A 57,671-nucleotide genomic window follows, 5' to 3' on the forward strand; every position below is an offset into this window, starting at 1 on the left:
CTTTCATTTCTAAGCACTATTGACATATTACTTTTTCACCCAGTCTTTGATGTTATCCACCGTTATCCAATAGGCGCCACGATGCGGAGCAGGCCTGAAATCACCGATTTCTACGTCGTTTTTGATATAAAAGGTATGATGAAACGCGACCATAGGAATGAATGGGCTATCCCCCAATGAATTTGCCCCATATTTTCCATCCCATTGTGCTTTTTTCCATAATTCCATAGCTTCCTTCTGGTTGGTTGTTTGAATTGCTTTTCTCAAATATTCATCGACCTGTTCATTTTTGTAGCTTGGAGAATTTGTTGTGCCCTTTGTAATTCGATCTGAACTGAAATTGGTATAGATTTCAAACGGGCTGTCCGCTCCTTTGCCGAAGAGATAAGCTTCCTTGTAGAGCAGCTTTTGATTGCTGATTTCATCCCAAACTTTGGCTTCCAGATTTATTTTAATGCCGATTTTCTTGGCGCTTTCCTGTGCCCCCAAAACAACCGCCTGCCTCTCGACTTCACCCGGAGTATACAGCAGAGTAAACTCCGCCTTCTTACCGTTTTTCTCGACAATACCGTCCTGATCTGTATCGGCCCATCCGCCCTCCTTAAGAATTCTCTTGGCCGCATCTACATCGGCATTCTTGAGATTATTCGCCTCATTGTCCCATGGCATCCCCGGATTATGGGAGTAAACGGGGCGTGCTCCACCATTTAATGCATTTGCCGCAATACCCGCCCGATCCATTCCATAGGATAACGCTCTTCTAATCGCTGGGTCGGAGGTCACATCATTGCCAATCGGTATTCCATCCATCACATAGGCACCTCTTTTTACAGTAGGTAGGCTAATTGATACAATATCCATCGTTTCGATACTTCGTTGGCTATATCCAGGGATGGGTTTGCCGATATAATCCATACTTACACGTGCCAGGTCAATTTCCCCTCTTTTGGCTCCCGCAAAGCTCGCATCCATATCCAAATACAAAAATGTCACCTTTTTAATATTCGGCTTTTTTCCGTAGTAAGATGGATTGGCTTCGATAATCAGCTTTTGTCCTTTTTGCCATTCAACAAACTTATAGGGTCCGGAGCCTATTGGATGCTGTCCATAACTGTCGTTATAGACGTGCTTAGGAATTATTGCAATCCGCGTTAATGTGTACTCGAAATTAGAATCCGGATTCTTTAATTGGAAGGTTACCGTATAGTCGTCTTCCGCTATTACCTTCTCTATGTTCGAGAGATCTATGTATGAGGTGGTTTCTCTAACCTTTTCAAACGTAAATACCACATCGCCTGCCGTAAACTTCTTACCATCGGAATATAGGACATCCTGCCGTAGATTGAGCGTTAGTTTTTTTCCGTCAGCACTTATAGTTCTTTTAGTAGCCAAGTCGTTGACAATGTTCATATCTTTATCAAACATAACCAGCTTGCTTTGAAACAAGGCCTCACCCATTCCCGGCCAGTCGAAAGCAGGATCAAAGCCTTTAGCCGGCTCCCCTTTGATTGACACCACGATCTCGTCGGAAGAACCAGCCTTTGTTGCCTCTTCCCTTATTGGGGCTGTTACATTTGTGCAACCAGCGGAAAGAACCGCAAGCGCCAGAACTGCTGTTAAACCTAATTTTCTTTTCATCTCTTTCCTCCTGTTATAAAATAGTACCGTTGCAGCGACTGAGGCTGCCAACCATGTAGTCCATGATTGGGATACAGGTAAACGATAAAGATCTTGTTTAAATAGTAATTTTTACTATTTAATTTGTCAACAATTACTTTTTAAATTCACCAAGGGAGATTTATTATTATCATTAAATCCGCGGTTTTAAAATAATATTAGAAACAAAGATATTGGAGTTAAACCAATGTTGTCGAAGGCAACTGCTTAACTTGAAAGAAAAACCGTAAGTTGTTAGACGACCCATCATTCAAAAATTAAGGTGTCTTTCCCTTTGTAAATAGGGGAAAAGACACCTTTTTAAAACACAATTACATAAAAAGGGGAGCTGAAAATGAGATATGAGCTGATTCATTTATTGTCTCATCTGGAAGACGAACAAATCATGGCGTCCATTATCCAAAGCTTAAATACCGAAGACTTCGAAACATTCGTTTGCTACCTTGATTATACGAAGCCTGATGTACGGGAGCGTTGGTTGGAGATGTGTAACAAAATTCTTCGCTTGGAGTAAGTCACGACCTCGACTTCTCATACGAAATATTTAGCAATGAGTAAAGCGATGATCCTTAATCCATTCAGAGGCAATCAAATATACATGGTCTTTCATAAATGGACTAAATGTTGGGTCATTCATTATCTCTAGCTGCTTCGGAATCGTATCTACCAGCATAACAGCATTGGTTTCAAATCCATCCGGTAACTCCCTGAGAATACGAACCTTTGATATATATATATTTTTCACAAATACAAGACGGGTCTTTTCATAGATTAAATATTGGCCAATCCTTTCAATCGAATCGAGTTCTCCTCCAGTCTCTTCATACATTTCCCTGATAGCAGCTTGTATAATAGACTCGCCTTCTTCCCTCTTCCCTCCAGGTAATTCCCAACCGCGAGAATGATGGCGAACAAGAACCAATTTACCTCGGTAGAAGGGGAAAGTCAGCACACAATTAGCTTCTTCAACTAGAGATTCCTTTGATAGGATTATATTTTGATCGGGCAAGGCACCTGGAAACTCATAATTCATTATTACCACCAACTTGCTTTTCGTTATTTATATGTTCGTTCCCATTCTGCTCATTACGATAAGTCAACACTCTGGATTTCGTTCTCATCTCATCATATTCACCCTCTGCGGTTGAGTCCCAAATAACCCCTCCACCTACACCGTAGACCGCCAGCTGCGTATGCGTATCCACAAGAACTGTGCGAATTGCTACGTTAAACGTGATGCCTTCACCTGGTACAGCAAGCCCAATAGCACCGCAATAGATGTGACGTGGCTCCTTTTCCAAGGATGAGATGATTTTCATAGTAGATATTTTCGGGGCGCCGGTTATAGATCCGCATGGGAACATAGCCTGGAATACATCGAATAAGCTGCTCCCAGCTTTTGTATTCGCTTCTACGGTTGAGGTCATTTGGAACAGGGTAGGGTATTCCTCGATTTCAAACAGCTTCGGAACCTTTATAGTGCCTGTCTTAGCAATTCGGCCTAAATCATTTCGAAGGAGATCTACGATCATCACATTTTCTGTCCGGTTCTTCTCGGATTCGAACAAAGCCTTTCTGCTCTCCGATTTGGGAACAGTACCTTTCATAGGCTTTGTACGAATGACATCCCTATCCCAATGAAAGAAAAGCTCGGGTGAAACAGACAGGATCCGATAACGCCCTACATTTAAATAGGCGGAATAATTAGTTTGCTGGACATCTCGCAAATCTTCGTAATAGGCAAAATCATCTCCAGTAAATTTAGCATGCAGTCGCGTCGAATAGTTGACTTGATATGTCTCTCCTCGAGCAATCGCCTCATGAATCGTTTCAATGTTGTTTTCATATTCCACACGACTAGTGCTTTCACACCAATCTGATACGAAATACAACCCCTTCTCATTTATATCTTCTTCTATTGGTTTTTCGTAGACACCAAACCACACTAAAGGAAATTCTGCAGCAGACTCACAAACACTGAGATTTCTCTCGAAAGCGGGCGCGCATTCATAAGAAACATAACCAGCCACATAGAACTGCCCATCGATAGCTTCCTGTACCTTCTCGAATATCCCCTTAACGTTTTCCAATTTGTGAGTTTGCCAAACCTGCAGAGGTTTCTCAAATTTCAATCTCTTCTGATTAAAATCAATGATAATGTTGGATTCGTGTTTCACACGCTTCACTCCACTCTTATTCAATTGGTCTTATAAACCTTTATAGGAGTCTGTTTTGTGCAAAATCCAAGGTTGATACCAAAGGGTACGATTTCCTCAATCCAGTTCACAGCTGAAGAAAAATCTTTGAAATAGTCCATGTATACATACCTCCCAGAAATAAAAAAAGCATTTGATCCAGAGATCAAATACTTTGCCCAGGCGTACGGCCATATATTATGTGCTCCCTCGTGGTTCACCACGTTTACGCCAGTTACACATATTAAATTTATCCGAATCGGATTATTTTATTTAAAGGTCTCGCTTTGCTTCCAGGAAAACGTGTTAGAGATTTAGTAGCTTAAGCCCGGATAAAGCGGAAATTGTGCTGTTAAATCTTTTACCATGCCTCTTACTTTTTCATGTACGGCTTCGTCCGATGGATTTTTTAATGTCAAAGCGACGATTTTCGCAATGCTTCTCATAGCTTCCTCATCCATTCCACGGGCGGTAGCAGCCGCTGTACCAATACGAACTCCGCTTGTAATCATCGGTTTAGCAGGGTCAAAAGGAATTGCATTTTTGTTCACCGTTACCCCTACTTCATCCAACAAGTGTTCGGCATCTTTACCGCTGATCTGGAGGCTGCGAAGGTCAATCAGCATCAGATGGTTATCTGTGCCTCCAGATACAAGATCGACGCCTTCAGCCAGCAGTGCTTCAGACAAGACTTTTGCGTTATTAACAACGTTTTGAGCATATGTTTTAAAGGACGGTTGAAGCGCCTCGCCAAAAGCAACAGCTTTAGCAGCAATGATATGCATTAAAGGCCCGCCTTGAGTACCAGGAAATACTGCTTTATCTATCGCAGCTGCCCATGGCTTACGGCAAAGGATCATACCGCCGCGAGGACCGCGAAGCGTTTTATGAGTAGTTGTTGTTACAAAATGCGCATGTGGAACTGGATTCGGGTGCAAGCCTGCTGCAACAAGCCCAGCGATATGAGCCATGTCTACAAAGAACAATGCGCCTACATCATTGGCGATAGCAGCCAAAGCTTCAAAATCGATGATGCGCGGATATGCACTGGCACCAGCCACGATCATACGAGGCTTATGCTTGAAAGCCAGTTTGCGAACCTCGTTATAATCAATATGCGAATCGCTTTCTCTTACGCCATAGGGAACAAAGTTGTACAAAATTCCAGAAGCATTAACAGGGCTGCCATGAGTCAAGTGACCGCCATGCGCCAGGTTCATGCCTAGAACCGTATCTCCAGCTTGCAGCGCTGCAAGATATACTGCCATGTTGGCTTGTGCGCCCGAATGGGGCTGTACGTTAGCATGCTCAGCACCAAACAATTCTTTTGCACGGTCACGCGCGATGTCCTCTACGATATCTACGTACTCGCAACCACCATAGTAACGTTTACTTGGGTAGCCTTCTGCATATTTATTGGTTAGAACCGTTCCCATCGCTTGTAGCACAGCTTCGCTAACGAAGTTCTCAGAAGCGATCAATTCGATTTTGTCGCGTTGACGGCCAATCTCCAGATTCATAGCCTCAACAATTTTGGGATCTTGTTTTCGTAATTGCTCCACAATAACGTTCTCCTTAGAATAGGTTGGTTAGTTTTGGGTCTATATTAAAGCAGCATGCTTTGAACGAGCAATTTTTGTCGCTTCCACCATATTGCGTAAAGAAGCAGCTGTCTCTTCGAGTCCGCGTGTTTTTAGTCCGCAATCCGGATTAATCCAGAAAAGCTTGGGATCCAACACACGCAAGGCGCGTTCGATCATGCTCGTCATCTCCTCCACACTCGGAACGCGTGGACTGTGTATATCGTACACGCCTAAACCGATGCCCAGCTTGTAGGTATTCAACTCGAAGCTATGAATCAATTCACCATGGCTGCGGGATGTTTCAATAGAAATAACATCGGCATCCATCGCCTCGATCGAATCAATCATGTCATGAAATTCGCAATAGCACATATGCGTATGAATTTGTGTTGTTTCCCGTACGGTGCAGGTGGCGATGCGGAAAGCCTTGACCGCCCATGCCAGATAACCGGCTTGCTCCTCTTCCTTAAGCGGCAGTCCTTCGCGAACTGCAGGCTCATCTACCTGGATCATACCAATGCCTGCCGACTCAAGTGCCTCCACTTCTTGTCTTAACGCATAGGCCAGTTGGTAGGCGATTTGCTCGCGAGGGATGTCATCGCGGACAAACGACCAGTTCATAATAGTAATCGGTCCAGTCAGCATGCCTTTGACAGGACGATTAGTGCGAGATTGGGCATACTTGGTTTCTTCGACAGTCATTTCCCCTGTAAAAGCTACATCCCCGAATATAACCGGAGGCTTCACACAACGGGAACCATACGATTGCACCCATCCGTTTTGTGTGAATGCAAAACCCGCGAGCTTCTCGCCAAAAAACTCGACCATATCGGTTCGCTCAAATTCCCCATGAACGAGAACGTCTAATCCGATTTCCTCCTGGAGCTTGATCCAGATATCGATTTGCTCCCGGATGAACGCAGCATACTGCTCATTGTTCCACTCGCCCTTGCGCCACAATTGACGTGCCTTACGAACTTCTGCAGATTGCGGGAAGCTGCCGATGGTCGTTGTAGGAAAAAGCGGCAATTCCCATTTGGATTGTTGAGCGGCATAACGCTCGGCAAAAGGACGAGAACGTTCCGGTTGCTGATTACTAAGTGAAGCGACAGCTTGCTGGATACTGCTGCGATTGCGCTCTTCCGACTGCTGAAGTGCCTGCAAGTCACGATCACATTTTTCCAGTTCCTCTATGATCCCCTCGCTGCCTGATGCTATTGCTTTCGTAATAAGCACAAGCTCATCGAGCTTTTCATCCGCATAGGCAAGTGCATTTTTCAGTTCAGATGTAAGCTTAGTCTCCCGTTCTGTAGTTACCGGAACATGAAGCAAGCTGCATGATGATTGAACAATTAGATTTTTGGCCGTCACTAGTTCAGTGAGTTCTTCAAGCAGTCCGAGTTTCTCCCGAAGGGACGCCTTCCAGATACCGCGACCATCGATCACTCCGGCACCCAAAACCTTGTCCGCAGGAAATCCGAGTTCTTTAATCAACTGTAAATTACCCGAGAGGCCATGAACGAAATCCAGTCCTATTCCTTTGACAGGCAGTGAAACCACGTCAGAATAGTGCTCTACGGATTCAAAATAGGTTTGCAGCATAATGTTCAGTGTTGGCACTGATGCCGCAAATGTTGTATAAATGATTTTTAATCTCTCAATGTCAGCATCGCTTAGCTTCGTTACGAGAATTGGCTCATCAATTTGTACCCATTGAACCCCTTCCTCTGCAAGCTCTTGAAGGATCTGTACATAAAGTGGGAGCAGTCGGCTCAACCAAGCATCTGTCTCTGATGCACTGTATCCTTTGGATAATTTTAGAAAGGTCAACGGTCCGACGATAACTGGCTTTCCTTCGATCCCGAGCTTTTCTTTAGCTTCCCGATATGCTGTAAGAGGTTTGTTCTCGGTAATGGACGGTGTTACGCCGGCTAGTTCAGGCACAATATAGTGATAATTGGTGTTAAACCACTTGGTCATTTCGCTTGCGGCAGCATCCTTCGTTCCTCTGGCGACACCGTAATAGACAGATAAGGGCACGACGCCTCCCTCAAAAGCAAAACGTTCTGGTATTATACCGAACATCGCAGCTGTATCAAGAATATGATCATAATAACTGAAATCATTGACTGGTATAAGATCGATGTCCTTCTCTTGCTGCTTGCGCAAATGATTAAGACGGATCTCCTGGAGCTGAAGTTGAAACTCCGATTCTCCAAGCTTGCCTGACCAGAACGCTTCTAACGCTTTCTTCCATTCTCTATCAGCACCTATACGTGGATAACCCAATACACTACTTACTGCCATCTATAAAAACTCCTCTACAATTTGTTATAAAGAAAGATATCATAGATCAGCCGATATAGTGTAACTGGATTAAACTATATCTAGATATAGTTATTAGCTATATCAAAGTTTTATTAGTATGCAGCCCTTTACTTGAGTAAACAAAAAAGAGCTGCCTCGTGGCAACTCCTTCACTAATGTGTAACTTGAAGGTCTTTTACTATGTGGGCTCCCAGCCTGAAGATCAGGTGACTAATCTTGATTTATACATCTATTTTGGGCGGTTGGATGAGACTTGAAGCCGTTCCTCATCAATGAATTGTAAGATAGTATCATTTACAAAAACGGGGTTTTCTCTAATCATATGAGGTCTATGGCTACAATTAGGTACTATTACATAGCTAGAGTTAGGAATAAGGTCAGTAACCCGTTTTAAATCCTCTTCAGGTGCAAACGGGTCATATTGTCCAGCTAAAAACAATGTTGGGCAGTTTATGCTGCGCAATTCTTCGTTGCTTAGTTGTGGGAACTTTCTCCAATCATATACTTTTTGCCGTAAGAACTCTTGCCAATTTCCACGATGTGCCTCCAGATGCCTTTCTTTCATCAAATTGATAAAATCATAACGACCGTTTTGTAAAAGCCATTCCGGTTCAAATTCCTCGGATCCCATAGAGGCTACAAAGCCACTTTGACCAATTGAAGTCAAGGATGCAATTCTATGAGGTTGAGCGACAGCACAATGTAGTGCAACACCTCCTCCCATACCATATCCGATGATATGTGCCTTGGGAATCTGTAGTTGATCCATAAATGCAAAAATGTCTTTAGAATGCTGCGGAGTACTCCATTCAAGGCTGTTGCTCCTCGTTCGACCATGTCCTCGGAAATCTGGAAAAAAACATGTGTACTTACTTTGGAAGTCAAGCATTTGACTTGCAAAAGCTAATATCCCTCGCGAAAACCCACTATGTAGAAATATCACAGGGTCACCAACACCGATTTGTTCATAAAACATTTCCATGTTATTACATGCTAAATGTGGCATCTGTATTAAATCCCTCCTATTTTCTTACAATTAGAGTCCCTATTGTTTCCATATTAACAAACATATGTTCTTGTTTAAATGATTTCTATTGAAGTATCCAGCCCTTTCATATTAGGAGTTGTTCGTATCGATTCCACGTTAGCCTCGTTATTTGAACTCTCGTTTCCCCTTAGAATTTAAAAAAGCCCGCTATTTGCACGGACTTTATTCGGATTAAGTTCTATCGCGCACGAATCCTATCTACCGTCGACACTTAAATGCGCTTTACCGCGAGAAGGCTTGCGATAAAATCCACTTGAAGCTCAGGGAACGCTTCGCGCACCATCTCCACGACAGTTAGCATCCCTGCCTCCTCGCTATTCTGATGCCCTGTAATAATCAGCGCTTTTTGAAGTCCCATATCCATGGCATCTCTCACATATTCGTTCGTCTCCCATTCATTCGTTTCGCCAACGATTAGGAGATCGATATTTCCGTTTTCAAAGTATTTGATATGCGAACGACCGCCTGACGCGCCCGGCATCAATCCGAAACACCTCACTGACATCTCCGGATCTCCGGCCACCAGCATGCTATCGATATTGAGCTTCTCTTTCAGATGGGTGACTATGGTGCGGACGGTATGCTGCTCATCATGGGGGACCGTAAGCAGGTTCAACCTCTCTGGATCTGCGTAAGCTTCCCATTCCAGCTTCTTGAGCATGCCTATTAGAATGCCGTCCGGCTTGTATTTATGGACATAATCATGCAGCCGGAAGATCGAAATACCTGACTCCTCGATAAGCATCCGCTTCCTTTCATATACCGGGTCCCCTGCTAGCCACTCAACTTCATCCTTGTGGTTGTAGTAAGTAGGCTCGTGTGTGATGATCAGATCGACACCCGAATCAACTGCTTGCTTGATTGCAGCATAAGTTGTCATGAACACAACAGCCACTTTCCGGACCTCTGCATTCAGGCGTCCGCTCTTCAACGTATCGACGGTCGTTTCCAAAGGGCCAACCGGTTCGATGAGGCGATTCAGCACCATCTGCACAGTAATGATCATGTGTAGGACCTCCTAATTAATGGATTATGATGTTTATGTACAGTAAGGTTTTATATTCAATAACCCTATATCAACTGATGTCTCTATATAACCAACTATCTGATCAAACGTAAAAACATTAAGTTTTTCTTTTATAACTTTCTTATCATACTCCATATCGCCTAATACATAAGGAATCAATTCTCCAACATCTTTGGATGTAACCTCTTGCAAATCAAAGATTGCAGGTAAATAATTGAGTATTTTTCTCAAATCATCTGTAAAACCATAGTATTCTAATAATTTTCCATTCAACAATCGGAAATCATTATGGTATAAATTAGCAATTTCTTTATTAGCTTCCATTCTGTTTCTCAACCAAGGAAGATAAAAACCCTTCAGCCATATATCATCAGCGATTAAATGTGTAAAATATCCCAATATATAATGACTTTCTACGTGCGAACTATATTTATCCAGAAACCCTTTATAGTCAATATGTCTAGAATAGTCTTGTACTTCACCATTAAAGAAATGTGATAACTCTTTCGGTGAAACCGCATCGGGAGCAACACCTCCAATCAAAAATGATGTTTTATCTTCAATCGACAGACACTCTGCTATTTTATTAGCAATAATCAAATGCATTATTCTTGAGCCCATAATTCCCCTCATTCTTTAATAATTTCTTTTAACGTTTCTTCAGTTGGTTTAAAATCAGGGATGACACTGAGTAAATAATGTTTTTGGCCGTCGCTGCATCCATCAAGAGAAAGCAGCTTTCCATACCATGTTCTTTCCTCCCATATCATGGATTTGCAGGAGACCTTGTAGGCTTTCTCAACCGTCATATTGTCGCGTGAGGGATCGAATTGCATCCAGATGCTATCGCTATCATCCCGATAGTCCAAGTCAATATAGATGGGGCCAGAATCTATTGAATAACGAATAATGCGTATGTTATCAGGCTCATGCATGCTAACATTTTTCTGGAAAGCTTCCAGCTTGCTGAAATTTTCTTTTTTAAATGGCAGGCTGACAATGGCATTGTTATCACTGAGTGTAATGGAGCGATCCTGTTCATTCCAGACTACGCTAAAATCCAATTCCTCCATAAGGTCACGAAGTGGCGCGTAAACGATACCACTGTCCTTAATGCTTATCGAATCCATATATTTGGGTCCATTTTTCAGCATAAGGATGTTGCTTCCCGTATAGACGGTTACCTCCTTATTTCCTTTGGCTAAACGGATTTGCTCGTGATCGTCCGGATTACTCAGCCGCTCTATCCCCATTTCCTTAAACAAGTGATCCTGAAGGGGCATTAGCGCCATGTCTTTCGGATCGATACGGACAGAACCCATTTCTTCGTAGTGATAACGCAGTTTGATGTCATTGACGGCCAACGTGGACACATTATCATACCTCTGTAGGGGTACACCCAGACGTTCGTCCAGCGGCTTCTCATCATCATTTATAGCTCCGGTGCCCGAACAGATTGAAGTTGTTCCATCCGAATTTTTGAATACAAGATACGATTTGCCAAACTCAAAAGAAATACCACACATCGAACTGATGGTACTGGAAAGAACATGCGTTACCGAAGGAACATCCCCTTTATAAACGCTCGAAACCCCAAACTCGACTTTAGCTTGATTCAACTTTTTATTGTGCCAGATCCCCACCACCTTGCCAGTAAAAATCTGCTCCGCATGCTCGATCTTTTGCTCGAAGGTTAGCGGTATACAACTGCAGGCATAGCAGGTCGCTCCTGACATTAACAGCGAAACAAGTAGCCCAACCAGCAGAGTCATTACAAATCGTCTAATGTTCAATTCCCTCACCCCACATCCTTATACTTCCAGATCATGGTAAAAGTTTCGCAGGGACATTGAAAAGTACTGCCCATTATTTAAATAGGCTGCCAAGTTTGCTGGCAGCCTAGAATATGATTACACTCTCGTGTCCCGTCCCTCCGTGACGGATAATTTAAGAAATGTAAAACCCTTCAACATCTAAATCGAATGAATGGTATTTCAACTCCCTATTTTGAATCCACATTTCCAAGGGTATAACCCACGGGCGAAATTTGATAAAATTGCGCAAATCCCTTCTATTCACAAACTGCATCTCAAGAATATCTGGATCAGGTTCTTCAACTTCGTTTTGTTCTGAATGCAAGCTGCCTGCATAATAAACTTGGAGATACTGCCCATATTTTTCTGAAGAATACTCCGTAACGAAAGCAACAGCTTCAGAAGCTATTTTTATCCCCGTTTCCTCATACAATTCTCGTTTTGCAGCTTGTAAGAAAGTTTCACCGAATTCTGTCGAACCTTTCGGCAAACTCCAGCCAGATTTATCTTTTACTAATAGAACCGCATCGTCTTTTAAAACCACGATTCCAGCTGCGAGATTATGAGCCATTTTTTCGCCTCCTTCTAGGATTATGTATATATTTTCAGCTTAATTATCCCATGGAATTTAATGGCATTTAATGGAATATAGTGACGATTTTGAGACAATTATTTCGATTAATAGGTCGGTCCCTCGGTTCTGGTCAAGAAAACAGACAAAATACTTACGTATAAAAAAACTCCACACAGTAATTCGCCTGTACGGAGCTTCAAAATCTCATACACTAAACCTTGAAATATGACTTATGACTTACTTTCTTAGCTTTGAAAGCAGTCTAAGAACTTCGATATACAACCAGACTACAGTTATAAGCAGGCCAAACGCCCCGTACCACTCCATATATTTGGGAGCCCGGTTTTGGGAACCTCGTTCTATAAAATCAAAATCCAAAATTAAATTCAGCGCGGCAATGATAACGATGAACAACGAGATTCCAATTCCAATTATCCCATTGTCATGTAGATACGGCATTCTGACTCCAAAAAAACCTAATAGCCAACTTACCAAGTAAACAACCATTATTCCCATAGTAGAGATAATGATAACCCGCTTAAATGTTTCAGTTGCCCTAATTATATGTAATTTGTAAGCCACCAATAATCCAACAAAAACTCCAAGGGTGATCATGACTGCCTGCAGCGCAATACCATGATATTTAGCTTCATAGATCGCTGATATGCTGCCTAAAGCAAGCCCTTCCAGTAATGCATAGACAGGAACCGCAACGGGCGAAATCCTGGGAACAAAAGAAATAAGTAGGCTTAATATTAATGCCCCTATTATCCCGGTGATCAAAAAAGGCTGTACGTTTTGGGATTGGAAGTAAAGATTCCAAACATAAAAGGCAGAGCCAAGTAATATGGCCAGTGAAATAAAGGCTTTATTCACTGTCCCGCCAATCGTCATGGTGTCGGCTCCAAATTCGGATGCCCGTTTGAAAGTATTTTCTTGTAAAACAGGATTACCGCTTCGGTCATAACTCAATTTTAATCACCTCATATTTGTTGTTCACTACAATTTTTAATATAACACAACTTTCATCTTATCAACGCTATTTCAGGTGGAATAATTTTCTGAAATATGCAGAAATGCCCGCCTACGTCGATGGCAACCGAGTGGCGGGCATTTCATTTATATGTTAAGGGGTATGAGTTAATAGTATACCTCTCCTATTAACCTAACGTTAAATGAAACTTAAATTCTTATTAACTTTACGTCTCTTGAACTTATCGTCCGTTGGTTACAACAGGCTTTTTTTGCTTTCCTCGTTATGCTGTTTCAGAAGCGTCTGCACTTCGATATTCGCCATCGGATAAGAAAGGCCCAGCTTCTCCATGGAGCGAAGAATAATCCGGAGCACCAAATAGTCGCGGAACCAGCGCTCATTGGCCGGGACGACATACCAAGGGCAATGCTTAGTTGCTGTATGCCGGAAGACATCTTCGTAAGCGGCAGTGTATTGGTCCCAATAGCGCCGCTCCTCTAGATCACTCGGATCGAATTTCCAGAGTTTCTCAGGGTTTTCCAGCCGTTGGCGGATTTTCTCTAGTTGAAATTCGGGGGATATATGCAGGAAAATTTTGATCAGCAGCACTCCGCTGTCCGTAAGCAGCTTCTCGAAATCTCGAATATGATTCAGGCGAACCGCCGCTTCATCGTCCTGAATCATGCCGTGCACCCGGGTAATTAATACATCCTCGTAGTAAGACCGATTAAAGGCGGCGATGTAACCTTTGGCCGGGACAACCTTGTGGGTCCGCCACAAAAAATCGTGGGAAGACTCCTCTGGGGTCGGCTTCTTAAAGCTCTCCGCTCGAAAGCCTTGTGGATTCAGGTTGGACAATACTTTCTTGATAACGCCGTCTTTTCCGCTGCAGTCCATGCCTTGAAACAAAATGAGCACGCCGTTCGTTTTGGAAGCGAACAGCTTATCCTGTAGCTCGAGAAGTTTCTTCTCCATGTGTTCAAACTCTTCATGAATCTCTTCCTTGCTCTTGAAGCCGCCTTTGTCATTCGGATCAAAGCGGCGAAGCACGATCTCTTCTTTTTTGTTCAACCGATAGGATTTCAGCATGAGAAAACCTCCAAACGCTTTTTAATGTATTATATCACTTCGATCCGGAAATTTAACCTATAATAGATTTGGCTTGCGAAGTCAACCTGTAACTTTTTACCATGAACCCGCGTTTAAATCAAGGAAAGGAGATGACGCAATAATGAGATTAAAATGGGTTATGTATACGGTCGTTTTATCACTATGCATGAGCTTCTTAGCTCCTTCAGGACACAGTCTAGCCGCGGATATAAGCGTGAGGGTTAAGCTCCCGGATTTTGCGGTGAATCTGAACGGTCATTCGGTGGAGAATCAGTACCGCGAATACCCGCTGTTAGTTTATCACGATATCACCTATTTTCCGATGACGTGGAATGATACCAGGCTGCTCGGGTTGGAGGCGAATTGGTCGCCGGAAGACGGCTTGAATATTAAGCAAAGCCGTGTGACCTCTTCGTATATTCCATACAAGTCCGAGAGTCGCAATGCGGCCGCCTACACGGCGGAGGTTCCCGCCTCGGCCGTTACGATCAACGGCAAGACGATCGACAACACTAAAGAAGAATATCCGTTGTTAAGCTTCCGGGATATCACTTATTTCCCTCTGACATGGCGCTTCGTACATGACGAATTCGGATGGGATTACCGGTGGAGCGATACCGGCGGCCTCAGCATCACGTCCCGTAACCCGCAGCTACAAACGGTCGGCCTTCCTGTATATGCCGGGGAGAACGACGTCGCCCTGTTTAAGGGGTATTATTATTTCGTCGAGACGACGAACAAGATGAACCATGTATATCGGGCTCCCGTGCAACAACCATCCGACAAGGAAGAGATTTATTCCTATAACATCGAAACCTATCAAGGGCTGCAAAAGCATTTATCCTTTCAAATCCGTGACAACACTTTGTGGTTTACCTATCACCTCGGGGGAAATATTATGGGTCACGACGAGTTCGTGAAAATTGGTGACGACGGGAAAGCGGAGCTGTTACATAAAGGGTATCTCGATTTCCGCAATACGTCTTACGGAACATTAATCGTCAAACTTGGCGCTTCGGCGTTCGAAGGCGGCAAGTTGTATTTGTCACCATCGGGTCAGGAAGAGACAAACCTCAAAAGTATAGGCGACCCGGATCTGATGTATGCCGTTACATCCAGCGGCATCTCGGTAGGAGTCGGGCGTGATGCTGCTTCCTATATCTCCGTCATCCAAGACGATGTGTACGTGCTTACCTCACGCATGAGCTACTCTGACGCAAATAAAATTTACAAAATTAATCTGAAGACGAATAAAAGCGATAAAATCGTCAACTCAAGTGTCAGCTGGTTCCGAGTTATAGATAACAAGATGTATTATGTAAAAGACGAGGATAATGCGTTATATTCGTCCGCGTTAGACGGGACGGGCGAATTGAAACAGTCCGACCATGCTGTGTCATGGTTTGACAGCATCGATGGCAACGTCTATTACACAACCAAGAAGGAGGCGAACCAATTCGAGCTATACCAAGCCGATCCGAACGGAGAAGACCCACGCGTATGGACTACGCCAGTCGCCGAAGTACAAGTGTTGAACAATCAGCTCGTCTGCCGTCTTGGTGGTAACGAAGACTACGGCATCGTAATGCTGGACGGTTCAGCCCACCGGCTGCTGAGCGTGGCCGATCCGATCTCACGCGTACTTACATCCGACGATGGGATTTTACTCCAAACCTCAAAGGGTTCCTCGATCGAACTCATTCGTTGAACGAAAATTCTAAAGATACAAAAAAGCAGCTTGACCCAACGCGGTCAGCTGCTTTCTGATTATATCAGGGCGAGAATGTACCTTACAGGTTTACTTGTGCATCGGCAAACTTGCAAGGTTCTTAAGGAATTACTGTGTTTATTCTTGGTTGGATTGGATAATTTCATCCAGCTCAGTTTCTTGTTGATTAGCTGCAGCAAGTATTTCTTGATCCTGTTCGTTATAGCCTTGAATCTCAGCTGCGGCTTGTGCTTGTTTGTTCAACTGATCCTCTGTCTGTCCAATTCCATGTGCGCCTTGATGTCCCCTGCTAGTAGCCATTCTATAATACCTCCTAATTTTTATATTGATAAAACAATGTTAGTATGTCCTGATCCTTGGAAATTAATGCTTACTGATATTTCGCTATTTGGCTCCAATGAAGGGTGTGTATTATTTATTATCTACTTTGGTTTTTGCGATATTGGCTTGGTGTAATCCCCATTTTTTTACGGAATAGAGCATGGAAAAATTTCATATCCAAGTAGCCTACTTGATTGGCAACCTGATAAATCGGTATATCCGTAGAAATCAGAAGCTCGCAGCTCTTTTGAACCCTTATATTTTGCAAATATTGGGTAAAGGTTGAATCTGTCGTTCTCTTGAACAACCGTTGGAAATGACTAGAGCTTAAATAGAAATTTTCGGCGACGTCCTGTACGGTAATGTTTTGGGTAGAGTTGCACTTGATGAATTGAATAATTTCTTCCATCTTGTTGATTGTTGTAGGATTATCTGAATTCAGTGCAGCACGTTGAAGCATAACTAGTATTTGAACGAGACTCGAGACAAGCAAAGCTTCATAACCCGTGTACCGCTTCAAATATTCCGAATACATCTTCTGAATCATCTCAAAAAAAATATTGTGCCTGTCCTCAAAATGAAGCCAGTGATCAACGCATTTATCCGGTTCGTAAACGATTTCAAACATTTTAGAGTCAATAGGTAAAAGCGCTTTCCAATCACGAAGAATTTCAACGTTGAATAGACATTTGTATATAACGAGCGTATGGTCCTGCCTGCGGGAAAGAGGCAGATACGTGTGCGGAATCCCACTTGGAATGATAAACATATCCCCATGCTTAACAGGAATTACTTGATCCTCAATATGTAGATGACCTGACCCTTCCCCTACCAAGTTGATACTAGTAAATTCAAGTATTTGCTGCACGGATGTAAACGCTTTCTCATAACTGTTTAAACTAATAGTGATGTGTCCCCCTTCAGCGGAGGAAACCTCAGTCATATGCTCTATTTTTTCTAACAAGTTCTACACACCTCACCCTCTTACAGCTGGCCAGTAAGTTTCTCTATAATAACCTGCTGGCCTTTATGTTCATTTTAGAGATTTTCAGGATATTAAAATTACTCGTAGTCACTAATCCCGCCTTCCTGCTGAATTTTTATCGTCTCCTCAATGCCTTTATTCATGGATTCATTTGTTTTCCTTAATGCTGCTAGGGTATCAATAGGATCCGTAGAAATTAGCCTCCACATGAAATACGTATCTTCGTTTATAAAGGTAAGGCCTGGCTTACGAGAAGGCGGTTTAGCACTATTCAAAGCAAATAATGATTGAATATGCTTTCCTTGCCATTGCGGTACGGCTTGGCCAAAAGCTTGTTGAACTGCAGCATCCCTGCGCGGAACCATGACTCCTTGCTTGGCTATCTCAAGTTGAACCTCTGGAGATAGCAGATAAGAGATAACTTGGAATGCTAAATCCTTTTTGTTGGATTGATTTGTTATAAACATGCCGTAATTATTAGGCTGAAATTTGGACTTCGGCGCCTCCGGGAAAATCGGAACCGAAGCAAAGTCGAAGTTCAAGTTTTTGTTCGCTGCCACAAATTTCGTTACATTTTCCATAGAATCTATGATCATTGCAACTTGGCCTCTGGCAAATTCATTCGGATTAACCAAGGGATTGCCTGGAATTTCGTAGAAACGTCTAAGATTATCAACAATTTTAACCCATCTATCAGAAACCATCGAAGCCTGATTTTCATTCGGATCAAGCCCTGGCTCCGACAACTGATTGAATCGCAAATAAATGGCTGGATTCATTTGGAAGCCTCTGTATGGAATGTCCCCCTCTTGTAGGGTTAACTTTTTGGCAATCTCGTACGCATCATCCCAAGTCATCCCGTCTTTGGGATAAGCTACATCTAACTTATCAAACATATCTTTATTGTAAACCAAGATATATTCGTTAGAGTTATAGGGCAACGAGTATAGTTTACCGTCCGATGAGTTAATGGAATGCTGCATATCAGCTGAATTCAACTTACTCGTATCGAAATTATACTTTTTGATCAGATCTGTCATATCATATTCCATTTTGAACCTTCGTACCTGTCTGTACGTATTACGGCGAACATCATCGAAAACGATATCCGGAATGGTCCCGAGTGCAATTAAGTCCTCATATCGTTTGCCTGGACTATCCCAAGCGACATGCTTTAGTTTAATATCCGGAAACTTTTTTTTAATAAATTGACCTATCTGCTGTTCAAAAATTTCTTCCTTTGCGAAATACGAAGGCCACGCCGTGAAGATGAACAATTCCTTATCTGGTGTTTGGGCTACAGTTTCAGAAGGAGGAGTGCCCTCCGTAGTCCTAATCGATTCCGTATTTGTCCCGTCAAAACATCCCGCCAAGACCAATAATACGGAGCCGATTAAACATGATTTCCTTATAACCTTCTTCAATTTTGGACCTGACCTCCTGTAATTGAAAGCATATTCATCATAAACTCTAGTACGTAATGTGATAATTCTAATATTTTAAGAAAAGTGGACAGTTTTAATATTAATTGTCTTCTAGGTATAGTCTGATTGAACTTTCAATAGGTGATATAAACCTTCCTACTAACGGTAAAGCCTTTGAAATTCTCCTGGCGTATGACCTGTAGCCTCTTTAAACACACGCGAAAAATATTTTGCATCCGAGTACCCCACTTGTTCTGCAACTTCAAACGCTTTCAACTTATTTGAAATCAGCAGCTCCTTTGCCTTTCGAACTCTCATTTCTTTGACAAATGAAGTGAAAGAAATGCCCAGCTCCTTTTGAAATAAAGAGCTTAAATATTCTGGCGTTATGCAAAATAAGTTTGCAAGCTCCTCCAGTGAAATCCCGCTTTGATATTTTTCCTGTATCATTTTCACCGATTTATTAATTACAAGACTATGCGATTTAGGAAGTGTTATAAAGCTTTCGGCGATCTTTGCAGTGATATCACGGAATACTTCCTTCAGTTCATATGGTGTCTGCACAAGCGAAATCCGATGATATATATCTTTCTGTTCTTTGGCTATTTTGACTTCCCCAAGGATAACTCCTGCCACGTAAAGAATCGCAGCTGTAAACTGAATGCAAGCATCAATGACATGCTGCGGCTCGGCAGCCTCTCTCATGCAATGCTGTACAAAGAGATCCGCTTCAGATCTAAGCCTTGCCTGATCATGGTTTGATACTGCTTCTTTAATTCTCTGCTCCCACTCGGTTGAGTAATGAAAAGCTCCTCTTGTCACGTTGCTAATCGATTGTTTATCCAAAGCTTTACCAGTATCGACAACAAGAGTCCACTTACGCATGGACCTGATATTGAGCATTTCGATTTTTAAATTTTTGATATGAGGAAGGATCGCCCAGGTAATGACGAAATCGTCCAACGGCAGAGATTGAAGCTTGGTAATCAAATGCTCCCACAGGCTGCCCATACAAGGACTTGATGATTTCATATGGAGTACAATGTCGATTTCGTATAGGTCCGGATATTCAACTAACGTAAAATCATTGATCCTGCTGTCCTGCCCTAACGTGTGATGAAGCGTGCTTTTTACGTTGTGAGAACATTCCTCGTAACATTTGCCGATATAGATGGATGCAATAAAGCGGTTCGAAGCATGTTCCTCTCCAATCCATTGTTTGACGTGCTCAGACATACGTTCAACCTCAATGTCGGATTGTGTAAGGAAGCGTTTGATTATTTGCTCATGATCCTCGCTGCTATCCGTGGCCGGTATTCCATTCTGCTGTTCGTTCGTCCTATCATTCTCCGCATTAAGGAGCACTTGTTTTAGATCATCTGCTGTAATCGGTTTCAATAAATACTCCATGACGAAACCGATCTGCAAAGCTTTTCGGGCGAATTCAAACTCGGAATAACCGCTTAAAATGACCGTTCTCGGAGTGATGCCCTCTTCCTTCAGAGCTTCCAGCATTTCAATCCCGCCCATAAAAGGCATTCTAATATCCGTAATGACCAGATCTGGCTTCATTTGTTTAATGGTGGCTATACCTTCCAGGCCATTCTCACACTCGCCGACAACTTGGTACAAATCGCTTAATTTATGGATCAGTCGAACAATGCCTTTGCGGATTCTTTCTTCATCTTCAACTACTACGATTCTCATGCATTTCCCCCCTTAAGCAGTGGTACAATGATACTAACTTTGGTGCCTTGACCCCAAGTGCTTTCAATTGAGCAATGAGCTTGATCTCCGTAATACAATTGCAATCTCTCCATCACATTCCGTACTCCAATTCCGAAGCTTGTAGCTGTACCCTTTGTTTCGCTTTCCATCATGCCTTTTAGGACGGTTTCATCCATGCCGCAGCCGTTATCTTCTATTTCCACGCATAAGAAGCTTTCGTTCAAAATAAAAAAGTGAATGTGCAGCTCGGCACCGGTTTTCATTCCTGCAAAGCCATGTATGATCGTATTTTCAACGAAAGGCTGAAGCAGCAGTTTATAAATTTTGGCCTCTTTTAGTACCGGATCGATATGTATATAGTATTGAAACGCGTCGTTAAATCGGTTTTTTTGTAAAAACAAATATTGCTCCAGCCACTCGAGCTCTTGAGCCAGTAACACCATTTGATTACTGTAGCTCACGCTATAACGTAGAATAAGGGCAAGCCCCTTTAGCATCCGGCTGATTTCATGCTCATCTTTATCGATGGCCATCCAGTTGATTGAATCCAATGTATTATATAAAAAATGCGGGTTGATCTGAGCTTCTAAAGATCGGATTTCCGATTCCTTTTGTTTTTGTACGGCTATTTTCGTCTCTTCCATTAACTCATTAATAGTCGTCATCATCTTATTGTAACTTGAAGCTATAATTGAAATTTCATCGCCTGCATTATCCTCCAGCTTTACGTTCAGATTACCTTGTTCGGCTAGCTGCATCGCATTCACAATTTTACGTATGGATTGGGTGAGTAGGCCTGAGAAATAAATAATGAGTAGAATCGAAAATGAGAACACGGCAATAGCCGTCCAAATATTAATTTTCTGCATGGAGTATATCTCCGAAAACATTTTATCTTCACTTGTTACATTTACAATAGTCCAACCTGTCTGCTCATTCGGGTAGTAATTAATGATAGATGACTGTCCCATAACTACTGCCTGCTGGGGAAGATTTTCTGAAGATGGAACTTTTGTGTTCAATAGGTTGAGAAAGCTGGTCCCGATCTTTTTTTTCTCCGGGAAAGACACAATATTTCTAGTGGCATCTATTAAAAAGTTGACGCTGGTAATTCCGTCCGCTTGGTTATCCATTAACGAAATGCTCGATGCCTTGGAAAGTATGGACTCATCCAAATCCATTATGAGGTAACCCATTATTTCCAGTTGACCCGACGAAATGCCGAACACCTTTCTAGCGATATGAAATACATTATCATCTTTGCCACCGTCAACTTTCACTCTTTCTGTTACGGTAATGAGAGGCCCCTGCTGCAAATTGTTCAACTTCAATAGATACGGTGCAGCATCCTTCTTTGAATTCCATGGTGAACCTATTATTTTATCATAAGACACTAAAGAATCTCCATTATTATCTAAAAAGGTTATACCTCGAATCCCCTCTTTAGAGTTGGAATAACCAGAGAACAACTTTTGAAGTGCTTCTGAGTAAAAAAGTTTATCGAAATCCGTGCCATGCAGCAGTTTTTCGATCGGTCTGATAAAATCTTTGTCAACAATTAATTGATATAAAGTATCATCATATTCGGATAAGCTCGCGTCGAGATTTTTGTTCGTTTGAATCAAATTATAGGTGACTAGTTCATTTATTTTTGTTTTCATTGCATTTGTCGAATTCCAGTAAGTTATGTAATGCATAAAAATGGATGGCAAAAAAGCGGCCAGCACAAAAGTAATAATTAACTTATTTTTATAGTTTATTTTAGGTTTCTTAAAACCTAGCATTCAATCACCCAATTTTGCTTTATTTTGTTCTATAATAAATCTTCTCCGATAATGTTGCTATAGAAATTCGTATATTTTTTCCTGAGTCCTATTATTCCTTCTTCCTAAACAACCTCGAGATGTACGTTATTCGCCACTTTCGTTACGTCATACAATAAAAATAGACCGAAATCCTTTCTTGCTAAAGGACCGGTCTACTTATGGGGAGAAAGTGAAATAGTGGCTATCGTCTTAGACGATTATTTACAGCTTGCCTTGCTTTATCCAAGTCCAAATCCGATAAGAACAGAATAGGGCAATAAACAACAACAACAAAAGGGCAATAAGCCATATACCGAGCCGATTAATTTTATTTAACCCTTCTGCATTAACAAACACAAATACAGTAAGACCCACGAAAAAAATATACATTAAGACATTTGGAATTATCCAGGCAATTCTTAGTCCCATATTGGATTTCATGCTGCCGCCTCCTTTGCGGATGATCTATCTTTAAAACATATTTTACTTCATTGTGCTCTGAAAGAGTATAAACAAGCCCCTCAGTAGTTCCAGTCTTATTATTCATCACTATTTCAATGTTATTAATTATGCCTTTTTTATGGAGATTATCGATGATGCTGTTAATATCAACTTTTTCTAACATCTATTAATGATCCCTTTAATAATCGATTCGATGAATCTGTAAAAGGTATTATGTCTTTTAACTTACATCATAATTATTTAATTAACATGATAATTTATAGTTATATTCAATATTCTGCCTTTAGTTTAACAAAAAAAGCAGACTGCCGTGGCACCTGCTCTTTTAGCTGCTTTTCAACTATAGTTTTCCATATACTTTTTTCATGTTCTTTGTATAAAGTTCAACAATATTGCCTTCTGTATCTTTGAAATATAAATTACTTGTTTCTGGGTTTTCTTTTCTAAAGGCTAAAAAATCAATATCCATTGATTTCAGTATTGAAATGGTATCTTCAAATAATTCTGGTTTAATATATAATGCAAAATGAACATGGATACCACCTTCATCATACAATCCATTCCGCCACTGACTAACAGAGGTTTGTTTTATTTGCAGTTGTTCTTCAGAAAAATTTCTTGGAAGCCATAATCCAAGTCTAGTATTTCCGCCGATGTATAACCAAGTAGCCCAAATCCTTCCTGTACCGCTCGTATCAAATTGTCCATTGTTATAACCCCACTGATCTACAATGGGAAATCCCAATTTTTCAGACCAGAAGCTTACTGCTCTTTCCATTGATTGAACCTCTAATACTAATTCAGAAACACCTTCGACCTGTAGTTTCATCTTCCCCCTCCTCGTTTATGGTGATAAAATCAAACAGAGATTCTTTATTAAGGGCTAATTAGCTGTATTTGAGATGCAACCTTATATTACCATAATTAGGAAGTACTCTGCTGAAATTTTCAAGAGCATGAAGGTTAATCCGTTCTTTCATTGTAGTTGAGTAAACCAAAAGAGGAGCTGCCGCGAGGCAAGCTCCTTTACAATCTGTTGTTTTTTAACTCTCATGTCCCGTCAAGCTTAAAAATCAAAATCAAAAAATGTTGTTCTATAGGATGTTTCCCCTTGAAAATTACTTTATTCTAATGACGACCTTTCCTTTGGCGCTTCCGCCTTCAAGGTAATGAAACGCTTGCCCGGCATCTCTCAAATTATACACCTTATCAATAACGGGCTTAATGTGACCTCCCTCAATAAATTCTTTTAAAATCTTCAATTGCGCTCCGTTCGGTTTCATAAAAAGGTAATGATATCTCGTTTGGCTCTTCTTCTCAAGCGCTGTGATCTTTCGGCTCACGATGGACAAAACTGCTGTTTTCATCCAACCCAATTGTGCTTCTTTTCCAAATGCTGCGTTTGGTACGCCGGAGATTGATACTATTTGTCCGTTTGGCTTCAGTATCTGGAATGATTTTTCCAAGACAGCTCCTCCTAAAGTATCATAAACGGCGTCATATCCTGTAAGCAGTTCTTCAAAATTCTCTTTTTTATAATTAATGATTAGATCGGCACCCAGCGCTTTGACCAATTCATAACCTTTATCGCTTGCTGTTGTAGCGACAAAAGCCCCCATCAATTTGGCCAATTGGATAGCAAAGGTGCCCACACCTCCTGAACCTGCGTGAATCAAAATTTTTTGACCTTTTTGAAGATCCAAAATATCTGAAAAGGCTTGATAAGTCGTAAGTCCGACCAGCGGAATGGATGCCGCTTCTTCAAAGTTTAGATTCTGCGGCTTCAGCGAAATATCTTCCTCATGTACAGCAATATATTCGGCTAATGTGCCGATCCGGCTTTTGCGGGGTCTCCCGTAAACTTCATCTCCGGGTTTAAATGCATTCACTCGGTTGCCAACCTTGGCAACAACTCCGGAGAAATCATTTCCTAAGATTAAAGGAAACTTATACTTTAGCAGGAATTTTACTTTTCCTTCCTTTATTTTAAAGTCGATAGGATTTAAGCTGGCTGCATGAATTTCCACCAGTACATCATGTTCTCCGATGTCAGGCGTTGGCCGTTCTGTCATAATTAATGGAGCATTTTTTCCGTATTTCTCAATTATCATGGCCTTCATTTAAAATCACTCCAACTATGATTATTAGTTTAAACAATTAAACCAATGTTAAAAAGTTTACCACTTTTACATATCATTGAGACTTGTTGCATTCAGCTTCAACGGCCGTAATTAATAATTTGAGTTGTTCAAGAGGTTTACGAACAGTTAGTACATAGTAATTTTCTACGCTTTTCTTTTCGGAATTAACAAAACCAGATTGTTTCAACACCTTCAAATGATGGGAGACGGCCGGCCTGGACAAATTTATATGGTCCGATATCGTATTGACATTAAGTCCTGATTTGTACTGTGCCAGCAGCATAATAATGGCTTGACGGTTTTCATCAGTCAACACTTCCAGCAAAGGGATGCACTCTTTAAATTGTTGCAGAACATGCTCGGTTTGTTGGCTCATACGCTCCCCTCTTTCTGTTCATTGGTTTAATCCTTTAAACATAACTATATTTAATTCAATTGCAATCTTTAGGTTTTCACAATTGCACGTCGGTTATTCAACTAAAATACCCTTTAGCCCCTTTGTCACTTTTCCATTTGTATGCTGCTTCTTAAATCTATTTTATGGAACTTTTTCGTGTTTTCCTCGTCTAACTATGTATGTATGAAGGAGGAGGAGAACTATGCACCACGCCCTTTTGCTAGTAATACTTTGTTCTCTATGGATAAACACGGATAATATACACCCGGAACAACATAAGATTGAGCAGCCAGCGGCCCAACCATTTATATTACCTCATTCGTACAATGAAAACCTGAATGTTAAAACGGGATACGGACCTAAGACCGGCAAGTGGTTTTTGAGTGACAAAGGTGGACAGATCGGCTTCTCAATTTCAGGAGGTTATAAGAAGGCGGGCAGCGATGTTTCGGTGAAACTGGCGGCCCCTATCCACGATAGGAACATCCGCTTTCGATTGTCCAAGCTGGACAAAAGCTTCAAGCCCATATCAATCCTGGATGAAAAAATCGATTCAATGGTCTCGGCCACCTCGCCCGATTATTCAAACCGACTGCCACAGGATCAGAATGCGTTATATTTGCTAAGCGCAGAAGTATTGGGCATAACCAACGAGGTAGAAGATACGTTATTGTCAGTCGTTTATGCTCCAATCTTGGAAATAAAATCAGCCATGTCTTTGGATAAGAAGCAGTATTCAAAGTTAGACACTGTTAGATTGAACATTAGCAATTATGGCCCCTCCGTATTAATGTTTGGTAAGCCCTATAAAATCCAAAAATATAATCAGTCGGAATGGGAAAACGCCCCTATCCAAAGAGCTTTCACATTAGAGGGCATAGGATTGGAACCGGGTAAAACATATGAACAAAAGGTGACCATCAATGATTTGGAGCCGGGGAAATACCGAATTTTAAAGGAAGTTTCCATAATGGATATTCACGATATTAAGGAGACTTTGACAGCCGAATTCGAAGTGATTTCACCTGAACATTCGCGAGAGTAACAAATAATTCGGGTACTCAACTCGTTAGGCCGCGGTGCGGCTCCCTTTCTTTTTTTAAGGTGATTTTATGAGCTGCTCTCAGCACATATTTTTATTCGAAGATTGAAATACTGATGCTCCCCATTCTCTGCTGGACTTACAGATTAGGAATAATCACCTTGGAAAACGGCGTGCCATATTTAACCTGAGGTTTCAGGAGACCGTTTTATGTTCCTTTAACGACTCCGTAACGCGCAAGTACTTCATTTACATCTTTGCTGCCTGACGCTTGATTGGGCAATGGAGAGCCGGCTTGAATGAGGTGCTCCACCACCGCGGGGTAATCCCCGGCCGAATCTCGAAAGTGAACAGCTCCCCATATGCAGCTGTTAAGTGCATTGCCACCGTACCCATGGGCTAGATGAACGGATGCACCGTGCGCAATCAGCAATCGTACCACTTCGTCGTTTCCACGCATAGCCGCGTTATGCAGAGCTGTAAAATCTTTGTAATCGCGGCGGGAATCCGCAGGGAACCTGGCTTCGAGCATCACACGAACGGCTTGAACCTCATTGTTCCAAGCGGCATCAGCAATTGAGCTAAGATCCTCTAGCGAGAGCGACTGTACCAGCTTCGGATCCTGCTCAAGCAGATTTTGCACCGCCGCCTAATCGGCCTGCATACAAGCAAGCAGCAGCCGCTGATTTGAAGGACTATGCTTCGCGATCAGATCCACGATCTCGGGATGATTGCGGCGTGCCGCAAGATAGAACGGTCGCGTATTAGAGCCTATTTTGTACGCGTAGATGTGTCCCCCATTCGAATCGCCGGACGTGAAGCTGCCCCGCCCAACTTGAGCTTGAAGACACTCGGGGTCGGTACGAATGAAAGAGCGAACCAGCTCCGTATCTCCGATATTGATCGCTATAAAAATATCTGCTGCCGAGCCACGCTCAATAAGAAACCTGCATTTAGCCTCGTTATCGATCGCCCATTGAGCCGGCGTGCTGCCATGATCGATATCACGCTTATCAATATCGGCGCCGTGAGCGAGCAGAAAATCAATGATTTCATGTTCAGTGGCAAAATGAAGTGGAACCTGCCCATCGGGTCCGCGCTGATTGACGGCTGCGGGATTCATCTCGACCAGTTCTTTCACAGTATCCAACATACCCAGTGCTGAGGCCGCATGTATATCGACGGGGGCTCCTAGTTCAATCAAATATCGGGAAAGCTCATGATGGTCATGATGCAAAACCCCGAATCCTCCGGCCCACCAACTGCTTTTTGCATGCAGATCAGCGCCGTGCTCCAGTAAAATATCCACGACTTCGCGGTTCCCGTTTGCCGCTGCTGCGACAATCGCGGGCGTATCGAAGGCAAACCACGGCTCGTTAATTTGCTTGGCGAGAAAGGGATGCTCGTTTAGGCATCGCCTCGTCGCGACCGTATCATGGCTCATGATCGCCTGTTTGAACTGTTCTATAACCTTTTGCTCGTTCATGTATTTACCCTCCACTAGTTTACCTTTAAAGAAGTAAATCAGACTCTAATTACCGAATAAAGTTCATCTCCATTTTTTAGTTGCAGATAAAAATCTGGACCAGAAAACAGCTCCAGCACTCATATAGTCACCTCAAATGTTTTCACGTAAATATTTTAACATAATTAAAACGGGAGTTCTTGTTCTATTCAACTCTTGTTTTTCGTCAGTTCAATAATCTACCGATTTCTGCAACACAGATATATTTTCATTAAGGAACGCTTTATTTTTTTCAATTCCTCTATTTTTACACCAGACAACAGCACTAAAAGCATCATAAAAATCATAAAACGGCAATATTGCATCCAAATCCAATAGGGGACGAATTGTGGAATACCCTTCTTCATACCTAACTCTGCTTTGAGGATTTACTTCCCAAATATAACGATTTATTTTTGTGAAATCTATTTCAGATGCCCCTCCTCGTGCACTCTCGAAATCAATAATACCAACGACCCTATTATCATTTGTTAATATATTACCTGGTCGAAAGTCCATATGAACAACACACGGTCCATCAGGATGAGGCAGAATTGTGAAGGTCCTATCAAAGTGATTCATACATTTTTCGAATAAATCTCTATCAATGATTTCTTTACAGGGTTCTTTCAATTTTTCGAAATTATTTTTTATGTAAAGTCTCCAATTGTTCTGATCAAGATATTGAAAACCGTCTTTTACTTCAACACCATATCCCGGCATTTTGACTTCATGGAGTTTTGCATGATAGACCCCAATTTGAAATGCAAGTTTATCGTTAACAACACCAGTGCAAGGTGACCCTTGAATCTCAGTTAAAAGTAAAGCACCCGATATTAAGTCATCCCCACTCCAGAAGTCTAAAACTTTTGGAACCGGTAATACTTGGCTCAACATTTCTAGCATACGATACTCACGAAAAAGTTTATCCTTATTATAAGGGATCTTAGCATATACATTTTCTCCATTAATAAGACTAAGCTTGTATACTTCTGAACTAAATGACTCAGGCACATGATCTATACTTATAACATTAAGGTTAAATCTTGTTATAATCGTTTGTATTGTGTTCAAATTGAACCTCCTTGAGTCTGAATGACATATTATCGAAAACTTTATTAGAGTCACGATTATATCTTGATATCTCTAACAATGCTTCATTTGCTACATTTCGTACATTAGCATGTTCGTTCGTGATTTATATGTAATAAAAATGGGCGCATACTTTAAATTAAAAGTAGCGCCTAAAGCATTAATTGCATCTGTGAGCAGTTCAAATTCGATTAATTCAGTAGCCACCACGTTATACTGCCCATTCGTAATGAGGCTGTCATGCTCCTTAGACTGCACCACAGAGCATGAAAGTTATTCCGTTCTTTCGTGGTACTTAACGTTCTTTACTCATTTTGTACCAACTTAGCGCTTTACTTTCTAGCTCTTTAACAAACTCATCTTTACCATCCATATAAGCCTCAATGTCCCTTGGGAACTGTTTGACGAGGCTTTCTTTTAAAACTCCATAACGATTTGCTTCATCGGTATGCGATCGGAGGTAATCCCTTACAACCAAATGGCGAGTAATGTCTTCCTTATTATCCCCTTGAAACACATGCACTTGATGCGTGCGATTATCTCCGCCTTTACGGAAATACCTTCTTCCATTCATGCCAAGCTCGCCCATACATTCGTAACCTAATTCTTCCATTCGACCATTAAACGAATCTATTTTTTCAATATCTTTGACTACTGGCATGATATCAATGATTGGTTTGGATTTTAACCCTGGAACTGAAGTGCTGCCTATATGATGAATGTCGATTAACTCATCAACAAAAATATCCTTTATTCTTTGAGATTCCTCGCTAAACTTTTGTCTCCAATTATCGTTGTATTCTGTAACCACAACATTCATTTAATTAACCTCCTCAGGGAAATATTCATTGCGATCAGATTAGGGCATTCCAATATCATAAAAAGTAAGGGAGAAAAAAAGATACAAAACCGAAATCATCGCTTGACGAAGTCATTCGATTTCGGCTCCGTGCCCAGCCTAGCCCTAGACAAAAACTTAAGAACGGTAATGACAGCGCACACGACTTTATTCGAATTTATTCGACTCGAAACCATTGCCTGCTCCCAAAAGCCTGCATTTATACAGCCTTTGGCCGGTATATCCGAAGTCTTATTGAATTCATGCAAATGTGCAGTTATCTTTACATTCTTAGCTGAATCGGAGCGTTTCCATGAAAATTGATGTACTTTTGCAGGTTTTTTCTCTCTACAGCAATTCTGGCAGGAAAATAACTGCATGTTTGCAGGATTTTATGAGGACTAGTGGTCGGAGGAGGGGCAAGTAGTGATTTTGAGGTTGAGCCCGATTAATTTCTCGTTGCAATTCGGCCAAAGTTGTACAGTGTTGAAAAAAACACTTTAATTTTGCCTGATGCAAATTATTTATGAAAATAATTGTATTCTCAAAAAATAAAAACCAATCCCTCACTAAGTTACAGTGCCAGACTGGTTCCATTTTACCACATGTTGCTAACTTAAACTGCTCTACTCGGGCTTCTTCTTACGAGGAAGAAGTAAGCTAGCATCGCGGCAGCGCTCGTTAATAAAATAATTACGCCCAGCGGAACGGCAGTGTCTTCACCCGCGATTCCGACTAGCGGAGAGACAACTGCTCCGAGCAAGAAGGGAATGACACCAAGTAGCGCAGCAGCGCTGCCCGCCATATGACCCTGGCTCTCCATTGCAAGAGGAAATGCTGCCGTAGATGTAATGCCGATTGCCGCTACGAAGAAAAATAGCGGAATCACCAATGCAAAAAGCGGTCCATGGACGATGGCGACCACTAAGACAGTGACACTGGCCAAACAGGCAAGCGATAGGCCGAACAATAGAAAGGTATGTTCGGATACGCGATGCGCCATCCGACCGACTAGTTGAGAGCCGATGATCAGGCTGATGCCGTTCGATCCGAACAAAACAGCGAATACGGTCGGTGAAGCTCCGTAAATATTTTGATAAATAAAGGGCGTTCCCGAAACATACGCGAAGACCCCAGCGATCATAATACCCTGTGCCAGCATGTAACCGACAAACTGGCGATCTCGCAAGAGCGATCCGTAGTTCCGCAGCTGCTGCATGAAATTGCTGGGTCTGCGGCGATCAAGTGGCAGAGTCTCTTGAAGCCCCCATTTTGTCATCGTCAGTAGGTAGACTCCGAGCAGTGCCAGTGCTATAAATACGCCGGTCCAAGTAGTGAAAGAAAGAATCCCACTACCGCTAACCGGTGCCACGAGCGGACCCAAATTACCGACAAGCAAGAGCAATGAGAAAAATTTTGTTAGTTCGTGACCGCTGTACATGTCGCGTGCAATCGCACGGGAAATAACAATGCCCGCCGAAGCAGCAAAACCTTGCACGAACCGGAATGCGATCAATAGCCCGATATTTGGCGAGAATGCGCAAGCTAACGAGGCGGCGACATAAACGGCCATGGAAATTAGCAGTGGATTGCGTCTACCATAGACGTCGCTCAGCGAACCCATGATGAGCTGGCCGATGCCGAGTCCAAGTAAGCAAGCGGTCAGGCTGAGCTGCACGAGCGAAGCTGTAGTATCGAATTGCTTCACAATTTCCGGAAACGCCGGTAAATACATATCGATAGTAAAAGGCCCCAGTGTCGAAAATAAACCGAGCAGCAACGCTAGTCTATACACATGCTGTTTGTTCTTGTTGGTCATAATAAAGAGAATCTCCTATTCTTCATTCCGTATCCAAGACTCTTAATCTCTATATGTCGCTTTCGAATTTGCACAAGATCCGGAAGAAGACTTGTACGCCTCGAAGCAAAGAGTCTGTTTTATATCCTATCACAACTGTACGGATTCCGACAACCAATTAAGTATAAGAGCTGAATCCTAATATACGTTTATCCGTTTCATTCATTATCCTCCATCAATTGACACTAACCTTTATAACAGTACGTGTACTAAAAGTGCATACTTACATATTTTCAGTGCAATCTTTATACTCAAAAAAGGAAATAAATAAGCACTAAGGAGGACAAATCTTTGAAAACTCTTGTTATTGTAACACACCCAAGCATAGAAACATCCGTCATTAATAAGCGATGGGTAGAAGAACTGAAACAATACCCTGAAAAGTATACAGTTCACGAATTGCATAAGGCTTACCCTGATGGAAACATAGACGTGGGAAAAGAACATAAATTGGTTGAATCGCATGGTAATCTTGTTTTGCAGTTCCCTATATATTGGTTTAATTGTCCGCCTCTCCTTAAAAAATGGCTTGACGATGTTTTGACTTATGGGTGGGCTTATGGTTCAAAAGGAGGCGATAAATTAAAGAATCGCAAAGCTGCTCTAGCCGTATCTGTCGGAATTAGAAAAGAAGATTACAGTAAAGAAGGAAGATATCGCTATACACTTGATGATTTATTATCTCCTTTTGAAACTACCTTCCTGTACTGCAATGCAAATTATCGTTCGTTTTTTGCGTTTTATGGTATGGAAAAAGAGCCTGGTGAAAATGTGCCTGGTACAGAAAATGAGCTGTCTGCAAGCGAATTGGAAAAAAGTGCATTAAATTATTTGAAATTTGTTGACAACCTATAATAGGTAGCTTTATTAAGACTGCTAAAAAAAGAAGTATTTCCTTGACCAGGAGATACTTCTTTTGATTTAAACAAACTAACTTTGCCTACCGCTGTACAGCCTCCAGAGCTAACGAACTGTTTTTCTCTCCCCACTCGCACATCATATTTAACAATGGAATTAATGAAAGACCACGTTCAGATAATGAATATTCAACTTTGGGTGGTATTTGGGGAAATTCCTTGCGTATGATAAGGCCATCTGCCTCCAGTTCTTTTAACATAATGCTCTGAGTTTTAAAGGAAATGCTTCCAATACATCGCTTCAGCTCATTAAATCGCATAACCTTATTTTCAGACAGCCAATACATAATGATCATTTTATATTTACCGCCTATTAAGGACAACGTGTATCCAAAGCCAGTTTCTTTTAGTTTCACGCCACTCGGAACACAGGTTTCGCGCATAAGTTACACTCTCCTTTTGGTAAGTATATGTTATAAATATGCATACTTTACAATGGATCATTATGTAATCTTATTTTCTCTATAATTTCACTAACGCAATGTTCTATATCTTTATTTGAGCAATCAAGCATTGTATCACTATATTTCATGTATAGGGGAACTCTTTCCTCGTAAACGTCCTCAAGGCTATTTCCTTTCTTTATTACAATACCTCTGGTTGTTATGTTTATTAGTCTCCTTTTAATTTCTTCATATGGGACATGTAAATAAATAACCTGCCCACCCTGTTTAAGGACATTCATAGTTTTTTCTGAATAGATAACACTTCCACCTGTAGATATTATGCAATTTTTTAGTTGCAAACCAGACACAATTTTTTCTTCGACTTCCATAAATTTTTCAATACCATCTTTATCAATTATATCTTGTAACGACCTGCCTTCATGTTGTTGTATTACATTATCTGTATCCACGTAATCCATTCCTAAAGCTTTCGCAAGCAATCCACCTAAAGTGCTTTTGCCGGCTCCAGACATACCTATAAGAACGATATTCATATTCTTCCTCACTTTTGGAATGCCTCCATTTTTTCCTTTAATTAATTCGAACTAAACTGCCTTTAGGTGAAAAATGATGCCATTCATGCCGGAAGCCTGGTTCTGGTTGTTTACTGTGCTCTCTTCTTACTTTAGCACATTAATGTTTCTCTAATTCCATTAACATCATTAACAATAAAAGTTGGATTAGATTGGATTATTTCTTCGAGTGTCCCATATCCATAGGTTACTGCAATGGAACAAATACCAGTATTATTTGCTCCAATTATGTCATGTTTTCTATCTCCAATCATAATAAACTCTTCTTTTTCATAGTCATTGTACTTATCCATTATATACTGAATAATTTCTGTCTTGGCCGTCATTGTTCCATCAAGATTACTGCCTACAACAAGGTCAAAATATTTTTCAATGTTAAAGTATTGCAGTATTTTTTCGGCGAAAACAGTAGGTTTAGATGTTGCCACCACCAAATTCTTTTGATGCTCCTTAAGATGTGCCAGAAGCTCGGCAATTCCTGTATACAATTCATTTTCAAACATACCTGTTTCCTTAAACCTTTCCCTGTAATACTCAATGGCCAACTTTGATTGTTCTTCATCGAAAGAATAGATGCTGGAAAATGATTCTTGAAGTGGAGGACCAATAAAGGGTTCAAGTTCATCTAGTTCGGATACCAAAATCCCCATCTTCTCCAAGGCATATTGTACACATTTGGTAATTCCAATCTTCGAGTCGGTTAATGTACCATCTAGGTCAAAGAGAATTACTTTGTATTTGTCCATAGTTGTCCCTCTTTTTTTCGTTTTCTACTTTATTCGACCGATTATAACACAACCCCTCTATCACGTTAAACGGCCTGTTACTTTAAATAAAAAAAGAGCTGCGCCTGAGGCAAAAAAACAGATAGGTTAGCAAACAGCAATTCATAAGAAATCACATTATGTTTTAATGGTATAATTAATGATGGAATCTAAATTTAAAATAGAGAGGCGGTAATTGTATTGGAAACGGGTAATAAAGCAATAACGGTAGAAACCACAGTTCATAAATCGGTTGGAGAAGTGTGGAAATATTGGACGGAGCCACAGCATATAACAAAATGGTGTTATGCTTCTAATGACTGGCATGCGCCAAATGCTGAAAATGATTTAAAGGTAGGCGGAAGATTTCTTACAAGAATGGAAGCTAAGGATGGTAGCTTTGGATTTGATTTTGGTGGTGTTTATGATGAAGTGAGAATTAACGAGTATATCTCTTACACTATTGCCGATGGAAGAAAAGTTGCGATTACCTTTATTAGCCAAGAAAACAACACTAAGGTAATTGAAACTTTTGAAGCAGAAACCATCAATTCCATTGAAATGCAAAAAGCTGGCTTTCAGGCGATTCTGGATAATTTTAAAAAATATAGTGAAACCTCTAAAGAAGCTTAGGTTAAAATGAATCGGATGAACTGCGCAAATAAGGATTAGCAAACAAAACAACCCTTCCATGGAAATTGGATAAGGGTTGTTTTTGCCTATGCATCATATGAGCTTGCGAACATGAAAATTATCTTCAAGCAACGCCCAATTTTGTGGGAACGGATAACCCAGCACCCAATAACTGACTCCTCTCAAGTTGTAGGACTTAACGAGGTCAAATTTGGCCTGAGCGCTTCTCGCATCCTCGAACCAGACTTCATGCGTTCGTTGCTTATCATCGACATATCGAAAGAATGGAGTCTGGGACACTGGATCGTACTTGATCTCGGCTCCATGTATGGTAGCGCGACGCACGGCTTCCTGCATACTGAACGTTTCAGCCTGCTGTCCTTTTACATGTGGAAGCAGCCAATCGCGTGCGTAAAGCTGGAAGCCCATAAATATTTTATTCCTCGGGATGACCGTGACTGCATAGTCAAGAACGCGCCGTATTTCGTTGATAGGCGATATGGCCTGTGGAGGACCGAACCGGTATCCCCACTCATATGTCATGAGGACGACAAAGTCAACGATATCTCCATGTGCAGCATAATCGTGGGCTTCGTACAGCAGCCCCTTCTGCTCAGAACTGGTTTTGGGGGCAAGCGCGGATGAGACGAAATATCCTCTTTCATGCAGCCTGCGAACTGCCAGTCGAAGAAATTGATTATAGGACTCACGATCGCTTGGATACACGTTCTCAAAATCAACATTTAAACCGCGATAACCTTTGGTTTCCATGATCGTTAAGATATTGGTCACCAGCTTATTTTGCAATTCAGGGCTCGACAAAATGGTATGGGCCAGCTTCGAGCCGGCTTCAGTAGCGGAAAAGTTGGTGATCGACATGACGGGTACAACATGTTCATCGTAAGCAGCTGCTATAAGCGCCTGATCATCTACCGATTCCAGGCTCCCATCATCCTTCATACGGTATCCAAAGGGACAAAGGTAAGTTAGATGCACCCCGTCCTGCCGAACTTGCCTGGCAGCTGTCTCACCGAAGACGTTCGTATAAGCATTGACATCGATGGTCTTCTTCTGCTTTTCCGGGATTTTTAAGGTTTGACCTGGGTAAATAATGTTATGATTCGTAATTCCATTGGCTTGTGAAATGGCCTGCATAGAAACACTGTAGCGCTGAGCGATTGCCCATAGTGACTCGCCTGGCCGTACGGTATGATACAAAACTGGGATCACTAGTACTTGCCCCGGTGTAAGTTGCCCGACATCAGAGATTGAATTTGCCCGAGCAATAGCCTCTACGCTGATGGCATAACGGTCAGCAATCGTCCTCAGAGTGTCTCCTGACCTCACCACATATTCGGGATATGGCTCCGGAATGAGTAACGCCAAACCTATAACTAAATGATTGGGATCTTCGAGCCCGTTAACTGCTATAATCCGATTGGTAGGAACACCATACCGATTGGAAATCAACCACAAATTTTCTCCTCTTTGTACCACATGGATTTGCACAAATTTACCTCGCTCTCGCGTTAGCTTCTATAAATACATTATTCCGCTAATGTCTAAAGCGATCTAGGCGAATGTCCATTATTATACGCAGAGCCCTATTACCTTTAATTCATATTACGCAATAGAGGTACTACTTCAGAGGAGGGAACTGCTGCGACTTAATGGGTCACACTTTGGATTTGTAGCAGCAGCATTTTAATATCCGCGGAATCGAATACCCCGTCTCCGTTCACATCGACATCGAAATTACGCTTATTCAGAAATGTGACGATGTTGTCGATACGAATATTATCGGGATCGGAAAAATCCGGACTAAAGACGGCGGATTCATTCTGCACTTTTAAGAAAGCAAGCTGAGCAAGCTGGGATCCGTATACGCTCTGGATGACTCCCCCTTGAATGTCGACGGTTAGGCGGTCCCATTTAAACAGATTTTCATTTGTTGTAAGGTATACCGTATTACTTAGGGATGAGCTTTGGACAACTTGCGTCACTCCAATTGGTTTGCTGCCAGCATGTATCAAAAATGCATCGGGAGCTATCGATTGCGGTGCAAGCGGCCGATTGAAAGTTAGTTGGATGGTATGACCTGAAACGTCCGTCTGCGCGGATGTCACAAATAAATCGGATTCGCGCGTCACCGTTACCTTGTATGTCTGTGTCGTCATTCCGTTTTGTGCCGTAACAACTACTGTGATTATGTTGCTCCCCTCGTTTAGGCTGATCGCAACCGCTGTTCCACTTGTAACAGGAGTACCGTTCACTTTCATCGTGGCAGTAGGGTCGTATACTGTTGCTGTTACAGTTAAGCTACTTACGCTGTTCGCCACGCTCGTTGAATAGCTTATCATATTGGCATCAAACGGCACGTTAAGCGTCCCGCTGGATAGTATCAAGCCATTCAGATTTGCATTCATGGATAGGGGCGTTGCACTCACTTCGTTGGAGTAGCCGCTATAACCACCTGCGTTTCTGGCCTTGATCACGAAGTAATAGGTAATACCATTGGTTAGACCTGTCACATTGAAATTGTAAGTTAGACCAGTCACTGTCGCGACGGGAATTGAGCCATAAGAACCGGAAGCCGTTCCTTCGAAGATGTCATAGTTTACTGCCTTGGAAACACCGTTCCATTGGAGTGTCAACTGTCCGTCACTAGCAGCAGCTGTTAGATTCGTCGGCGCTAAGGGTGCGGCTACGTTCACATTAACACTGGCCACGTTGCTCCGTGTCGTTGCCGTCTTCGCACCATTGATACCATTGTTCGTGTTCGTCACCACGACATAATAGTACTTCGTACCCGCCGCATTCGTCGGCGCTGCGTACGATGCGCTCGTTGCACCACCAATCGCAGTGCCCCCGCTATTGCTGTTTGTCGTATTGCTGTACCACTGGTAGCCTAGCGTTCCACCGTCGCTCACACTTGCGGCTGCGCTCAACGTCGGGCTGCTATCGCCTTCATTCACCGTTGCACCCTTTGGCTGCGATTCGATAATCGGTACTGCTGCGTTCACCAGGGCATTCACAGATACCGCAACGACGTTGCTTGTTGCTGTTACCGCCCGCACCCCGTCGACGCCATTGTTCGTGTTGGTCACCACGACATAATAGTACTTCGTACCCGCCGCATTCGTTGGCGCTACGTACGATGCGCTCATTGCACCACCAATCGCAGTGCCCCCGCTATTGCTGTTTGTCGTATTGCTGTACCACTGGTAGCTTAGCGTACCACCGTCGCTCACACTTGCGGCTGCGCTCAACGTCGGGCTGCTGTCGCCTTCGTTCACCGTTGCACCCTTTGGCTGCGATTCGATAATCGGTACTGCCGCGTTCACCAACGCTGTAGGATCTCCGTTCACTCCAAACTCGTATATGCGTATTACTCCACCGCCACTTTGGGTAGGCGAAGTCACATTCAATCTAACATATCGAGCCATGACTGGGGTGATATCGTTCGTAATAATATTCGTTGTATTGTTTGTTACATTGACAACAGTTGTCCATATGCTGCCGTCTGTGCTAGTTTGAATGGTGTAAGCTTTGGTAATATATGATGCCATTTCATTGCCTGCATTCATGAGGATAAATTCGCTCACATTATAAGTGGCCCCAAGATCAACCTGCAACCAATCCGCTCCTGAGTTACGACACCATTTCGTTGATGAATTGCCATCCACTGCTTTTGCGGCCGTCTCATTACCACTGCAGAAACTGCCTGTGCCTGTCGTAGCGGTTTTGTTTAATGCCAAATTGGTAAGAGGAGTGGCAGAAGCAGTTGTAGCAGGGATGAATTGTATTAAAAGCAAAAATACCATTAAAATCGAAATACAATACCTCATCATAGTTCCTTTCCATCCCTTTCTTAGAGCCAATAATATAAACATTAAATATTGTTGTTGCCTTCTTAGTATAAATCAACTAAATGACTTAACATAGATGAACAAGTTCATCTATGTAGCATGCTTTAAGGCTCTTTTTTTCTAACTTATATGACCTAAGTCATGTCTGTGGTACTAATGCAGCCCGTCCGTTTTTTAAACTACATAAAAAGAGCGCCGTCGTGATGGTGTGGATACTTACCCTCCACAAATCCATCATAACGAGGCGCTCTTTGTTGATTAAGTCCGATTCTTAGGCTCTACATAAATGTATAGTTGAACTTTTAAAGCAAATCATTCCGCATGGCAAATCCATCCTGCCATAATACCTGTAGAGTAAAACCGGGTTATTTGTGTAAAACCGGATTCCGCCAACAGCTCTTCGATTTGTTTTTCAGGAAGCAAAGAAAGCTTCGTAATAGCGTCGTTTACCATCTGGTCAATCTTGGATGTTTCGCGCCCGGCATCTATCCAGAAGCTTTTCCATACATTTAACCTGGCTTGAAGTTCGGAAGCATCGTGGTTTCCGTACGCACTTACGAGAGCGAAAGGGGCTCCCGACTTTAGTTTATCCTTTATGGATACAAGGAGCTTCAACTTTTCTTGCACATTGTCAATGAAGTGAAGAACCAAAATACAGCTTGCCGCATCAAACTTCGAGTCTGGCTGAGGAATATCATCAGTCGTTCCTTGGATAAGATTGACGCGGCTTTTCAATCCCAGTTCAGTTGCTTTATGTTTAGCGATTTTAAGCATCTCTTCCGAAGGATCAACTCCAGTAAATGTCCATCTCGGGTTTGATGGTCCCCAAGCAGAAAGCTCATTGCCGCCGCCCGCACCGATCACGAGCAAAGATGCCGCTTTTTCGCCCAATTGTACTCGATAATAAGATTGAATCATAGCGAATAACGAGTCATATGTGGGAATTGAGATTCGAGTATTTTTATCGTATAGTTCAGCTAATTTGGAATTGAATGTAAGATCTTCATTCATTGTTATGCCCCCGACTCCAAGCCTCTTCATTCAACTCATTGTTAATACCTACAGCGGCCAATGAGCCCAATGAAGCGGCTGTAATGGCTTGATGAAGTTGCGATGCTGCATCGCCGGCACTAAAGACGCCTGGAACGTTCGTTTTACCGAAATTATCGACGATGACAGTTCCTGCTTCCGTGATCTGGCAGCCTATTTCTTGCGGCAGGTTTGATCCGGCAATAAGCTTCGGTCTAAAAAATATCCCAGTGCATGCGATTTTTTTACCGTCCTCCAGAACAACTTGCTGCACCATACCGTCATTAGATTCGACAATCTGGATCGGCGAGTCAAATACAGGTACGTTATGCTGGCTTAGTTCCTCACGTTGTGCGTCCGTCAATTCATCAGGTCCATTGGTACAGATTGTAAAATGATTGGTCCATCCAGATATCATTTTAGCCAAGTGGAGTGCATCCGCTCCCTTGACAATTAAGACAAGCGGCTGCTCTCTTAGTTCCCAGCCATCACAATACGGGCAGACAAAGGCGCTTTTACCATATACTTCTGCCAACCCCTTAATGTCTACCGGGAGGTCCTTCATTCCTACAGCAAAGAGCAGCTTTTTGCTTCGATAGGTCTTTTCCTGTGCCGTCTTAATTTGAAAAAAAACATCGGTACCCGTAATCTCTACGGCAGTGTCCGCTACAAAGTGAATGGATGGATAGGAACTATTCTGTTCTTTCGCAATTCGCCTAAATTCGCTTGGACTTATTTGATCTCTTGTAAGAAAACCGTGAATTTCGCGAGTAACCCTATTACGTGGACACCCTTCATCAATAACCACCACATTTTTTCTTGCCCTGCCTAGCACAAGCGCAGCATTTAGACCTGCCGGACCTCCGCCAATAATAACACAATCGTGAATCATCCAAATTCTTCCTTTCATTTTCAATATTTCATTAAAGATATAATAGACTTATTATATCTTTAATAATCCCAAAAAAAGGACGGATCTTACTCCGTCTTAATTAATTTCACCAAATCTGCTATTTTCTTGTTCTCCAGATACTGCTCCATCTGCCGCTCGGCGTCGATCACAACCTGCTGGATCAGACATTCGCTTCCATGATTTAAGCTGCATTCGAACAAGGAAGCAGTCCCTTCTATCGCATGGATGACATCGAGAAAGGAGATATCTTCCTGCTTCCTTCTGAGCCGGTATCCACCGTTTGCGCCGGGTGCGGACTGAATCAATCCAGCCTTGACAAGTTTCGTCATCATCTTGGAGAGATAGGTCTGCGAAACGCCCAGCTTCTCAGCCAGCAATTGCACACCAACAGGCTTATCAGACGAAGCTGTTACCAGATAGAGCATCGAATGAAGCGCATAGTCGGTCGCCTGAGAATATTTCATTCAATACCTCCATTAAAGACTTTGTGAATCCATAATAACTCCATTCTTTCTAAAAGGCAAGCATTTTCACTATTCGTTTAAAAAGGTTGTCGCTTTGTTCTGGATCAGCTTGGCTACTTCCTCCGGAGACTTTTGTTCACTAAAAAATGATCTGGACTCATCACCAACAATGGAAATCACACTTCCGTCCACCTTTGTAAAGTTATTCGCTGTACGAATGAATTGTTTGAACTGTGTAAATTCCTCGTCCGATACCTTGGGTGCTCTCCCGTCTGGAAGCTTATACGTTCCACTATTGACTTGTTTCTGAATGTCGTTCAGCTGCGTCTCATTCACGGATTTAAGCATTGAAAACCCTTGTCTTTCTTGCAGGGATTGCCCTTCTTCAGATAACAAGAAGGCAATAACCTTCCAAGCTTCCTCTTTAACCGATGATTTGGCTTGAATAGCGAACCTTGATGTGGTGATAATCCTCGCCCCGCCTGTTTGTTCCGGTTTTTGCAGCAGCTTTGGATTTGAGAAGAGTTGATGCAGACCATTAACCAAGTCTGCCGGTGATTGCAAAACGGTGGAACAGAACATTTGCTTGCCTATATCCGCCGGTTCCGAAGTCATAACTTTATCATCGTACATTTTTTTAATTTGTTTCATCGCTTCTATGAATAAGGGAGCGTCGAACTTTGCCTTCTTCGCTGTATGATCAACGAACTCTGAATATTTATCCACAATCATTTCTTGAAGAAGGACTTCCGGCGGGTCATTTGCTAAAGCGTAGCGGCGTTCCGTACCACTCTTCCCCAGTTTCTTTGAAGTCTCTTCAAACTCCTTCCAGGTCCATTTCTTATCGTCGACATTCGCGTTTTTAAGAATGTCCCCATCCCCTACGAAAGCCCTAAGGGAGAACCCTATAGGCATGGCATACATACCTCCATTAAGCTTCATTACATCCAAAATATTCATTTGCAAATCGCTTTTATTCAGCGTTTTGTCTTGCCCCATGGACTCATCCATGTTCAGAAGAAGCTTTTTGCTCACATAATCGTCGATAGGCAAACTGCTTATTTCGAAAATATCCGGGCCTTTCCCTGATAGCAACGCTGCATTCGTCGTTTTTTTGTATTTTTCATAGTCTTCTGAAATCTGAATTTGCAGATCGATGTCCGGATACTTTTCTTCAAACTTTTTCTCTACCGTTCGAAAAAATTCGCTCGATTTTTGCATCGTGGAAGGCCATTCTTGCAGCGCCAAAGTAACGACAGTTTTCTTCCCTTTGGATACCATTTTCTCCGTATTTGCCATTTCCTCACTGCCTCCAAAACTGCATGCGGTCATTGAAGTCATTATAATAGCAATAAAAATCATATACAGCCACTTTTTCATCGAATGAATGCCTCCTATTATTTTATCAAATCCATATTTTAAATTTACAGACGAACACGGTTTCCATCTTGTAAAGGCTCACTGCTTTCCAGAATAATCAGGTCGTCCTCATAGATACTATCCGATTGAATCATCGTTTCATTGTCATTCGTTTCACTGGAATGAATGGGGACTTTGCGAACAATAAAGTTATTGCTTAACGCACCTCTTTGCACGTCAATTTTATAAATAAACATACCGTTACGATCCTGATGAATCGCTTCTTTGGAGATGACCAGCCCCTCATTGTAGGAGCGTTTCTTGAGTTTGACCCTTGCCTGCTCACCTCCATTCAGCTCGGAATTAACAAGCTTAATGCGAAGTACCTTCTGAGGGATCGTTGTAATCTTACCCCCATCTTTACTTGATGAGCTCTCTGTACGCGGTTGTGCATTCACTACTTCATCAATCTTGCCTTCGAAGATACGGGAATGTAGAACTTCGACAATATGTACCTCGACCTCTATCCTCTCTCCGCTAGAAATCCCCATGCTCGACAAGATCATTGAATCGGCCGTAATATCCAATCGATATCCTAGACTGCTGTTCGAGATTACTACATCCGGTTCTCCTGCAGATGATAACCCTTCAACGGCATTCAATTTCGTTATAATACCATCGAACGGGGCGGTCATTTCCTGTTGGCTAGTCAGCCGGTCTCTCAATTCGTTAATTTTACGTTCCTGCATGCCCAGATCAAGTTTATATGTTTCGATATTGCGTCTTGCTTTCCGAATCTTTAGCTCGTCCCCTTCTGAGGTCGACTCAATGAACTGATCTTGAACATTTTGCAGCTCGATTTTCTGCTTGTCCTGGTTGGTCAATTCGTTCTGTAATTCTCGTTCGGCAGATTTGCTGTCATAGATAATTAGCATCTGTCCCTTCTGCACACGATCTCCTTCTTTCACGAGAATCTTAGATACGTTCCAGCCAGCCGCATTCAGCAGTTTAGCTTCGGCTAACGGTTGCAGGTTACCGCTGCCTTCGATCGTAAATAAAAGACTTCCTTTAGTCGGCTTTTCCGTTCTCACTTTCGGCAAGGACAGCGACTGTAGTGTATTGCTGTATAATGTAAAAAATATTAACAAGCCCATAAAAACAATGAACATGACTTTAATGCTTCGTCGGCGCCAACGATCATCCGGCTCTTTGTCTAGCTCCATATCCCGTCTTTCTCCTCCTAAGAACTTTCCAAAGGAAAGGTCACATCGTAAGCATTGTCTGAGTTTTGCTTAAGCAAAACTTGCTTGATAAGTATCAGCCTTACAAAAACTACCCCTTGATGCCAGATAATTGAATGCCTTCAATGAAATACGTTTCCGCATACAAAAACAGCAGCACCATCGGAGCCATGTAAAGTATGGATGCAGCGAAAGCAAGCCCCTGCTCACCATTGATCCTTGATAAATAAACCGATAACGGCTGCTTGAATGGATCGTCCAGAAAAATAAGCGGCTGCTCCACCATGTTCCAATAATCGACAAATAATAAAATAACGAGTGCAGCCAAACCAGGTTTGATCATCGGAATAATAATTTTGCAGAAAATTCGTAAATGTCCAGCACCATCAATCTTGGCCGCTTCGATATAAGCATAGGGAATATTTAGCATGAACTGCCTAAGCATGAACACACCGAAAGCTTCGAATATTCCAGGCCATATAATGGCATTTGAACTATTCAGCAGACCAAGCTTATCCGCCATTATATAATTCGGCACTAGCGTCACTTGGAATGGCATGAGCATAGTCAAGACATAAACGAGAAACAAGTGTTCCCGGCCGCGAAATTGCAGCTTGGAAAACGCGTAACCGGCAAGTGCTGCTACGAAGGTTTGACCTGCGATGATCGGTACTACCATAAAAACTGAATTCCAGAACATCGCCAAATATCTCGGGCTGCCCACCAACACTTTGCCATACTGCTCCAAGGTCAATTGATCGGGCAGCAATTTTACATTTACAAAAGAGTTTGATTTCCCTGTAGCCGCCTTGTTCATCTGCCCTATGGGTCCATAATTGATGCCAATTTCTTGTTCTGTCATAAGCGAATTTGTGAAAGTGATCACAATGGGGAATATTAACAGGATTGCTATAACGCCCATAACGACAGTTAGCGCACTTTTTTGCAATACTTTGGAAACCGGCACGGCTCCTTCCCCCTATTCCATGTACTGCCTATATCGGCGTTCAAGAGCAAACAATCCCATGACGATCAGAAGAATACTACCGACCATCAAGCTCGCCGCGGCAGTCAGCTTCTGAATATCCAGCGATGTGAACATGTTGTTCATATAGTGCTGCATCATGTATATACTGTCATGCGGATATTCACCTGCGATCAAATACGTTTCCCGAAACACTTTAAACGAGTTAATAATCGACATGATGACTACAAAGAACATCGTGGATGTTAAATAAACAAGTGTAATACTGCCAAACTGCCGTAAACACCCTGCCCCTTCAATTTGAGCGGTTTCGTAATAATCCTTCGGGATCTGCTGCAGTCCCGCCAAGAACAAAATCACGTTATAGCCGATGTTCTTCCATAAATATACGATTATGATTACGTATCGAGCTGTATCGGTCTTCATCCAATCCACACGTTCGATTCCGTTAAAGCTCAGCCAGGCATTAACGGAGCCGTTCCAATCGAATAACATCTGCCAGATCAGAATAATCGAGGCGACGGGAACAACAAGCGGCAGCACATAGGCAGTTCGCAGCCATTTTCTCAAATAAATATTTCTATTCAAGAGCAACGCTAATACTAATGACAGCGCGAGTATAAGCGGAACACTTACCGCGCTAAAATAAAACGTGTTCGATGCAGCCTTTCGGAAGGAATCGCTCGCTAGCAGCTCATGGTAATTATTCAATCCCACAAAATGGCCATCTACCGTACCATCCATAAAAGAATAGAACACTCCCATGGCAAACGGAATCAGGTAGAATAACGCAAATCCCAAAACGCTCGGTACCAGAAATATCCATGCAGCCGCTGAATCCGTGTGAATACATTTCTTTATTTTTTTCTTTATGATGAAGCGACGCCAAAAACCCCACTTCTTCATTCACAGTCTCCTCCTTCCCTTCCTACATTTAGAATAGGGGAGACTGTTAAAAGAATAAGCAGGGTAAATATAAAATTTTTATAAAATGGTCGGCACAAGAGTTAATCTAGTGCTTCAGAAGCTAGTTTTTGCGGGAATCGGACTTCAAAAAGTGTATAAATTACACTGCTCTCTACCGAAATTGTGCCTTGATGCTGTGCTACAATGTTCTTTGCAATGGATAAGCCAAGGCCGGAGCTCCCCTCACGATGAGCGCGCGCTTGATCGCCGGTAAAAAACATATCGAAGATATGAGGCAGCTCTTCCGGTGGGATACAATCTCCATAATTAATCACTTGAACCACTACAGTTTCTGCATCTAGTTTGCAATTAATATCAATAAATTGGCCATCCTTTCCATAGCGAACGGCATTCGTCAGTAGATTTTCAAATACGCGTGCCAATAGCTCTCCGTCACCCCAAACGAACAAATCCGGGGTCACATTCAATCGGGTAGCTAGGTTATTTTTCTCAAAGGCAGGATATAACTCTTCGTTTAACTGGATGAGAAGCTCGCTCAGATCAATTGGTTTTTTTTCAATGCTAATCTTGCCATAGTTCATTTGAGTGATTTCGAATAGCTCGTCAATGAGCTTTTCTAAACGTTGAGATTTCGTATAAGCAATGCCCGTATAGTGCTTGATTTGTTCAGCAGTCAATTGATCATCCTGAAGAATGAAATCCAAATACCCTAAAACAGAAGTCAACGGCGTACGCAAATCATGAGCCAAATTCAAGACCAATTGTTCCTTGCTGTTTTCTGCAAAATCTCCCCTCTCCAAAGCTTGCTGCAATTTTTCACTCGCCAGATTGATGTCTCTAGCAATATCTCCGAATTCATCCTGGGATGGAATAACGATTCGACTTTTGAAGTTGCCATTCGTAAGCTGATTAATTCCTCTAGATATTTCTTGAAAATAAGCCGCATATTTTTTGGTGAGGAGAAAGAAAAACATAATCGAGAGTGGTATGAAAATTAGCAAAAAGAAGTTAATATCCCCAATATCTCTTATGAAATATCGGATTTGAGTTAATGGATTTTCAAATTTTGTCGTATAATAATAAATCTGAAGGGTTTTATAGAGCGTGTAGGTAATGGCCGCAGAAAAAAGCATGCTTAAACCAAAGAGCTGAATCATTTTAAATCGAAAGCTTCGGATTACTTTAGCCATTGAATGTATATCCCACCCCCCAAACTGTTTTAATCAGTTTGTTTTTATGAATGTCTTCTCCAAGCTTCTTCCTCAAGGTACGAATATGTACCATGACCGTGTTGGTCCCTTCATAGTAGGCATCTCCCCACACCTGTTGAAAGATGTTTTCCGCGCTAAAAACTTTTTTCGGATAACTGGCTAGCAGATACAAAATATCAAACTCCTTTGGAGTTAGTTCAATAGGCTTGCCGTAAAGGAATACGGTGCGCTCTTCGAGATGAATGAGCAATCCGCCTGCCTCCAAAGCAAGCTTGTTGGCTTGTGTGGATTGATTAAACTGGGTGGACCGCCTCAACTGAGCATTCACACGAGCAACCAATTCCATCGGGTTGAACGGTTTGGTTACATAATCATCTGCTCCTCTTATTAGTCCTGCAATCTTATCGAGGTCGGTCGCTTTAGCGCTTAAAAAAATGATAGGAAAGTGATGCTGCTCTCGAATTTGCCTTGTTACTTCATAACCATCCAGTTTAGGCATCATAATATCTAAAATCGCCAAATCGATGGAATGCGTCTGAACAGCAGAAATAGCTTCCTGCCCATCATATACTTTAATGCAGCGGTAGCCCTCTTTTTCTAAATGCAACTCAATCAAATCGGCAATCACTGCCTCATCATCCGCTATCAGAATTGTGATCGACTTCATTATTTCCCGTCTCCTTAAATTTAAAGAATCCCCATTCGCCTCAAATCAGGATTCATAAGCCTAGTTAAATACCACGGTCACAATAATACCATCCATATTGTTGCCTGAGATCTCATATCGACCATTCGCTGGAATATGGATGGTAGTGTTTTTTGAGACTGAATAGTAAGTGATTTCATAGGTTTTATGATTTATCGTTGTTGTTATTGTTTTCTTTTCTTTCAAGTAATCCAAGTATTCTTCTAATGCAAAATTCTTATCGCGCATAATTGTGCTATGCGGCAAACCTACATAACGAAAATGCCAAGGCTCGTACAGAATTCCTGTGATTGCTGTTTTGTCCTGTTGGTATCGTAAAATAAAGCCGTAATCCCATGCGTTTTCTTTCAACCAATTACCTTCTGGTGCTCGACTCATTTCCCCTCGTGTAGATCCGATATCAAGCGATAAACCTAGGTTATGTTCGCTATATCCTGCAGGCATCGCATATTCCGCACCCATTTGTTGATAGAGTTCATTTTGTTCTTTGGCGTCTCGATACCCGCTGTTGATTAAAAAATGGCGTACTCCATCTTTATCTGCTGCTTCAATCATGGTTGAAAAATTTTGCACTAAACTTTGTGACAGCTTGATTGAGTTATCCAGCAAACCAAAACCTTTAATCAATTCCTTATGCTTTGACAGACTGACCGCTTCGGAATCCCCATTTCCTGAAGGAACCGGATGATCCTTATTGACAAGTAGCAAATTGCCTTTGTAAATCTGTTCTTTGGTTACTTTTATCGTAAGTTCGCTATTTTGAGGAGTCACATCTCGAACCTGCTTCTTTTCCTCCGATGTCGCTTTGTATTGAGCCACTCCATAGCCCAACAGCAATAATATAATAACCGACAAAAAGATTTTCTTCATCTCTAGTTTCCCCCTTATCTTTCATCCAATTTAGGATAAGGAAAACTATTTAAAAAAGAAGTGAGCTAAAAATAAAATTTTTCTTAAGTTTTCTTACTTTATTACCAGGGCAGTTCGTCGTATAGATGATAGAATTTCCCAGTTGGTCCATCTATAGGTAAGGTGGCAAGTTTAACACTGGCCCTACTGCCTTGTATAACATCCATTTTAGCATATTTGCCATATATTTCGTTCTTCACCTAACCAGGGGCAATCGTCATATTTCATTAAAAAATTTGGCTGACCAGTCGTTTCAAATTCAGCTATTTTTCTTCATACGCTCCTAAATGATATGATCATATAGAGGTGAATGCAATGAGTAATAACAACATCCAATCTGTGACAATTGGTATGGGTTGCTTCTGGAGCCCTGACGCTTTGTTCGGACAACTAACCGGTATCATCAGAACGCGTGTAGGTTTCGCCGGAGGGACTAAAGCTAACCCGACTTACCGTCAACTCGGAGATCATTCCGAGACGGTCGAAATGGATTTCGATTCCGGTATCATAAGGTTGGAGACTATCTTGAATATGTTCTGGAGCAGTCACAATCCAATTAATATTAACGATTACAAAGGACGGCAGTACAGATCCTTAGTATTGTTTCGCGACCAGGAACAGCACCGTGTAATCCAAGATGTCATGAGAAACAGCGTGGAACAAGGAAATGGAATGCCGGACACAGAGGTTGCTCCCTATACCAGCTTTTATCCTGCCAAGGAAAGGCATCAGAAATATTATTTAAAACGATATCCAGATGCGATCGATAAGCTAAAAGCACTCTTTCCATCCGACGAAGCGCTAACGAACGCAACCTTGGCTGCACGTCTAAACGGTCTGGCTAAAGGTTATACCAATATGGAGAAAATTATCAATGAAATTCGAACTTGGAGGATTTACAGTGAGGAACAAGAAGAGATAATCCAGCTTATCCAGCGGATAAAATGGTAAAATTTTACTCAGATTCATCCAGAATTTTAGTAACAGTTGACAATCTGGTTCCAGAAATACCACCAATTCGTTTCTAAAGGTTAACCGAATATGATATGATAATTGGAACATCCAGATGAGAAACTGCGATATTAAACAAGCTTTTGCTACAAGAAAGGAAATAAACGTATGGAAACTATATCAGACCAACAGTTTTCGAGAATCTCTCGTGCACTGGCCGAACCACGTCGATATCAAATTCTTAAAGAAATTTCTGCATCGATAGACCCGTTGCCTTGTAGCATGCTGCTTTTGCATCATCAAGTGAGTGCGCCAACTATTTCACATCATATTAAGGAATTGGAGACAGCAGGCTTGGTGCATTGCATCCGTGAAGGAAAGAACATGAGCCTCATCATTCAACATGATACTCTTCGAGCTTATCTGAATAAGCTCTCTGAAATTTAATACAAGCATAGTTCCTTACACCCTTCCCGCATCGCGAGGGGTGTTTTTTTTATATTTAAAACAGACTATCTTTATCAATAAAATGGAGACTTGACGGATGGGGTTTTCAATGTGATACTTATACAAGCGTCTAACTGTTATTGAGTAAGAGGAGGATTTCTCAACATGTTAAAGCTGTTGCTGTTTACACAGCGTTAGCTGTCTAGGCTTGTAATATAGGATTACATTTGAATTTTCTGTTCGTGGAGAAATAGGTATGTGAACAGCACAGCGAACTTGTATATTACTTTGAATTTCATAATTATAGGAGATGAATTATTAATATGACTAATAAAAAGTCTTTGCTTATTTTTATACTTTCTTTAGGGATTTTCGGCATTATTAATACAGAAATGGGTGTCATCGGCATCTTGCCACAAATTTCCGATAAGTTTAACATTAGTGCATCTCAAGCTGGCTTGCTTGTAAGTCTTTTTGCGCTTGTTATTGCTGTATCAGGTCTTTTTTTACCTTTACTTTTGTCCAGATTTAACCGTAAGAAATCAATGGCTTGGGTCCTCGGCATTTTCGTCATTGCTAATCTGATTTCAGCATTTGCACCTAACTTTACCGTCCTCTTAATATCTCGAATGATACCTGCATTCCTGCATCCCGTTTATTTCTCAGTTGCCTTTGTAGCAGCTGCCAGTACCGTCGGCAAAGAACAAAGCGCCAAAGCTGTATCCAAAGTATTCATGGGCGTTACTGCCGGAATGGTATTAGGCGTACCGATAACTTCGTTTATTGCAGACATTATTTCTCTTCAGGCTGCCCTCTTATTCTTTGCAATAGTCAATGCCATTGCGCTTATAGGTGTACTACTGTTCGTACCCTCTATGCCAGTGCAGGGAAAAGAATCTTATGGTACACAGTTGAGTGTCCTAAAAAAACCTGTCCTTTGGTTAAGTATGGCAACTGCCGTATTCGTTTTGTCAGGGATGTACGCTGTCTACAGCTTCTTTGCGGAATATTTGGATAAAGTCACCCATATGTCTGGAAAAAGTATTAGCATTATGTTGGTTCTGTTTGGTGCAACAGGCATTTTGGGAAATATGCTGGCAGGGAAATGGCTTGGTAAACATGCAGCTAAAACAGCCCTCTTGTTTCCATTAACTCTAGGATTTATCTATATTCTCGTTAATGTAATGGGAACTCTCACGTTACCAATGGCCATAATTATTTTGGTGTGGGGTGTCCTCTTCACTCTTGGTCTTAATATATCTCAATATTGGATTACTTCAGCAGCCTCAGAAGCTCCTGATTTCGCAAATGGATTATTTGTTGCCTTCGCGAATCTGGGTGTCACAATTGGCACATCTATAGGAGGATTATTTATTACGAATATGGGAACCCAGCATGTTGTATGGAGCGGTATAATTTTTATGTCACTAGCATTTCTGACCATAATAGCAAGGACAACTTATTATAAAAATTCTTTCTGAACAATAGTTAAATACTAACAATCAAACAGCCTCTTTAACATTATTCTCAAGTGGGGTAGCAATTTATCTCTCCCAAGTTTTTGTTAAAGGGCTGTTTTTTATAATGTCCTCTTCTTGGAAGTCTTGGCGACCCACTCGATAATCGGTATTACCAGTTAGGATCTTCATTGTAATTCGCGATTCCCAACGCTTTATTTCTCCAAAATATATCTTTTACTCTCCGATCATGTTCTTGGCTGCATTTGACCATCATGAAAACCTCAGTTGCTCTTGTTCTGCCAAATATATCAAGAGTAGGTTTCTTCTTTATGACGATAAGCTTTATAATAAAACCCAATACACCACCTATGACTAGTCCAATTAATGCCCATAAAACGGGTCCGTGCTTGAGAACAAAGCCATATATGCCACCTAATAGCATGAATATGGAACCAAGAATGGTGGCAAGATCAACGAAGCTTACCCCATCTGAATAATGCGCGTTATCGAATAATTTAGTTTTTTCGGTTCGCACATTCAATGGTAAGGCTAAAATATCTGCCTTTTGTATACCTAGTTGTTCCAGCTCAGTTAAGGCGATTTCTATAGAAACCGAGTGTTCGAAAGACGCTACGATATACATGGGTGTTTCCCCTTTTTTCATAAGGAATGGTAACTTAAACGATCTGCTCTGATACTGGGATTTAAGAAATTGAGATTGAGAAAGTTTATATTGTATGTTGTTCTTGACGGCTTCCAAGTAGGAAAAGTGGATATATCCAGCGTATATCGAGGGTATGAATAAATACCATTGAGGATCCACAACTGACTTCGCTTTCTCAAACTCTCCTATAAAGGAATAATACAGACCAACGTAAAAGCGGGAACTATAAATAGTTAAAACCCATGTAATCACACTGAAGAAGAACGAAACGATATGGTTTAAATATAAAGAACCTAAGCCTGGCATCATCATTTCCCAGAACATGGCAATTGACGGACTTACTTTATTCAATCCGTTAACACTAAATGATGAAACCGATGTCGAATTGATCGTTTCAGTTTTTCGATAGGATAATATGTACGTATTATTCAAATCTACTGCTCTACGGTAAGAATCGAACATTGTGAAAATATAAACGCCGATATACAGATAAAAAAATCTAAGGTCGATGACCTTCGCTGCACCTGTAAAATCGCCGATCATAGAAAAATAAATCGCTTGATTTATTTTAGCGAGATTATTTATGGTGAACTCAAAAATAATAAGAGAATATCCAATCAAGTAATTATTCATAAAACAATGCCCATAACCAGGAAAAGCGGCTGACCACCAAAGTGGAATCCAAGGATTAATGGGATATAAGATACTGGTGTTTGTTGAAACGTTATTCATCAATTGGATATATCTTTTATTATTTTGATTGTTCATCTTTGTACCCCGATTAGATTATACTATCTTTTTTATTATCTAATTGAGCCTTCATTTATATACAGTTATTTCTTAATTCCTATTTCTGAAAGAGTCACCTTAACATTCAAGTGAACGTTTAACGCTCGATATTCCTTTTTCCATTCCTCTTCGTTCCAATTTCGGGTTTTGCTTCTCGCAAAATCTCCCAATCCAAGCGGGTCGATCCCTTCTGTTTTGAATAAATCTATAAGTTGCATTCCAGTTGTGGTAAGTTCATTTTCTAAACTCTTTTTTATTTTTTCCAGCTCTTGTTTTGGATAATGAACGCCCCTTGATTCAATAATTTCACCTTTAAGTACAAGGTTAATCGATAGATTTGCAGTTTTCGTATCTTTACTGATTCGATAACGCACTTTTGAACCGAGGTTTCTCACTGTAACATAAGATCCATCCTCAAACTTTACCTCACAAACTCCATTCTCTGCATCTTTTAGAAGCAGTTTCATGAGCCGCATCTGTTTTTCGTTAATGGACTCTACATATTTATCATCCTTAAATAAAGCTAAACCGGTAATTACAACTTGATCGTTTTGCAATTTAAGGAGCGGTAAAAAAGGATCCATTCCTTTGCCCATATTAGAGTATTCGAATTCATGAAGGTTTTGTAGGGGAAGACGTCCATTCCGCCTGTTCGAATCAAGCAGATTGAATAAAAATAATCCCTTTTCCTCATCAGAACTAAAGTTCGCATCCAGCAAAGTCTTTGCTTTTCCATCGACAACGGCCAAGAACATCTTTCGTGAAGCTCTAGCGTCCCGTAAAGCCACATCCAACTCTCTGGCTAGCCCGTTTGCAGCCACGTCTTTTCCAAACAATATCACCGACAGTCTTCCCTCATTAATGGGTCGGCTTAATTGAAAGTCCATTAATTCTTTAATGTCCACGCTTGTATGGGCAACCTTTGAGAGCAATTGGTTTGAAACGGTACCGGGCTTTTTGGATTGAAACTTGGGAGCCGCTATCGTAAATTCAATTTGATCGCTTGTTGCCTCATCGAAAGCACAGACGATAAATAAGGTAATTCTGTCTATAATTTGTTGCTTTACACATGCCGTTAATAGGAAACTGGTGGCCAATAGCAAGAAAAATAACCGGTTCATACCGCTCTTCTCACCTTCATCCTGACAATATCGACAATATATAAAAATGGGATGTACATATAAATAATGTAGAATCCGATTTTAGATAACCATGATTTAACTTCTTCAACGCCGTTACGATCTGGAATGAGACATACCACAATAAAGACCAGAATTAAAAATATCGGCAGAACTGCCAATTGTTTGATGGTGAACATATGTTTCATCATTCGGGTTGAAGCCCAGAGACATAAACATACGACAGGAAATAACGCAAATATCAAAGAAGATACTCCGATAAATTCAATATGCTCAATAAAAGGAAAACGAACAAATTTATAGTTGGATAGTTCTGGCCAAATCTCTGTTGATAATTGTTCGGGTTTGAACAGTAACAAAATAGAAAGAATAATGACTAGATAGAACATTGTTGTGATAACATTTCCTATATGAGCCCATTTCTGAGACTTTTTCGGATTTTTGATGAACATATAACAGAAAAAAAGCATCTCCACGCCAAAATAGGGAAATGTCATTTCCTTCGCTGATTTGAGGATGTTGTTCATCGAATGATCCAGAATGGGAAATAAATTGTTGAAATGAAAAAAAGCCGCTGCAAAAACTAAGGAAAAACTAAGACAATGTTGTAACAAGCTAAGCATACATATGCCTAAAATAACTCGGAACCCACCGGCAACGATGTAATAAACAAGCAGAAGCAAAACCAATGCCAACGACCAAGTTCTAATATCAGGAAATATCCATACTTGTATAATTTCTATAAATAAACGCATTTGATAAATGGAACCAAGCAGGAAATAAACGACAAAAATAAAGTTAAGAGCACCGCCCGCCCATTTCCCAAAAAACTGATGATGAATCTCAATAAGATCGGTTTCATTTCGGTTGAGAATTCCATACATCATCCAAATAATGACGTGAATACTGAGACCACAAAGGAGAACAGATATCCAAGCATCTTGACCAGCCCATTGAATCGGTTTGATAGTCATGGAGAGATAGCTTAGTCCGAGCTGCATCGAATGTATCAATATGAAAACCAAATACGGAGATACGGTTACCCGTTCACTAGGCGATGGCTTCAACTGTATATCCCTCCCAGACTTTCATTCGTCGATGTCTTTTTTTAATTTCGCGTTTTTCTTATTAAATCTTACGGGGGCTGGTGATCTAAAAAAGCTAAACCTATGATGAAATTGAGAATATGGAGATCGTACAATAGAATCATATATATTGGTAATCCGAAACGGGTAGAAAGGAACAAGGTAAGGCATCCCGAGAGATGTTAATCGCAACAAATGGGTAACCACAGCAAGGGTACAGATGAAAACACCTAATATCCCCCATAACTGTGCTGCGAAAATAAATGGAAAACGAAGAACCCGTATCGTAGCACTCATTCGAAAAATGGGTGTTGTGAAGGAAGCCAAAGCCGATAACGCCACAATCATCAATAAAAAGTTGCTTGTTAATGAAGCTTCAACAGCGGCTGTTCCGAGTACAATACCTCCAACAATTCCAATAGTTTGACCAATTTTACTAGGCAGCCTGGCGCCAGCTTCCCGTAACAGTTCTATGACAAGTTCCATAATGAGAACTTCCACTACTGGAGGGAAAGGTACATATAGCCTGGAAGAAATGATCGTGGGCAAAAAAATATTTGAAATTCCCTGACCATGATACGTTAATACAGCAACATACAATGGTGTGGCAAAAATGGAAAATACAACAGAAGACATGCGGATTCCCCTTAAAATAGAGCCGATCATCCAAGGCAAAAAATAATCTTCATAAGAGGTGAAAAATATTCCTAAATTGACCGGCGCAAAGACTGCGGTCGGAGACCCGTCGATCAAGACGCAAATCTGCCCTGATGCTAAAGCCCAGGAAACATAATCCGGCCTTTCAGTTCCAACTGTTTGCGGGAAAATGGAGTTTGAATTATCTTCAATCATTTGTTGAAGCAAAGTAATATCCGGAATCATATCGAATTCTACATCTTCTATACGCTGTATACATGTATTTACATATTGTTCGTTCGTTATTCCTTCTATGTAACAAATCGCCACTTTCGTCTTGGATACACTACCTAGAGTGCTCTCTTTTATACGTAATTCGGGCAAGGGAATCCGCTTGCGTATCAAGTTAAGATTGATGTCCAGTGATTCAACAAAGGCATCTTTCGCTCCTTCTACGGTGAATTCGACTTGAGGTACCGTTACCTTACGACCCTCGAATATAGCGGCTTTGAACAAAATTGTATGATGATTATGAAGACCATGTTGAACAGCTACGTATCCCCGCAACAATTTATTTTCAATTATTTTCGAGTCACAAGATATTTCTTTTTCCGCAATCGGAATCAGATTGTACAAATCATCCAATGAACTATTCGAATCCTGGGTGAGACGTCCAAGAATATCCCGGTGCAATACTTGTGAATCAACAAGCGTAGTGAAATAGCCAATATAATAAGGTTCGGATTTCGTTTGATGTTCGTAACATACAAAATCTAATGATTCTTTAAGATCTTTCCATATAGGTGGAGCTGAATTCATTTCTAATCAACTCTTTTTCCAGATTTTATATTCCACGAATTCATTATCTCATTTCAAGCAGTTAATTATTCAGATCACAGCTCTGCCGTATTCAATCTATGCTCAAGCAGACGAATACACTGCAATCAGTATGCTTTCAGGGATGTAAGAAAAGCTTCTGATCGAAGCCCTTTCGAGGAAGAGACATTCGTGTCTAAGTTGTAGCTTTTCTTGCAATATCAGACTTCTTAAGCTCCGCTGAAAACTTATAACGTCTGATATTATAAAAAGGTTCTTATCATCGAGCAATGACAAGAACCTCTGTGGATCTTAAAATCTTTTTAACCAATCCATGATTGTATCTACGGATTCCATATATCTCTGCCCTACAAGCACACCGGTATGAGTTGTGTTCCACAGCCCCTTATATTCAGCACGAAGGTGTTCCGCTGTCACTCTTCCCCGACGATCGTCATCGTCACAGTTCACTGCTTTGACAACTAAGCAAGGGTAAGAAAAAGAACGGCTGTCAATAGAGATACCCTTGGCTTCGATTGAAAAAACAAAAGCGCTAAATGCCCTCGAGGACTCCATTGTCAGATACTTTCTTTGAAATTCAATGTCTTCTGCCGTTTCATCTATACTTGAAAGCTCTTCACGGTTTGGTGCAGGCATTATGATACCAGGTGTCGACGGGTCTAATTCCTTGTATGGTACTACTTCATACACTTCTCTGCTGATGACCGAATCGATCAATACCAACCCGGAGATCTCGATGGTTTCAGCCAACTTTTGGCTCAAGATTCCCCCCATGCTAAATCCGACAAGAATCGGCGGAATATCACATTCTGCGATAACCTCTTTCATATCTTCCAAGTAATCTTCGAAAGTTATCTTCGTCATATCCAGCAGCCTGCTTTTGTAGTGGCTTCTCAAGTTCATAACATAACATTTCCACCCTTCACCGATAAAGTGAGGAATGTATTTGCTCCACATCCAACTTCCTGTGAAAGCACCGTGTACAAAAAGCAAAGGGGGTCTATTGCTAGCTGCTTTTGGGAGGTTCTCCCCCTCGAATATCTCTAGAAATAAATCGTATTCCCCAATGTATTTCTCCTTATGATCTGGCAATTCTTTCGTG

55 protein-coding genes and 1 riboswitch (2 of these 56 running past the window's edge) are annotated in these 57,671 nt (G+C 41.5%); of the genes, 8 read left to right on the plus strand and 47 right to left on the minus strand.

Translation table 11 applies throughout. The features are described from left to right. Together NV381_RS03165 and NV381_RS03170 are read right to left on the minus strand one after the other, a co-directional pair. Positions 1-26, minus strand: partial view of an ABC transporter permease gene (locus NV381_RS03165; protein ID WP_258211814.1) — the 5' portion only. The gene continues 1,006 nt to the left of window position 1, outside the view; the window shows 26 of its 1,032 coding nt (coding positions 1-26); its start codon is at positions 24-26; the stop codon falls past the left edge of the window. Position 27: 1 nt separating this feature from the next. Next, positions 28-1,638, minus strand: a complete 1,611-nt coding sequence (locus NV381_RS03170; protein WP_258211815.1) for an ABC transporter substrate-binding protein — start codon at positions 1,636-1,638, stop codon at positions 28-30. Positions 1,639-2,011: 373 nt separating this feature from the next. Here NV381_RS03170 and NV381_RS03175 point away from each other — a divergent pair, with 373 nt between their 5' ends. Further along, a complete protein-coding gene (locus tag NV381_RS03175; RefSeq protein ID WP_258211816.1) occupies positions 2,012-2,191 on the plus strand; it encodes a hypothetical protein in 180 nt (59 codons plus the stop codon). 30 nt (positions 2,192-2,221) lie between these two features. Here the strand turns inward: NV381_RS03175 and NV381_RS03180 are convergent, their stop codons facing one another. The 11 genes from NV381_RS03180 to NV381_RS03230 all read right to left on the minus strand — a co-directional run bounded on the left by NV381_RS03180 (position 2,222) and on the right by NV381_RS03230 (position 14,308). Further along, entirely contained in the window at positions 2,222-2,710 is a 489-nt protein-coding gene (locus tag NV381_RS03180; protein WP_258211817.1) for an NUDIX domain-containing protein, read from the minus strand. Then, the gene (gene pabB / locus NV381_RS03185) at positions 2,700-3,854 is read right to left on the minus strand and encodes an aminodeoxychorismate synthase component I (RefSeq protein WP_258211818.1); all 1,155 of its coding nucleotides are present in this window, start codon (positions 3,852-3,854) and stop codon (positions 2,700-2,702) included. The genes NV381_RS03180 and pabB overlap by 11 nt, the downstream gene beginning before the upstream one ends. A 188-nt stretch (positions 3,855-4,042) precedes the next feature. Next, positions 4,043-4,121: riboswitch (ZMP/ZTP riboswitch) on the minus strand. Between the two features lie 65 nt (positions 4,122-4,186). Next, complete coding sequence (gene glyA / locus NV381_RS03190) at positions 4,187-5,434, minus strand: serine hydroxymethyltransferase (protein WP_258211819.1); 1,248 nt, start codon at positions 5,432-5,434, stop codon at positions 4,187-4,189. A 39-nt stretch (positions 5,435-5,473) separates the two neighbouring features. Next, positions 5,474-7,762, minus strand: coding sequence for a 5-methyltetrahydropteroyltriglutamate--homocysteine S-methyltransferase (gene metE, locus NV381_RS03195; RefSeq protein ID WP_258211820.1), 2,289 nt, complete (start codon positions 7,760-7,762; stop codon positions 5,474-5,476). Between the two features lie 250 nt (positions 7,763-8,012). Beyond that, positions 8,013-8,789 carry an alpha/beta fold hydrolase gene (locus NV381_RS03200; RefSeq protein ID WP_258211821.1) on the minus strand — a complete coding sequence of 259 codons (777 nt, stop codon included), beginning with the start codon at positions 8,787-8,789 and terminating at the stop codon, positions 8,013-8,015. A 253-nt stretch (positions 8,790-9,042) separates the two neighbouring features. Then, positions 9,043-9,837 carry a Nif3-like dinuclear metal center hexameric protein gene (locus tag NV381_RS03205; RefSeq protein ID WP_258211822.1) on the minus strand — a complete coding sequence of 265 codons (795 nt, stop codon included), beginning with the start codon at positions 9,835-9,837 and terminating at the stop codon, positions 9,043-9,045. Positions 9,838-9,870: 33 nt separating this feature from the next. After that, positions 9,871-10,479, minus strand: a complete 609-nt coding sequence (locus tag NV381_RS03210; protein ID WP_258211823.1) for a hydrolase — start codon at positions 10,477-10,479, stop codon at positions 9,871-9,873. Positions 10,480-10,487: 8 nt separating this feature from the next. After that, complete coding sequence (locus NV381_RS03215; protein WP_258211824.1) at positions 10,488-11,651, minus strand: stalk domain-containing protein; 1,164 nt, start codon at positions 11,649-11,651, stop codon at positions 10,488-10,490. Positions 11,652-11,805: 154 nt separating this feature from the next. Then, complete coding sequence (locus NV381_RS03220; RefSeq protein ID WP_258211825.1) at positions 11,806-12,243, minus strand: NUDIX hydrolase; 438 nt, start codon at positions 12,241-12,243, stop codon at positions 11,806-11,808. Positions 12,244-12,483: 240 nt separating this feature from the next. Further along, positions 12,484-13,218 carry a Bax inhibitor-1/YccA family protein gene (locus NV381_RS03225; protein ID WP_258211826.1) on the minus strand — a complete coding sequence of 245 codons (735 nt, stop codon included), beginning with the start codon at positions 13,216-13,218 and terminating at the stop codon, positions 12,484-12,486. Positions 13,219-13,474: 256 nt separating this feature from the next. After that, positions 13,475-14,308, minus strand: a complete 834-nt coding sequence (locus NV381_RS03230; RefSeq protein WP_258211827.1) for a PPK2 family polyphosphate kinase — start codon at positions 14,306-14,308, stop codon at positions 13,475-13,477. Between the two features lie 142 nt (positions 14,309-14,450). Here NV381_RS03230 and NV381_RS03235 point away from each other — a divergent pair, with 142 nt between their 5' ends. Beyond that, positions 14,451-16,037: a DUF5050 domain-containing protein gene (locus NV381_RS03235; protein ID WP_258211828.1), complete on the plus strand. Its 1,587-nt coding sequence runs from the start codon at positions 14,451-14,453 to the stop codon at positions 16,035-16,037. A 138-nt stretch (positions 16,038-16,175) separates the two neighbouring features. On the opposite strand, the gene NV381_RS03240 is transcribed toward NV381_RS03235, so the two are convergent. The 9 genes from NV381_RS03240 to NV381_RS03280 form a co-directional block, all read right to left on the minus strand. After that, positions 16,176-16,358, minus strand: a complete 183-nt coding sequence (locus tag NV381_RS03240; RefSeq protein ID WP_258211829.1) for a hypothetical protein — start codon at positions 16,356-16,358, stop codon at positions 16,176-16,178. A gap of 118 nt (positions 16,359-16,476) precedes the next feature. After that, a complete protein-coding gene (locus NV381_RS03245; protein ID WP_258211830.1) occupies positions 16,477-17,343 on the minus strand; it encodes a helix-turn-helix transcriptional regulator in 867 nt (288 codons plus the stop codon). A 98-nt stretch (positions 17,344-17,441) separates the two neighbouring features. After that, entirely contained in the window at positions 17,442-18,788 is a 1,347-nt protein-coding gene (locus NV381_RS03250) for an ABC transporter substrate-binding protein (RefSeq protein WP_258211831.1), read from the minus strand. 159 nt (positions 18,789-18,947) lie between these two features. Then, positions 18,948-20,495 carry a response regulator transcription factor gene (locus NV381_RS03255; RefSeq protein WP_258211832.1) on the minus strand — a complete coding sequence of 516 codons (1,548 nt, stop codon included), beginning with the start codon at positions 20,493-20,495 and terminating at the stop codon, positions 18,948-18,950. Further along, a complete protein-coding gene (locus tag NV381_RS03260) occupies positions 20,492-22,177 on the minus strand; it encodes a cache domain-containing sensor histidine kinase (protein ID WP_258211833.1) in 1,686 nt (561 codons plus the stop codon). Before NV381_RS03260 ends, NV381_RS03255 begins: the two co-directional genes overlap by 4 nt. A 366-nt stretch (positions 22,178-22,543) precedes the next feature. Further along, the gene (locus NV381_RS03265) at positions 22,544-22,762 is read right to left on the minus strand and encodes a hypothetical protein (RefSeq protein ID WP_258211834.1); all 219 of its coding nucleotides are present in this window, start codon (positions 22,760-22,762) and stop codon (positions 22,544-22,546) included. Between the two features lie 361 nt (positions 22,763-23,123). Continuing rightward, positions 23,124-23,612 (minus strand): VOC family protein, encoded by a 489-nt coding sequence (locus NV381_RS03270; protein ID WP_258211835.1) that lies wholly within the window; start codon positions 23,610-23,612, stop codon positions 23,124-23,126. A 289-nt stretch (positions 23,613-23,901) separates the two neighbouring features. Next, positions 23,902-24,903 (minus strand): NADP-dependent oxidoreductase, encoded by a 1,002-nt coding sequence (locus tag NV381_RS03275; protein WP_258211836.1) that lies wholly within the window; start codon positions 24,901-24,903, stop codon positions 23,902-23,904. 73 nt (positions 24,904-24,976) lie between these two features. Next, the gene (locus tag NV381_RS03280) at positions 24,977-25,300 is read right to left on the minus strand and encodes an ArsR/SmtB family transcription factor (protein ID WP_258211837.1); all 324 of its coding nucleotides are present in this window, start codon (positions 25,298-25,300) and stop codon (positions 24,977-24,979) included. Between the two features lie 223 nt (positions 25,301-25,523). Here NV381_RS03280 and NV381_RS03285 point away from each other — a divergent pair, with 223 nt between their 5' ends. After that, on the plus strand, positions 25,524-26,366 hold the full coding sequence (locus NV381_RS03285) for an immunoglobulin-like domain-containing protein (RefSeq protein ID WP_258211838.1): 843 nt from the start codon (positions 25,524-25,526) through the stop codon (positions 26,364-26,366). Between the two features lie 205 nt (positions 26,367-26,571). On the opposite strand, the gene NV381_RS03290 is transcribed toward NV381_RS03285, so the two are convergent. The 5 genes from NV381_RS03290 to NV381_RS03310 form a co-directional block, all read right to left on the minus strand. Beyond that, the gene (locus tag NV381_RS03290) at positions 26,572-27,006 is read right to left on the minus strand and encodes an ankyrin repeat domain-containing protein (protein ID WP_258211839.1); all 435 of its coding nucleotides are present in this window, start codon (positions 27,004-27,006) and stop codon (positions 26,572-26,574) included. 6 nt (positions 27,007-27,012) lie between these two features. Next, on the minus strand, positions 27,013-27,849 hold the full coding sequence (locus tag NV381_RS03295; protein WP_258211840.1) for an ankyrin repeat domain-containing protein: 837 nt from the start codon (positions 27,847-27,849) through the stop codon (positions 27,013-27,015). Positions 27,850-28,059: 210 nt separating this feature from the next. Then, complete coding sequence (locus NV381_RS03300; protein WP_258211841.1) at positions 28,060-28,941, minus strand: phosphotransferase family protein; 882 nt, start codon at positions 28,939-28,941, stop codon at positions 28,060-28,062. 313 nt (positions 28,942-29,254) lie between these two features. Further along, on the minus strand, positions 29,255-29,779 hold the full coding sequence (locus NV381_RS03305) for a GrpB family protein (protein WP_258211842.1): 525 nt from the start codon (positions 29,777-29,779) through the stop codon (positions 29,255-29,257). A gap of 634 nt (positions 29,780-30,413) precedes the next feature. Further along, positions 30,414-31,616: a multidrug effflux MFS transporter gene (locus NV381_RS03310; protein ID WP_258211843.1), complete on the minus strand. Its 1,203-nt coding sequence runs from the start codon at positions 31,614-31,616 to the stop codon at positions 30,414-30,416. A 330-nt stretch (positions 31,617-31,946) separates the two neighbouring features. On the opposite strand from NV381_RS03310, the gene NV381_RS03315 reads away from it, so the two are divergent. Continuing rightward, positions 31,947-32,510 carry an NAD(P)H-dependent oxidoreductase gene (locus tag NV381_RS03315; protein ID WP_258211844.1) on the plus strand — a complete coding sequence of 188 codons (564 nt, stop codon included), beginning with the start codon at positions 31,947-31,949 and terminating at the stop codon, positions 32,508-32,510. An 85-nt stretch (positions 32,511-32,595) separates the two neighbouring features. Here the strand turns inward: NV381_RS03315 and NV381_RS03320 are convergent, their stop codons facing one another. From NV381_RS03320 to NV381_RS03330, 3 genes are all read right to left on the minus strand, one after another. Further along, positions 32,596-32,955: a winged helix-turn-helix transcriptional regulator gene (locus tag NV381_RS03320; protein WP_258211845.1), complete on the minus strand. Its 360-nt coding sequence runs from the start codon at positions 32,953-32,955 to the stop codon at positions 32,596-32,598. A gap of 47 nt (positions 32,956-33,002) precedes the next feature. Further along, a complete protein-coding gene (locus NV381_RS03325) occupies positions 33,003-33,524 on the minus strand; it encodes a shikimate kinase (protein WP_258211846.1) in 522 nt (173 codons plus the stop codon). Positions 33,525-33,643: 119 nt separating this feature from the next. After that, on the minus strand, positions 33,644-34,297 hold the full coding sequence (locus NV381_RS03330) for an HAD family hydrolase (protein WP_258211847.1): 654 nt from the start codon (positions 34,295-34,297) through the stop codon (positions 33,644-33,646). Between the two features lie 219 nt (positions 34,298-34,516). Here NV381_RS03330 and NV381_RS03335 point away from each other — a divergent pair, with 219 nt between their 5' ends. Continuing rightward, a complete protein-coding gene (locus NV381_RS03335) occupies positions 34,517-34,948 on the plus strand; it encodes an SRPBCC family protein (RefSeq protein WP_258211848.1) in 432 nt (143 codons plus the stop codon). A gap of 93 nt (positions 34,949-35,041) precedes the next feature. Here NV381_RS03335 and NV381_RS03340 read toward each other — a convergent pair whose 3' ends face one another. The 12 genes from NV381_RS03340 to NV381_RS03395 all read right to left on the minus strand — a co-directional run bounded on the left by NV381_RS03340 (position 35,042) and on the right by NV381_RS03395 (position 48,522). Then, positions 35,042-36,457: a LysM peptidoglycan-binding domain-containing protein gene (locus tag NV381_RS03340; RefSeq protein WP_258211849.1), complete on the minus strand. Its 1,416-nt coding sequence runs from the start codon at positions 36,455-36,457 to the stop codon at positions 35,042-35,044. 158 nt (positions 36,458-36,615) lie between these two features. Beyond that, positions 36,616-38,799 carry a discoidin domain-containing protein gene (locus NV381_RS03345; RefSeq protein WP_258211850.1) on the minus strand — a complete coding sequence of 728 codons (2,184 nt, stop codon included), beginning with the start codon at positions 38,797-38,799 and terminating at the stop codon, positions 36,616-36,618. Positions 38,800-39,129: 330 nt separating this feature from the next. Next, positions 39,130-39,828: a class I SAM-dependent methyltransferase gene (locus NV381_RS03350; protein ID WP_258211851.1), complete on the minus strand. Its 699-nt coding sequence runs from the start codon at positions 39,826-39,828 to the stop codon at positions 39,130-39,132. Next, positions 39,821-40,738 carry an NAD(P)/FAD-dependent oxidoreductase gene (locus NV381_RS03355; protein WP_419182238.1) on the minus strand — a complete coding sequence of 306 codons (918 nt, stop codon included), beginning with the start codon at positions 40,736-40,738 and terminating at the stop codon, positions 39,821-39,823. Before NV381_RS03355 ends, NV381_RS03350 begins: the two co-directional genes overlap by 8 nt. Before the next feature lie 86 nt (positions 40,739-40,824). Continuing rightward, complete coding sequence (locus tag NV381_RS03360; protein WP_258211853.1) at positions 40,825-41,223, minus strand: RrF2 family transcriptional regulator; 399 nt, start codon at positions 41,221-41,223, stop codon at positions 40,825-40,827. A gap of 69 nt (positions 41,224-41,292) precedes the next feature. Continuing rightward, on the minus strand, positions 41,293-42,603 hold the full coding sequence (locus NV381_RS03365; protein ID WP_258211854.1) for an ABC transporter substrate-binding protein: 1,311 nt from the start codon (positions 42,601-42,603) through the stop codon (positions 41,293-41,295). A 44-nt stretch (positions 42,604-42,647) separates the two neighbouring features. Beyond that, the gene (locus NV381_RS03370; protein ID WP_258211855.1) at positions 42,648-43,805 is read right to left on the minus strand and encodes an efflux RND transporter periplasmic adaptor subunit; all 1,158 of its coding nucleotides are present in this window, start codon (positions 43,803-43,805) and stop codon (positions 42,648-42,650) included. Positions 43,806-43,914: 109 nt separating this feature from the next. Further along, the gene (locus tag NV381_RS03375; protein WP_419182241.1) at positions 43,915-44,745 is read right to left on the minus strand and encodes a carbohydrate ABC transporter permease; all 831 of its coding nucleotides are present in this window, start codon (positions 44,743-44,745) and stop codon (positions 43,915-43,917) included. 57 nt (positions 44,746-44,802) lie between these two features. Next, positions 44,803-45,714 carry a carbohydrate ABC transporter permease gene (locus NV381_RS03380; RefSeq protein ID WP_258211857.1) on the minus strand — a complete coding sequence of 304 codons (912 nt, stop codon included), beginning with the start codon at positions 45,712-45,714 and terminating at the stop codon, positions 44,803-44,805. 101 nt (positions 45,715-45,815) lie between these two features. Next, complete coding sequence (locus NV381_RS03385) at positions 45,816-46,925, minus strand: sensor histidine kinase (protein WP_258211858.1); 1,110 nt, start codon at positions 46,923-46,925, stop codon at positions 45,816-45,818. Next, positions 46,918-47,613, minus strand: coding sequence for a response regulator transcription factor (locus NV381_RS03390; protein ID WP_258211859.1), 696 nt, complete (start codon positions 47,611-47,613; stop codon positions 46,918-46,920). Before NV381_RS03390 ends, NV381_RS03385 begins: the two co-directional genes overlap by 8 nt. A 60-nt stretch (positions 47,614-47,673) precedes the next feature. Continuing rightward, entirely contained in the window at positions 47,674-48,522 is an 849-nt protein-coding gene (locus tag NV381_RS03395; RefSeq protein WP_258211860.1) for a M15 family metallopeptidase, read from the minus strand. A 354-nt stretch (positions 48,523-48,876) separates the two neighbouring features. Between NV381_RS03395 and NV381_RS03400 the strand changes: the two genes are divergently transcribed. The 3 genes from NV381_RS03400 (at position 48,877) to NV381_RS03410 (ending at position 51,440) form a co-directional block, all read left to right on the plus strand. Then, a complete protein-coding gene (locus NV381_RS03400; protein ID WP_258211861.1) occupies positions 48,877-49,512 on the plus strand; it encodes a peptide-methionine (S)-S-oxide reductase MsrA in 636 nt (211 codons plus the stop codon). Between the two features lie 168 nt (positions 49,513-49,680). Continuing rightward, a complete protein-coding gene (locus NV381_RS03405) occupies positions 49,681-49,959 on the plus strand; it encodes an ArsR/SmtB family transcription factor (RefSeq protein WP_258211862.1) in 279 nt (92 codons plus the stop codon). Between the two features lie 323 nt (positions 49,960-50,282). Beyond that, entirely contained in the window at positions 50,283-51,440 is a 1,158-nt protein-coding gene (locus tag NV381_RS03410; protein WP_258211863.1) for an MFS transporter, read from the plus strand. Positions 51,441-51,588: 148 nt separating this feature from the next. Here NV381_RS03410 and NV381_RS03415 read toward each other — a convergent pair whose 3' ends face one another. From NV381_RS03415 to NV381_RS03435, 5 genes are all read right to left on the minus strand, one after another. Continuing rightward, positions 51,589-52,851, minus strand: a complete 1,263-nt coding sequence (locus NV381_RS03415) for a hypothetical protein (protein WP_258211864.1) — start codon at positions 52,849-52,851, stop codon at positions 51,589-51,591. Positions 52,852-52,916: 65 nt separating this feature from the next. Beyond that, positions 52,917-53,993 carry a Ger(x)C family spore germination protein gene (locus NV381_RS03420; RefSeq protein ID WP_258211865.1) on the minus strand — a complete coding sequence of 359 codons (1,077 nt, stop codon included), beginning with the start codon at positions 53,991-53,993 and terminating at the stop codon, positions 52,917-52,919. Beyond that, positions 53,990-55,078 carry a GerAB/ArcD/ProY family transporter gene (locus NV381_RS03425; protein WP_258211866.1) on the minus strand — a complete coding sequence of 363 codons (1,089 nt, stop codon included), beginning with the start codon at positions 55,076-55,078 and terminating at the stop codon, positions 53,990-53,992. The genes NV381_RS03420 and NV381_RS03425 overlap by 4 nt, the downstream gene beginning before the upstream one ends. Positions 55,079-55,099: 21 nt before the next feature. Then, positions 55,100-56,551 carry a spore germination protein gene (locus NV381_RS03430; RefSeq protein ID WP_258211867.1) on the minus strand — a complete coding sequence of 484 codons (1,452 nt, stop codon included), beginning with the start codon at positions 56,549-56,551 and terminating at the stop codon, positions 55,100-55,102. A 309-nt stretch (positions 56,552-56,860) separates the two neighbouring features. Further along, a protein-coding gene (locus NV381_RS03435; RefSeq protein WP_258211868.1) for an alpha/beta fold hydrolase crosses the window boundary here: on the minus strand, positions 56,861-57,671 show its 3' portion. 11 nt of this gene lie beyond the right edge of the window; only the last 811 of its 822 coding nucleotides appear in the window; its start codon lies beyond the right edge, outside the window — the gene reads right to left on this strand; it ends in the stop codon at positions 56,861-56,863.

The organism is Paenibacillus radicis (ex Xue et al. 2023), from assembly GCF_024722015.1.
Taxonomy (GTDB): Bacteria; Bacillota; Bacilli; order Paenibacillales; family NBRC-103111; genus Paenibacillus_S.

Coding starts and splice junctions, on each gene's coding strand:
- NV381_RS03170 (WP_258211815.1), bottom strand. CDS start 1,638: ATGAAAAGAAAATTAGGTTTAACAGCAGTTCTGGCGCTTGCGGTTCTT.
- NV381_RS03175 (WP_258211816.1), top strand. CDS start 2,012: ATGAGATATGAGCTGATTCATTTATTGTCTCATCTGGAAGACGAACAA.
- NV381_RS03180 (WP_258211817.1), bottom strand. CDS start 2,710: ATGAATTATGAGTTTCCAGGTGCCTTGCCCGATCAAAATATAATCCTA.
- metE (WP_258211820.1), bottom strand. CDS start 7,762: ATGGCAGTAAGTAGTGTATTGGGTTATCCACGTATAGGTGCTGATAGA.
- NV381_RS03200 (WP_258211821.1), bottom strand. CDS start 8,789: ATGCCACATTTAGCATGTAATAACATGGAAATGTTTTATGAACAAATC.
- NV381_RS03205 (WP_258211822.1), bottom strand. CDS start 9,837: ATGATCATTACTGTGCAGATGGTGCTGAATCGCCTCATCGAACCGGTT.
- NV381_RS03210 (WP_258211823.1), bottom strand. CDS start 10,479: ATGGGCTCAAGAATAATGCATTTGATTATTGCTAATAAAATAGCAGAG.
- NV381_RS03220 (WP_258211825.1), bottom strand. CDS start 12,243: ATGGCTCATAATCTCGCAGCTGGAATCGTGGTTTTAAAAGACGATGCG.
- NV381_RS03230 (WP_258211827.1), bottom strand. CDS start 14,308: ATGCTGAAATCCTATCGGTTGAACAAAAAAGAAGAGATCGTGCTTCGC.
- NV381_RS03235 (WP_258211828.1), top strand. CDS start 14,451: ATGAGATTAAAATGGGTTATGTATACGGTCGTTTTATCACTATGCATG.
- NV381_RS03240 (WP_258211829.1), bottom strand. CDS start 16,358: ATGGCTACTAGCAGGGGACATCAAGGCGCACATGGAATTGGACAGACA.
- NV381_RS03255 (WP_258211832.1), bottom strand. CDS start 20,495: ATGAGAATCGTAGTAGTTGAAGATGAAGAAAGAATCCGCAAAGGCATT.
- NV381_RS03260 (WP_258211833.1), bottom strand. CDS start 22,177: ATGAAAACAAAAATAAATGAACTAGTCACCTATAATTTGATTCAAACG.
- NV381_RS03265 (WP_258211834.1), bottom strand. CDS start 22,762: ATGAAATCCAATATGGGACTAAGAATTGCCTGGATAATTCCAAATGTC.
- NV381_RS03270 (WP_258211835.1), bottom strand. CDS start 23,612: ATGAAACTACAGGTCGAAGGTGTTTCTGAATTAGTATTAGAGGTTCAA.
- NV381_RS03275 (WP_258211836.1), bottom strand. CDS start 24,903: ATGAAGGCCATGATAATTGAGAAATACGGAAAAAATGCTCCATTAATT.
- NV381_RS03280 (WP_258211837.1), bottom strand. CDS start 25,300: ATGAGCCAACAAACCGAGCATGTTCTGCAACAATTTAAAGAGTGCATC.
- NV381_RS03285 (WP_258211838.1), top strand. CDS start 25,524: ATGCACCACGCCCTTTTGCTAGTAATACTTTGTTCTCTATGGATAAAC.
- NV381_RS03295 (WP_258211840.1), bottom strand. CDS start 27,849: ATGAACGAGCAAAAGGTTATAGAACAGTTCAAACAGGCGATCATGAGC.
- NV381_RS03305 (WP_258211842.1), bottom strand. CDS start 29,779: ATGAATGTTGTGGTTACAGAATACAACGATAATTGGAGACAAAAGTTT.
- NV381_RS03310 (WP_258211843.1), bottom strand. CDS start 31,616: ATGACCAACAAGAACAAACAGCATGTGTATAGACTAGCGTTGCTGCTC.
- NV381_RS03320 (WP_258211845.1), bottom strand. CDS start 32,955: ATGCGCGAAACCTGTGTTCCGAGTGGCGTGAAACTAAAAGAAACTGGC.
- NV381_RS03330 (WP_258211847.1), bottom strand. CDS start 34,297: ATGGACAAATACAAAGTAATTCTCTTTGACCTAGATGGTACATTAACC.
- NV381_RS03345 (WP_258211850.1), bottom strand. CDS start 38,799: ATGATGAGGTATTGTATTTCGATTTTAATGGTATTTTTGCTTTTAATA.
- NV381_RS03350 (WP_258211851.1), bottom strand. CDS start 39,828: ATGAATGAAGATCTTACATTCAATTCCAAATTAGCTGAACTATACGAT.
- NV381_RS03355 (WP_419182238.1), bottom strand. CDS start 40,738: ATGATTCACGATTGTGTTATTATTGGCGGAGGTCCGGCAGGTCTAAAT.
- NV381_RS03360 (WP_258211853.1), bottom strand. CDS start 41,223: ATGAAATATTCTCAGGCGACCGACTATGCGCTTCATTCGATGCTCTAT.
- NV381_RS03365 (WP_258211854.1), bottom strand. CDS start 42,603: ATGAAAAAGTGGCTGTATATGATTTTTATTGCTATTATAATGACTTCA.
- NV381_RS03370 (WP_258211855.1), bottom strand. CDS start 43,805: ATGGAGCTAGACAAAGAGCCGGATGATCGTTGGCGCCGACGAAGCATT.
- NV381_RS03375 (WP_419182241.1), bottom strand. CDS start 44,745: ATGGGCGTTATAGCAATCCTGTTAATATTCCCCATTGTGATCACTTTC.
- NV381_RS03380 (WP_258211857.1), bottom strand. CDS start 45,714: ATGAAGAAGTGGGGTTTTTGGCGTCGCTTCATCATAAAGAAAAAAATA.
- NV381_RS03385 (WP_258211858.1), bottom strand. CDS start 46,925: ATGGCTAAAGTAATCCGAAGCTTTCGATTTAAAATGATTCAGCTCTTT.
- NV381_RS03390 (WP_258211859.1), bottom strand. CDS start 47,613: ATGAAGTCGATCACAATTCTGATAGCGGATGATGAGGCAGTGATTGCC.
- NV381_RS03395 (WP_258211860.1), bottom strand. CDS start 48,522: ATGAAGAAAATCTTTTTGTCGGTTATTATATTATTGCTGTTGGGCTAT.
- NV381_RS03400 (WP_258211861.1), top strand. CDS start 48,877: ATGAGTAATAACAACATCCAATCTGTGACAATTGGTATGGGTTGCTTC.
- NV381_RS03405 (WP_258211862.1), top strand. CDS start 49,681: ATGGAAACTATATCAGACCAACAGTTTTCGAGAATCTCTCGTGCACTG.
- NV381_RS03410 (WP_258211863.1), top strand. CDS start 50,283: ATGACTAATAAAAAGTCTTTGCTTATTTTTATACTTTCTTTAGGGATT.
- NV381_RS03415 (WP_258211864.1), bottom strand. CDS start 52,851: ATGAACAATCAAAATAATAAAAGATATATCCAATTGATGAATAACGTT.
- NV381_RS03420 (WP_258211865.1), bottom strand. CDS start 53,993: ATGAACCGGTTATTTTTCTTGCTATTGGCCACCAGTTTCCTATTAACG.
- NV381_RS03430 (WP_258211867.1), bottom strand. CDS start 56,551: ATGAATTCAGCTCCACCTATATGGAAAGATCTTAAAGAATCATTAGAT.